Annotated in this window: 44 protein-coding genes, 1 tRNA gene and 1 pseudogene (1 of these 46 running past the window's edge); 14 read left to right on the top strand and 32 right to left on the bottom strand. The window is 64.3% G+C overall.

The annotated features are described in order from the left end of the window. The 13 genes and pseudogenes from BUE39_RS15720 to BUE39_RS15660 all read right to left on the bottom strand — a co-directional run. Window positions 1-716 (bottom strand): annotated as a pseudogene (locus BUE39_RS15720) (NADH-quinone oxidoreductase subunit F); the annotation flags it as partial. Then, window positions 713-1198: an NADH-quinone oxidoreductase subunit NuoE gene (gene nuoE / locus BUE39_RS15715; RefSeq protein ID WP_013587776.1), complete on the bottom strand. Its 486-nt coding sequence runs from the start codon at window positions 1196-1198 to the stop codon at window positions 713-715. The gene nuoE and the pseudogene BUE39_RS15720, both read right to left, overlap by 4 nt. A gap of 131 nt (window positions 1199-1329) precedes the next feature. Next, window positions 1330-2583, bottom strand: coding sequence for an NADH-quinone oxidoreductase subunit D (locus BUE39_RS15710; protein ID WP_073429577.1), 1254 nt, complete (start codon window positions 2581-2583; stop codon window positions 1330-1332). 9 nt (window positions 2584-2592) lie between these two features. Next, window positions 2593-3195 (bottom strand): NADH-quinone oxidoreductase subunit C, encoded by a 603-nt coding sequence (locus BUE39_RS15705; protein ID WP_073429576.1) that lies wholly within the window; start codon window positions 3193-3195, stop codon window positions 2593-2595. Between the two features lie 20 nt (window positions 3196-3215). Continuing rightward, window positions 3216-3695 carry a NuoB/complex I 20 kDa subunit family protein gene (locus BUE39_RS15700; RefSeq protein WP_006052903.1) on the bottom strand — a complete coding sequence of 160 codons (480 nt, stop codon included), beginning with the start codon at window positions 3693-3695 and terminating at the stop codon, window positions 3216-3218. Between the two features lie 63 nt (window positions 3696-3758). Then, window positions 3759-4118, bottom strand: a complete 360-nt coding sequence (locus tag BUE39_RS15695) for an NADH-quinone oxidoreductase subunit A (protein WP_007175615.1) — start codon at window positions 4116-4118, stop codon at window positions 3759-3761. A 161-nt stretch (window positions 4119-4279) separates the two neighbouring features. Then, window positions 4280-4364: transfer RNA gene (locus BUE39_RS15690), tRNA-Leu, on the bottom strand. A gap of 113 nt (window positions 4365-4477) precedes the next feature. Beyond that, window positions 4478-4855 carry a preprotein translocase subunit SecG gene (gene secG / locus BUE39_RS15685; RefSeq protein ID WP_073429575.1) on the bottom strand — a complete coding sequence of 126 codons (378 nt, stop codon included), beginning with the start codon at window positions 4853-4855 and terminating at the stop codon, window positions 4478-4480. 81 nt (window positions 4856-4936) lie between these two features. Further along, window positions 4937-5716: a triose-phosphate isomerase gene (tpiA, locus tag BUE39_RS15680; RefSeq protein WP_073429574.1), complete on the bottom strand. Its 780-nt coding sequence runs from the start codon at window positions 5714-5716 to the stop codon at window positions 4937-4939. A gap of 131 nt (window positions 5717-5847) precedes the next feature. Next, a complete protein-coding gene (locus BUE39_RS15675; RefSeq protein WP_073429573.1) occupies window positions 5848-6864 on the bottom strand; it encodes an NAD(P)H-quinone oxidoreductase in 1017 nt (338 codons plus the stop codon). Window positions 6865-7090: 226 nt separating this feature from the next. After that, the gene (gene pnp, locus BUE39_RS15670) at window positions 7091-9238 is read right to left on the bottom strand and encodes a polyribonucleotide nucleotidyltransferase (protein WP_176035767.1); all 2148 of its coding nucleotides are present in this window, start codon (window positions 9236-9238) and stop codon (window positions 7091-7093) included. A 335-nt stretch (window positions 9239-9573) separates the two neighbouring features. Then, a complete protein-coding gene (rpsO, locus tag BUE39_RS15665) occupies window positions 9574-9846 on the bottom strand; it encodes a 30S ribosomal protein S15 (protein ID WP_073429571.1) in 273 nt (90 codons plus the stop codon). A gap of 178 nt (window positions 9847-10024) precedes the next feature. Continuing rightward, on the bottom strand, window positions 10025-11380 hold the full coding sequence (locus BUE39_RS15660) for a branched-chain amino acid ABC transporter substrate-binding protein (RefSeq protein ID WP_235004884.1): 1356 nt from the start codon (window positions 11378-11380) through the stop codon (window positions 10025-10027). A gap of 152 nt (window positions 11381-11532) precedes the next feature. On the opposite strand from BUE39_RS15660, the gene BUE39_RS15655 reads away from it, so the two are divergent. The 3 genes from BUE39_RS15655 to BUE39_RS15645 all read left to right on the top strand — a co-directional run bounded on the left by BUE39_RS15655 (window position 11533) and on the right by BUE39_RS15645 (window position 14631). After that, the gene (locus tag BUE39_RS15655) at window positions 11533-12084 is read left to right on the top strand and encodes a hypothetical protein (protein ID WP_073429570.1); all 552 of its coding nucleotides are present in this window, start codon (window positions 11533-11535) and stop codon (window positions 12082-12084) included. Window positions 12085-12324: 240 nt separating this feature from the next. After that, window positions 12325-12960: a carbonic anhydrase gene (locus BUE39_RS15650; protein ID WP_073429569.1), complete on the top strand. Its 636-nt coding sequence runs from the start codon at window positions 12325-12327 to the stop codon at window positions 12958-12960. 87 nt (window positions 12961-13047) lie between these two features. Beyond that, on the top strand, window positions 13048-14631 hold the full coding sequence (locus BUE39_RS15645; protein WP_073429568.1) for a SulP family inorganic anion transporter: 1584 nt from the start codon (window positions 13048-13050) through the stop codon (window positions 14629-14631). Between the two features lie 107 nt (window positions 14632-14738). Here the strand turns inward: BUE39_RS15645 and BUE39_RS15640 are convergent, their stop codons facing one another. The 6 genes from BUE39_RS15640 to BUE39_RS15615 form a co-directional block, all read right to left on the bottom strand. After that, on the bottom strand, window positions 14739-16286 hold the full coding sequence (locus BUE39_RS15640; RefSeq protein ID WP_073429567.1) for a 2-isopropylmalate synthase: 1548 nt from the start codon (window positions 16284-16286) through the stop codon (window positions 14739-14741). A 414-nt stretch (window positions 16287-16700) separates the two neighbouring features. Further along, window positions 16701-17567: a CDP-diacylglycerol--serine O-phosphatidyltransferase gene (pssA, locus tag BUE39_RS15635; RefSeq protein ID WP_073429566.1), complete on the bottom strand. Its 867-nt coding sequence runs from the start codon at window positions 17565-17567 to the stop codon at window positions 16701-16703. A gap of 22 nt (window positions 17568-17589) precedes the next feature. Continuing rightward, entirely contained in the window at window positions 17590-18228 is a 639-nt protein-coding gene (locus BUE39_RS15630; protein WP_073429565.1) for a phosphatidylserine decarboxylase, read from the bottom strand. 128 nt (window positions 18229-18356) lie between these two features. Continuing rightward, window positions 18357-19373, bottom strand: a complete 1017-nt coding sequence (gene ilvC / locus BUE39_RS15625) for a ketol-acid reductoisomerase (protein ID WP_073429564.1) — start codon at window positions 19371-19373, stop codon at window positions 18357-18359. A 125-nt stretch (window positions 19374-19498) separates the two neighbouring features. Continuing rightward, window positions 19499-19990, bottom strand: a complete 492-nt coding sequence (gene ilvN / locus BUE39_RS15620) for an acetolactate synthase small subunit (protein WP_073429563.1) — start codon at window positions 19988-19990, stop codon at window positions 19499-19501. A gap of 111 nt (window positions 19991-20101) precedes the next feature. Next, window positions 20102-21865 (bottom strand): acetolactate synthase 3 catalytic subunit, encoded by a 1764-nt coding sequence (locus BUE39_RS15615; protein WP_073429562.1) that lies wholly within the window; start codon window positions 21863-21865, stop codon window positions 20102-20104. A 352-nt stretch (window positions 21866-22217) separates the two neighbouring features. Here BUE39_RS15615 and BUE39_RS15610 point away from each other — a divergent pair, with 352 nt between their 5' ends. The 11 genes from BUE39_RS15610 to BUE39_RS15560 all read left to right on the top strand — a co-directional run bounded on the left by BUE39_RS15610 (window position 22218) and on the right by BUE39_RS15560 (window position 31869). Beyond that, window positions 22218-22781 carry an RNA polymerase sigma factor gene (locus BUE39_RS15610; RefSeq protein WP_073429561.1) on the top strand — a complete coding sequence of 188 codons (564 nt, stop codon included), beginning with the start codon at window positions 22218-22220 and terminating at the stop codon, window positions 22779-22781. After that, a complete protein-coding gene (locus BUE39_RS15605) occupies window positions 22778-23194 on the top strand; it encodes a DUF3619 family protein (RefSeq protein ID WP_073429560.1) in 417 nt (138 codons plus the stop codon). Before BUE39_RS15610 ends, BUE39_RS15605 begins: the two co-directional genes overlap by 4 nt. 16 nt (window positions 23195-23210) lie before the next feature. Further along, complete coding sequence (locus BUE39_RS15600) at window positions 23211-23972, top strand: DUF3106 domain-containing protein (protein ID WP_073429559.1); 762 nt, start codon at window positions 23211-23213, stop codon at window positions 23970-23972. 13 nt (window positions 23973-23985) lie between these two features. Beyond that, complete coding sequence (locus BUE39_RS15595; protein WP_073429558.1) at window positions 23986-24507, top strand: RDD family protein; 522 nt, start codon at window positions 23986-23988, stop codon at window positions 24505-24507. Window positions 24508-24642: 135 nt separating this feature from the next. Then, window positions 24643-25584 (top strand): UDP-2,3-diacylglucosamine diphosphatase, encoded by a 942-nt coding sequence (locus BUE39_RS15590; protein WP_073429557.1) that lies wholly within the window; start codon window positions 24643-24645, stop codon window positions 25582-25584. 29 nt (window positions 25585-25613) lie between these two features. Continuing rightward, on the top strand, window positions 25614-26645 hold the full coding sequence (locus tag BUE39_RS15585; protein WP_073429556.1) for a glycosyltransferase family 4 protein: 1032 nt from the start codon (window positions 25614-25616) through the stop codon (window positions 26643-26645). 20 nt (window positions 26646-26665) lie between these two features. After that, the gene (locus BUE39_RS15580) at window positions 26666-27343 is read left to right on the top strand and encodes a diacylglycerol kinase (protein WP_073429594.1); all 678 of its coding nucleotides are present in this window, start codon (window positions 26666-26668) and stop codon (window positions 27341-27343) included. Window positions 27344-27615: 272 nt separating this feature from the next. Next, window positions 27616-28341, top strand: coding sequence for a TetR/AcrR family transcriptional regulator (locus BUE39_RS15575; RefSeq protein ID WP_073429555.1), 726 nt, complete (start codon window positions 27616-27618; stop codon window positions 28339-28341). A gap of 2 nt (window positions 28342-28343) precedes the next feature. Then, window positions 28344-28928, top strand: coding sequence for an LOG family protein (locus BUE39_RS15570; RefSeq protein WP_073429554.1), 585 nt, complete (start codon window positions 28344-28346; stop codon window positions 28926-28928). A gap of 84 nt (window positions 28929-29012) precedes the next feature. Further along, the gene (locus BUE39_RS15565; RefSeq protein WP_073429553.1) at window positions 29013-29759 is read left to right on the top strand and encodes an SDR family oxidoreductase; all 747 of its coding nucleotides are present in this window, start codon (window positions 29013-29015) and stop codon (window positions 29757-29759) included. A 262-nt stretch (window positions 29760-30021) separates the two neighbouring features. After that, complete coding sequence (locus BUE39_RS15560) at window positions 30022-31869, top strand: ArnT family glycosyltransferase (RefSeq protein WP_073429552.1); 1848 nt, start codon at window positions 30022-30024, stop codon at window positions 31867-31869. Window positions 31870-31882: 13 nt separating this feature from the next. On the opposite strand, the gene BUE39_RS15555 is transcribed toward BUE39_RS15560, so the two are convergent. From BUE39_RS15555 to BUE39_RS15495, 13 genes are all read right to left on the bottom strand, one after another. After that, window positions 31883-32506 (bottom strand): DUF924 family protein, encoded by a 624-nt coding sequence (locus BUE39_RS15555; protein ID WP_235004883.1) that lies wholly within the window; start codon window positions 32504-32506, stop codon window positions 31883-31885. A 16-nt stretch (window positions 32507-32522) separates the two neighbouring features. Further along, on the bottom strand, window positions 32523-32933 hold the full coding sequence (locus tag BUE39_RS15550) for a group II truncated hemoglobin (RefSeq protein WP_073429550.1): 411 nt from the start codon (window positions 32931-32933) through the stop codon (window positions 32523-32525). A gap of 24 nt (window positions 32934-32957) precedes the next feature. Then, window positions 32958-35447: an ABC transporter permease gene (locus tag BUE39_RS15545; RefSeq protein ID WP_090518745.1), complete on the bottom strand. Its 2490-nt coding sequence runs from the start codon at window positions 35445-35447 to the stop codon at window positions 32958-32960. Between the two features lie 107 nt (window positions 35448-35554). Further along, on the bottom strand, window positions 35555-36166 hold the full coding sequence (locus BUE39_RS15540) for a DUF4126 domain-containing protein (RefSeq protein ID WP_073429548.1): 612 nt from the start codon (window positions 36164-36166) through the stop codon (window positions 35555-35557). 289 nt (window positions 36167-36455) lie between these two features. Further along, entirely contained in the window at window positions 36456-36776 is a 321-nt protein-coding gene (gene sugE, locus BUE39_RS15535) for a quaternary ammonium compound efflux SMR transporter SugE (RefSeq protein ID WP_073429547.1), read from the bottom strand. A 117-nt stretch (window positions 36777-36893) separates the two neighbouring features. Continuing rightward, a complete protein-coding gene (gene kdpE, locus BUE39_RS15530; protein ID WP_073429546.1) occupies window positions 36894-37592 on the bottom strand; it encodes a two-component system response regulator KdpE in 699 nt (232 codons plus the stop codon). Then, entirely contained in the window at window positions 37585-40512 is a 2928-nt protein-coding gene (locus BUE39_RS15525; protein WP_073429545.1) for a DUF4118 domain-containing protein, read from the bottom strand. Before BUE39_RS15525 ends, kdpE begins: the two co-directional genes overlap by 8 nt. 184 nt (window positions 40513-40696) lie before the next feature. Continuing rightward, window positions 40697-41275, bottom strand: a complete 579-nt coding sequence (gene kdpC, locus BUE39_RS15520) for a potassium-transporting ATPase subunit KdpC (protein WP_073429544.1) — start codon at window positions 41273-41275, stop codon at window positions 40697-40699. 15 nt (window positions 41276-41290) lie between these two features. Next, window positions 41291-43387, bottom strand: coding sequence for a potassium-transporting ATPase subunit KdpB (gene kdpB, locus BUE39_RS15515; RefSeq protein ID WP_073429593.1), 2097 nt, complete (start codon window positions 43385-43387; stop codon window positions 41291-41293). A 60-nt stretch (window positions 43388-43447) separates the two neighbouring features. Then, window positions 43448-45301: a potassium-transporting ATPase subunit KdpA gene (kdpA, locus tag BUE39_RS15510; RefSeq protein WP_073429543.1), complete on the bottom strand. Its 1854-nt coding sequence runs from the start codon at window positions 45299-45301 to the stop codon at window positions 43448-43450. Then, window positions 45298-45390 (bottom strand): K(+)-transporting ATPase subunit F, encoded by a 93-nt coding sequence (gene kdpF / locus BUE39_RS15505; RefSeq protein WP_073429542.1) that lies wholly within the window; start codon window positions 45388-45390, stop codon window positions 45298-45300. The genes kdpA and kdpF overlap by 4 nt, the downstream gene beginning before the upstream one ends. Next, window positions 45387-45500: a potassium ABC transporter ATPase gene (locus tag BUE39_RS15500; protein ID WP_073429541.1), complete on the bottom strand. Its 114-nt coding sequence runs from the start codon at window positions 45498-45500 to the stop codon at window positions 45387-45389. The genes kdpF and BUE39_RS15500 overlap by 4 nt, the downstream gene beginning before the upstream one ends. 164 nt (window positions 45501-45664) lie before the next feature. After that, on the bottom strand, window positions 45665-45694 hold the 3' portion of the coding sequence (locus BUE39_RS15495) for a quinone oxidoreductase family protein (protein ID WP_073429592.1). 945 nt of this gene lie beyond the right edge of the window; only the last 30 of its 975 coding nucleotides appear in the window; the start codon falls outside the window, past its right edge; it ends in the stop codon at window positions 45665-45667.

Genomic DNA, 45694 nt, shown 5'->3' with positions numbered 1-45694 from the left:
TTGCCGATCTCGAGGTAATTCTGCGGGCCGATTGCGAGCAGGAACGGCACCGCCGCGAACGTCTCGGTGTTGTTGATCGTGGTGGGCTTGCCGTACACGCCGAAGCTCGCCGGGAACGGCGGCTTGAAACGCGGCTGGCCTTTCTTGCCTTCCAGCGATTCGAGCAGCGCGGTTTCCTCGCCGCAGATGTAGGCGCCGTAACCGTGGTGCGCATGCAGTTCGAACGAGAAGCCCGAACCCATGATGTTCTCGCCGAGGAACCCGGCGCGGCGCGCTTCTTCTAACGCTTCTTCAAAGCGTTTGTAGACTTCCCAGATTTCGCCGTGAATATAGTTATAGCCGACCGTGATGCCCATCGCGTACGCGCCGATCGCCATGCCTTCGATCAGCGAGTGCGGATTGAAACGCAGGATGTCGCGGTCCTTGAAGGTGCCCGGTTCGCCTTCGTCCGAGTTGCAGACGAGATACTTCTGGCCGGGAAACTGGCGCGGCATGAAGCTCCACTTCAAGCCGGTCGGAAAGCCCGCACCGCCACGGCCGCGCAGACCCGACGCCTTGACGTCGGCGATCACCTGCTCGGGCGGGATCTTTTCTTCCAGAATGCGGCGCAGCTGGGCGTAACCGCCGCGCGCCACATAGTCTTCGAGATGCCAGTTGTCGCCGTTCAGGCCGGCGAGAATCAGCGGTTTGATGTGACGATCGTGTAAAGACGTCATTTCGAAAGTTCCTCGAGCAGCTGGTCGATCTTCTCGCGGCTCATGAAGCTGCACATGCGATGGTTGTTCACCAGCATCACCGGCGCGTCGCCGCACGACCCCATGCACTCACCTTCTTTCAAGGTGAATTTGCCGTCTGCCGTGGTTTCGCCGAAGTCGATGCCGAGCTTCTGCTTCAGATATTCAGCGGCGCTGTCGGAGCCGCCATCCGGGCCGAGCTGGCACGGCAGGTTCGTACAGAGCGTGATCTTGTATTTGCCGACCGGCGAGGTCTCGTACATCGTGTAGAAGGTAGCGACCTCCTGCACGGCGACTGCCGGCATGCCGAGATAGTCCGCGACGAACTGCATGAGTTCGGGCGACAGCCAGCCATGCTCTTCCTGAGCAGTGGCCAACGCCGACATCACGGCGGACTGTTTCTGATCGGCGGGGTACTTCGCGATCGCACGATCGATTTCTTTCAGGCCTTCAGCTGAGATCATTTTCAGACACGACTCTTTCAATTCCTACCGAACGAAAACCTGTCGCTTACGTCATGCTGCGACAGACCCGGCGTTCCTTTGCTTGACGCGCGCTTCGCTGCAACCGGAAGACGCGCACCGATGAATACGTCCTAGCGATCCACTTCGCCGAACACGATGTCCTGCGTGCCGATGATCGTCACGGCGTCGGCGATCATGTGACCGCGCGCCATTTCATCGAGCGCGGACAGATGCGCGTAACCCGGCGCGCGGATTTTCAGGCGGTACGGCTTGTTTGCACCATCCGAGATCAGATAGATGCCGAACTCGCCTTTCGGATGCTCGACGGCGGCGTACGCTTCGCCTTCCGGTACGTGGAAGCCTTCCGTGAAGAGCTTGAAGTGGTGAATCAACTCTTCCATGTTCGACTTCATGCCGACGCGCGACGGCGGCGCAACCTTGTGATTGTCGATCATCACCGGGCCCGGATTCTTACGCAGCCACTCAATGCACTGTTTCACGATCCGCGTGGACTGGCGCATTTCTTCGACGCGAACCAGATACCGGTCATAACAATCGCCATTCACGCCGACCGGAATGTCGAAATCGAGCTTGTCATAAACTTCGTACGGCTGCTTCTTGCGCAAATCCCACTCGATGCCCGAGCCGCGCAGCATCGCGCCGGTCATGCCGAGTTGCAGCGCGCGCTCCGGGCTGACCACGCCGATACCGACGAGGCGCTGCTTCCAGATCCGGTTGTCGGTGAGCAGCGTTTCGTACTCGTCGACGCAATGCGGGAAACGCGTGAAGAAATCGTCGATAAAATCGAGCAGCGAGCCTTGGCGGTTTTCGTTCATCTTCGACAATGCTTTTGCATTGCGAATCTTCGACGCCTTGTATTGCGGCATTGCGTCAGGCAGGTCGCGATACACGCCGCCCGGACGGTAATACGCCGCGTGCATGCGCGCGCCGGACACGGCTTCGTACACGTCCATCAGGTCTTCGCGTTCGCGGAACGCATAGAGAAACACCGCCATCGCGCCGACGTCGAGCGCGTGCGCGCCGATCCACATCAGGTGGTTCAGCACGCGCGTGACCTCGTCGAACATCACGCGGATGTATTGCGCGCGCACCGGCACTTCGACGCCGAGCAGCTTTTCGATCGCCATCACGTAGCCGTGCTCGTTGACCATCATCGACACATAGTCGAGACGGTCCATGTACGGCACTGACTGGATGAACGTTTTGGTTTCGGCGAGCTTTTCGGTCGCGCGATGCAGCAGGCCGATGTGCGGATCGGCGCGCTGGATGACTTCGCCGTCGAGCTCGAGCACGAGACGCAGCACACCGTGCGCTGCCGGATGCTGCGGACCGAAGTTGAGCGTGTAATTCTTGATCTCTGCCATGGCGTTCTCTTAATGTTTCAGACCGCCATAGCGATCCTCACGGATCACGCGCGGCGTGATTTCCCGCGGCTCGATCGTCACAGGCTGATAGACGACGCGCTTCTCTTCCGGGTCGTAACGCATTTCGACGTAGCCGGAGACAGGGAAATCCTTACGGAACGGGTGACCGATGAAACCGTAATCGGTCAGGATGCGGCGCAGGTCCGGATGGCCCTCGAAGACGATGCCGTACAGGTCGAACGCTTCACGCTCGTACCAGTTGGCCGAATTCCAGATTTCGACGACCGAAGGGATGATCGGCACTTCGTCGTCCGGCGCGAACACGCGCAAACGCAGACGCCAGTTGTTCTGCACCGACAACAAATGCAGAACGGCCGCGAAACGCGGACCGTCGTAAGCGCCATCGGCGTAGGTCTGATAGTCGACGCCGCACAGATCGATCAATTGCTCGAAGCCGAGCGAGCGGTCGTCGCGCAGACGCGTTGCCACATTGAGGTAATCGCTCGCCTTTACGACGATCGTCAACTCACCGATTGCCTCGGTGGTGCTCAACAGGAGGCCGCCAAAGGCCGCCTCGAGGTTCGCTTTCAGAGTCTCGAGTTTGCTTGCCATATTGTGGGGAGGCGTTGGCCTTATTGACGGGCGATTGTATTGGTGCGGCGAATCTTGGCTTGCAACTGGATCACGCCGTACACCAGCGCTTCCGCCGTTGGCGGGCAACCCGGCACATAGACGTCGACCGGCACGATCCGGTCGCAGCCGCGCACTACCGAATACGAGTAGTGGTAATAGCCGCCACCGTTCGCGCACGAGCCCATCGAAATCACCCAGCGTGGCTCGGCCATCTGGTCATAGACCTTGCGCAGGGCCGGCGCCATCTTGTTGCACAACGTGCCCGCGACGATCATTACGTCCGACTGACGCGGACTCGGACGAAACACCACGCCGAAACGGTCCAGGTCATAACGGGCGGCGCCCGCATGCATCATTTCGACCGCGCAGCATGCGAGACCGAACGTCATTGGCCACAAGGAGCCGGTGCGCGTCCAGTTGATCAGTTTGTCTGCCGTGGTGGTGACAAACCCTTCCTTCAAGACCCCTTCGATACTCATTTGCTTTCCACTCCAGACGGGGCGGCAAGCCTTGGCCACCCACGCAAACCGGCGATTAATCCATCATTCCCAGTCGAGGCCGCCCTTCTTCCAGATATAGGCGAAGCCCAGCAGGAATTCGAGCAGGAAAATCATCATCGCCATGAAGCCCGGCCAGCCGATGTCGCGCAGGGCCACGCCCCACGGGAACAGAAACGCGGTTTCAAGATCGAAAATGATGAAGAGAATGGCGACGAGGTAATAGCGCACGTCGAACTTCATGCGCGCATCTTCGAATGCCTCGAAGCCGCACTCGTACGGTGCGTTCTTCTCGGTATCGGGCTTGTTGGGACCGAGGATCTTGCCGATACTGACCAGTGCTACGCCTAAACCGGTGCCCACAATGAGGAACAACAAGACGGGGAAATAGGCTGCGAGGTTCAAGACTATCCTCAATCGGTTGGTTCTGAATGCCGTCAGGAGCATAGCACTCCTGACGCGAAATCACTTCTCAAACGCGCACACCGTAAGCCCAATACAAGCTGCGCGCCAGAAGTGAAAATGCCAGCCGAAGCGAAGCAAGCGGCTGGCATTTAGATAACATTTGGTGCCGACGGCGAGACTCGAACTCGCACAGCTTTCGCCACTACCCCCTCAAGATAGCGTGTCTACCAATTTCACCACGTCGGCACTAACTGCAATCCGGGAAAACAACTTATAAAACCCGCGAATCGCTTCAAGACTTGAATTGTAACGTGTCTAAACAGTTTGTTCAACGCACAAAAGCACTTCGAACGAAAAAATTATTTCGGCACTTCCGTGGCCGGAGCGGACGCAGCCGAGGCCGGCAATGTAGCCGAACCAACTGCCGGAGCCGACGCGGCGGACGCCGCGATCGGCGCGGTCACAGCCGCACCCAGCACGCCTGCGGAAGGTTTCGCGCGATACGCACCGAGGTAGGTGAGCGTCAATGTGGTGACAAAAAACACCGCTGCGAGCACCGCGGTTGTACGCGATAAAAAGTTCGCCGAACCGGTCGCGCCGAACAGGCTGCCTGACGCGCCGCTACCAAAAGCAGCGCCCATATCGGCGCCTTTGCCGTGCTGCAGCAAGACGAGGCCGATGACCCCGAGTGCCGACAACAGCTGAACGACGATAATCAATGTTTTCAAATACAGCATCACACTCACCTGAGTCTTTATTTAACCGCGCCACACAAAGTATGCCGCGCGGGATGGGTCATCCTCGCCGAGGCGCCCTGCTTAATCAGCGGTGCTGGTTGCAGCCGCCGCCTTGCAGATCGCCAGGAAATCCTCGTCTTTCAACGACGCGCCGCCGATCAGGCCGCCGTCGATATCCGATTGACGGAACAATTCCTCCGCGTTCTCCGGCTTCACGCTGCCGCCGTACAACAGCGGCACGTCCGCCACCGCCGCGCCCTTGGCCGCGAGACGCGAGCGCAGGAACGCATGAACCGCTTGCGCCTGTTCCGAGGTGGCGCTCTTGCCGGTGCCGATCGCCCAGACCGGCTCGTAGGCGACGACAATACGCGACGCCTCCTGCTCCGACAGTTTCGCCAGCACTTGATCCAACTGCTCGCCGACCACCTGCTCGGTCGCACCGGCTTCGCGCTGTTCCAGCGTTTCACCGACGCAGACGATCGGCGTCAAGCCTGCTTCCAGCGCGCGCTGCGTTTTCACCGCAACGAGTTCGGCGCTTTCCTGATGATAGGCACGGCGCTCCGAGTGCCCGACGATCGCGAGCGTCGCGCCGAAATCCGTCACCATTGTCGCGGCGACTTCGCCGGTATAGGCGCCGTGCGTGAACGCGGAAACGTCCTGCACGCCCCACACGACCCGGCTGCCTTCCAGCAACGATTGAGTCTGCGAAAGATACGGACACGGCACGCAAACGCCAACACGCACGCCAGCCGTCAATTCGCCGGCGCCCTGAGCCACCGCCTGCAACAGCGTTGCGTTGTCGGCAAGGCGCCCGTGCATCTTCCAGTTACCGACTACCAGCTTGGCTCGTTGTTTCGACATCGTCTCGTCCTGGCTTGGCGGCGAACTTTGCTTGCGTCATATTGCGCTTACAGTCCGCCTTCCGGTTTCATGCGGCGTGCGCAAAACGCGCAATTTTACTGCGTGGGGTGGATCGGGTCAAACCGACCGCGTCAAGCGTCCTGACCCCACGTCAGCATGATCTTGCCGACGTGCGTGCTGCTCTCCATCAACGCATGCGCCTCGGCCGCCTGGGCCGCCGGAAACACCCGATGCACCACGGGCTTGATGCGTCCTTCCTCGAGGTGCGGCCACACGCGCTCCTTGAGTTGCGCGGCGATCCGCGCCTTGAATTCGATCGGCCGCGGACGTAGTGTCGACCCGGTCACCGTCAAACGGCGGCGCAGCACCTCGTTCAGATTCAACTCCGCCTTCGCGCCGCCCAGCAATGCGATCAGCACGATGCGCCCGCCGTCGGCCAATGCCGTCAGCTCGCGCGACACGTAACTGCCCGCCACCATGTCGAGAATCACGTCGACGCCGCGGTCGTTCGTGAGCGACTTGATGACCTCGACGAAATCCTCGATCTTGTAGTTGATCGCGCGCTCGGCGCCGAGCGCTTCACACGCGCGGCACTTCTCGTCCGAGCCGGCGGTGGCGAACACGCGAAAACCGAGCGCATGCGCGATCTGGATCGCCGTCACGCCGATGCCGCTCGAGCCGCCCTGCACCAGCAGCGTTTCGTTCGCGCCGCCCTCGCCGTTGCCGAGCTGGGCGCGATCGAAAACATTGCTCCACACGGTGAAAAACGTCTCCGGCAGCGACGCCGCCTCGACATCCGACAAGCCCGCGGGCACCGGCAGACACTGGGGCAACGGAGCCGCGGCATATTCCGCATAGCCGCCGCCCGCGAGCAACGCACACACGCGATCGCCGATTTTCAGACCGAACGGGTTGTTCTTCTCATCGATCACGCCGCCGACGATCTCGCCCGCCACCTCCAGCCCCGGCAGATCCGAGGCGCCCGGCGGCGGCGCATAACCGCCCTTGCGCTGAAACACGTCCGGCCGGTTGATGCCCGAAGCCGCCACCTTGATCAGCACCTCGCCCGCCTTGAGCTGCGGCGTCGGCCGCTCTGCCAGCTTCAGGACTTCCGGCGCACCGAATTCGGTGATTTCGATCGCTTTCATCTGCGTCAACTCCAAGATTGGATTGCGTTGCACACCCGCTGCGTGCCAACTGCCCGCGCTACCGACCAATCGTCCGACCTGCGACGAACCGACCGGAGCAAACAGAGTACCCGCTTATGCCCCTTCGCATACGCTCGCACCAGCGCGCAACGCGATCCACCCTGCACCCTGCATGAAAAACGGCCGGCGCGCATTTCGCGCCGCCGGCCGTCGTCCCGCTACCGCATTACTGCGGTGTCGGCTCGCCTTGCGGCGCACCCGATGCGGGGTCGTTCAGCAACGCCTTGGCCGACAAACGCACGCGGCCCTTTTCGTCCGTCTGGATGACCTTGACCTTCACTTGCTGGCCGTCCTTCAGGTAGTCGTTGATGTCCTTGATACGCTCGTTGGCGATCTCGGAGATGTGCAGCAGACCGTCCTTGCCCGGCAGGATGTTCACGATCGCGCCGAAATCGAGCAGCTTGAGCACAGTGCCTTCGTACACCTGGCCCACTTCGACTTCCAGCGTGATGTTCTCGATACGCTTCTTCGCTTCGGCCATGCCTTCGCTGCTCGTGCTGGCGATGGTGACGACGCCGTCGTCCGAAATGTCGATCGTCGTGCCGGTTTCCTCGGTCAGCGCGCGGATCACCGAACCACCCTTGCCGATCACGTCGCGGATTTTTTCCGGATTGATCTTGATGGTGATCATGCGCGGTGCGAACTCCGACAGTTGCGTGTTCGCGCCCGAGACAGCCGAGGTCATCTTGCCGAGAATGTGCATGCGGCCTTCCTTCGCTTGCGCGAGGGCGACCTGCATGATTTCCTTGGTGATGCCCTGGATCTTGATGTCCATCTGCAGCGCGGTGACGCCTTGCTCGGTACCCGCCACCTTGAAGTCCATGTCACCGAGATGGTCTTCGTCGCCGAGGATGTCGGTCAGCACGGCAAACTTGTTGCCTTCGAGGATCAGACCCATCGCGATGCCCGCGACGTGCGCCTTCATCGGCACGCCGGCGTCCATCAGCGCGAGGCAGCCGCCGCACACCGAAGCCATCGACGAGGAACCGTTCGATTCCGTGATTTCCGACACCACGCGAATCGAGTAGCCGAATTCGTCGGCGCTCGGCAGGCACGCGGCCAGCGCGCGCTTGGCGAGACGGCCGTGACCGATTTCGCGGCGTTTCGGCGAACCGACGCGGCCCGTTTCGCCGGTCGCGAACGGAGGCATGTTGTAGTGAAGCATGAAGCGTTCGCGGTACTCGCCTTCGAGCGCGTCGATGTTCTGCTCGTCGCCCTTCGTGCCGAGCGTCGCGACCACCAGTGCCTGCGTTTCGCCGCGCGTGAACAGGGCCGAACCGTGCGTACGCGGCAGCACGCCGGTACGGATTTCGATCGGGCGCACCGTGCGCGTGTCGCGGCCGTCGATACGCGGCTCGCCGTTCAGGATCTGCGTACGGACGATCTTCGCTTCGATGTCGAACAGCACGTTGCCGACGCTCGCCTTGTCGGCTACCACGATGCCGCTTGCCGAGGCTTCTTCTTCCAGCCGGGCCGACGTCGCCGCGTAGATTTCCTTCAGCTTGGCCGAACGGGCCTGTTTGTCGCGGATCTGATAAGCGGCGAGCAGATCGGCTTGCGCCAGTTCCGTCACGCGTGCGATCAGCGGTTCGTTCTTTGCCGCCGGTTGCCAATCCCATTCCGGCTTGCCGCCTTCACGGACCAGGTCATGAATCGCGTCGATCGCGATCTGCATTTGCTCATGGCCGAACACCACGGCGCCGAGCATCACTTCTTCGGTCAGCTGCTGCGCTTCCGACTCCACCATCAGCACCGCGCGTTCCGTACCGGCGACGATCAGGTCGAGCGCCGATTCCTTCATTTGCGGACGCGTCGGATTCAACACGTATTCGTTGTTGATGTAGGCCACGCGTGCCGCGCCGACCGGGCCGTTGAACGGCAGACCGGAGACGGCGAGCGCCGCCGACGCGCCGATCAGCGCGGGGATGTCGGCGGGAATTTCGGGGTTCAGCGACAGGACGTGGATCACGACCTGGACTTCGTTGTAGAAGCCTTCCGGGAACAGCGGACGCAGCGGGCGGTCGATCAGGCGCGAAATCAGCGTTTCGCCTTCCGACGGACGGCCTTCGCGGCGGAAGAAGCCGCCCGGGATCTTGCCGGCGGCGTAGGTCTTTTCGAGGTAGTCGACGGTCAGCGGGAAGAAGTCCTGGCCCGGCTTGGCGGTCTTGGCACCGACCACGGTGGCCAGCACGACGGTGTCCTCGACATCGACGATCACCGCACCGCTCGCCTGGCGAGCGATTTCGCCCGTCTCGAGGCGAACGTTATGTTGTCCCCACTTAAACTCTTTGACGATCTTATTGAACATAGTCATTGCTTTTCCTCATCGTTACGCCGCGCGGACCAGAAGCGGCGCGGCAACGCCAGGACCGGCGCCGCATGGGAAGAGTAGTGTTATGCCATTCCAGAGAACCACGCCCTACTTCGAGTACGCGCGCGAACCGCTGGAATGACACAAAGCTCCGCCCTGAAGCCCGGCCATGTTTCTCTTTTGCTGCTTTTTTTACTACTTTTTTCCGCTCCCCGCCGCATGAATCAACACGCTGCCGCGGAAAACGGAGGGCGCGCGTCACATGAAGCGCACCGTGCAAAAACAAAATGCCTGCATCAGTGGAACTGACACAGGCATCTTGCTGAACGACCGGCCGATTACTTACGCAGACCCAGCTTTTCGATCAGTGCGCGGTAACGATCCGCGTCCTTACCTTTCAGGTAGTCGAGCAGCTTGCGACGGCGGCTCACCATGCGCAGCAGACCGCGGCGGCTGTGGTGATCTTTCGCGTGTGCCTTGAAGTGAACGGTCAGTTCGTTGATGCGGGTCGTGAGCAGCGCGACCTGAACTTCGGGGGAGCCGGTGTCGTTAGCTGCGCGTGCGAATTGCGCGACGACTTCGGACTTCTTGCTTGTTTCAACTGCGGACATATCGATTTCCTTGAGAACTAGACAGGCGGTCACGGAAGAAAGGCCGTGCCGTGGGTTACCCGTGTGCATTGAAGCCGCTATCACAACGGGACGCGTATTGTAGCACAGCCCCATCAGGCCGCGAACCCCGCTGTGCCGGGCCGGATCATGAACTTTTCGCCGTTGCCGACGAGGGGTTTCACGGACGTTTCATCCTGCAAACGGTCGGCGGCACGGTGCGCTCGGAGGACAACGCGAGCACCGTGCGGAAGCCATAACCGGACCCTTCGTTATCGAAACGCACCCCCGGCTTGCCGGCCTTGTCCATTTCCATCACGTAAAGGGGCTGGATGAGTTGATGGTCGTCCGCGCGCATCCACGATGGATGGAAGCCGTTGTCGAACCTGATCCCTTCGAGCGCGCGAGCGACGGCCGTCGGGTCGGCACTCCCGGCGCGCTTCATGGCGGCGGCCAGGGTTTCGATCATCGACGCCATGCGCAGCACCGGGTAATCGTCCTGCGCCGCCGGGAAACGGGTTCGAAACGCGGCGTACCAGGCGTCCGAGGCCGCGCCGCCAGCGTTCGGATGCCAGTCGGCGACCGCGATCACGTGCCCGACCCCGGCGTCGCCCAGCGCGGCGGGCGCGCCGAGACTATTGCCGTAGAACGTGTAGAACTTCGTATCGAGCCCCTGCTCCCTCGCCGCCTTGACGAGCAGCGTGAGATCGTTGCCCCAATTGCCCGTGACGACCGCGTCCGCCCCGCTCGCGCGGATCTTGGCGATGTACGGCGCGAAGTCCTTCACGCGTCCGATCGGATGGAATTCGTCGCCGACCACCGCGATGTCCGGACGCTTCACCGCCAGCGTCGAACGCGCGAGGCTGCTCACGTCGTGACCGAAGCTGTAATCCTGGTTCAGCAGATAAACCTTCTTCACCGCCTTGTCGCGCTGGATCACGTCGGCCAGCGCGTCCATGCGCATGCCCGCATGCGCGTCGAAGCGAAAGTGCCAGAAACTGCAATTGGCGTTGGTCAACGCGGGGTCGTCGGCGGAATAATTGAGGAACAGTTCGCGGTTGCCCGGCTCGCGGCTGTTGTGCTTGTCGATCGCGCCGATCAGCGCGGCGGCGACAGCCGAACTGTTGCCTTGCATGACGTAGCCGATGCGGCGGTCGGCGGCCGCGCGCAGTTGCGTGAGCGCCTCTTCGGCGCTGCCCTTGCTGTCGAACACCACCAGTTCGAACGGATGCGCGCCGTCGGCGAGCGTCACGCCGCCACGCGCGTTCACCTGTTCGACGCCGTATCGCAGGTTGCGCTCCACCGCGGCGCCCGCGTTCGCGAACGGGCCGGACATGCCTTCGATCAGCGCCAACTGGATCGGCGCCCCCGTGGCCTTGCTCGCCGGGTTGCCCACCGGCTTGCCTGCCGGATTGACCGCGGTTTCGCCCGCTGCATAAGCCGCGGCAGCCACCATCATCGCCGCCAGCGTTGCTGCCGCCCGTTGCCACTTCGCCATCGTGATTGCCCCGCTCGAAAACGTCGAAGCGCGGATCATAGGGCGGGCAAGATGGAATAAGCAAGCCGGCGAATCCGTTATCGTGCCTACCCGCCGGCGGCGAATGACGTGCCGGTCTTTCGCCGCGGCGCGTGTCAAAATAATGCGTCTCGATGATAAAAACCGCCACTAACACGCCATCGGAGGAATCCATGTTCAACCGCCACCACTTCACGGCGGACTCGATCGGAGCGACGGCCGCCGCACGCGTGCGCCGCGCGGCGCTCGTCTGCCTGAGCGCGCTGGCGCTCGCGGGCTGCGCGCAGCCGTGGCAGCAATTTCAGCAAGGAGCGGACGCATCGACCATCGTCGCCCGTCTCGGTCCGCCGCGCGAGAGCTACGACTTGCCGAACGGCGGCAAACGGCTCATGTGGCCCACGCAGCCGATGGGCGAAACCACCACCGCCGCCGACATCGACGCCACGGGCAAGATCGTCAGCGTGCGCCAGGTGCTGCAGCCCAACGAGTTCTATCGCGCGGAAATCGGCAAGTGGACCAAGAGCGACGTGCTGGTGAACTTCGGCCGCCCGGTCGAAACCGCCTACTTCCCGCTCATGAAGCGCGAGGTCTGGACCTACCGCTATCTGGAAGACAATGTCTGGTACATGATGTACAGCTTTTATTTCGACGACCAGGGCATCGTGCGGCTCACGCAGAAAACGCCGGATCCGTTGCACGATCCTAATCGCCGCAATCTTTTTTGAACCTGCGTTTCAAGCCACTTTGACGCGCTGCGCATCTTTGTGCGAATGCCGCCTCCCCAGGCGGCATTTTTTTATTCGCCGCGCATCGCAACGAATTTTTTTCGCGCACAGAGGATTATTTTTTTGATAGAAAGGCTTTCGTAAGCATTGAATCGGTGGCAGTCCAGTCCCGGCATTGCCCGGGCGCAACCGCGGACTCGCCCTCGAATCGATGCGCCCCACTTACGGAGCCGCTAACCGATGAACCGTCCCAAACGCCTGCTGGTCGCCAACGTCGCATGGGCGCATGAAACCGCCGCGCGCAACCCTCAGTTTTTCCGTGATCTGGTGCAAGGCCAGAATCCGCACGTGCTGTGGATCGGCTGCTCGGACAGCCGCGTGCCCGCCGAAACCATCACCCACTGCGAACCGGGCGACCTGTTCGTCCACCGCAACATCGCCAATCTCTTCGATCCCGACGACGACAACTCCGGAAGCGTCCTCGAATACGCCGTGCGCGTCCTCAAGGTCGGCCACGTGATCGTCTGCGGACACTACGGATGCGGCGGCGTGCGCGCCTCGCTGCTGCCGCCGGAGCCGAGCCTGCCGCATGTGAACCGGCGCATCGCGCCGCTGTGCGCGCTCGCGAGGACGCATCGCGAGGAACTGGATGCGCACCCCAGCGAGCGCGAGCGTGTCGACCGCCTCGCGGAACTGAACGTGCTCGAACAGGTACGCCAGTTGCGCGCGAGCCCGATCGTGCAGCAAGCCGACCCCGCGCCGCTCGTGCACGGCTGGATCTTCGCGCTGGAGGACGGCCGCATCAAGGTGCTCACATCCGGCTACGAAGCCGACGATGCGATGACCTGCACGACAGCCGCGCATAGCGCCGCGTAATCCGCGGAGTTCACCGCCTTTTCCGCACCGGTGCCGCCCCCGATCCAAGGGGCGCGCCGGGCTCTACCCCATTACCGCACGGACACCATGAACCTTCGAGCTTTCTTCTCTACGTTTCAGCGCGACCTGCTCGCGGGCATCGTCGTATTTTTCGTGGCGCTGCCGCTGTGCCTCGGCATCGCCAATGCGTCGGGCGTCGAGCCGTTCGCCGGGCTCGTATCGGGCATCGTCGGCGGGCTGGTGGTCGCCGTACTGAGCGGCTCGCGCCTGAGCGTGAGCGGACCGGCTGCGGGCCTCGTCGTGATCGTCGTCGACGGCATCGCGCAGCTCGGCAGCTTCCCCGCTTTCCTCGCCGCGGTGCTGCTCTCCGGCATGATCCAGTTCGGCTTCGGCATGCTCAAGGCCGGCCGGTTTGCCGCGTATGTGCCGTCGCCGGTCATCAAGGGCATGCTCGCGGCGATCGGCATATTGCTGATCATCAAGCAGTTTCCGCTTGCGCTCGGCCTCTTCGGCACCTCCGCTGCTGCCGGCTCCCCAGCGGCGGCAGCGGTGGCCCCCGGCACGATGATGACGCCGTTCGGCACGATCTCGCTCGCGGCGTGCTTCATCACGTTGCTGTCGCTGGCGATTCTGGTCGGCTGGGAAACGCGTGCAATGCGCCGCTTCGCCGTGGTGCGCCTCGTGCCCGCGCCGCTCGCGGTGGTGCTGCTCGGCATCGGCGCGACCTTGCTGCTCGGCCTGCTGGCGCCGTCGCTCGCGCCGCCCGCCGAACATCGCGTCGCGCTGCCGCCGCTGGAATCGTTCGCCGCATTGCAGGTCGCGCTCGAATGGGCGGACTTCGGCCCGCATTTCGCGCAACTCGTCAATCCCGATGTTTGGCGTGTCGCCATCACGTTGGCGATCGTCGCGAGTCTCGAAACCCTGTTGAGCCTCGAAGCCGTCGAACAGATCGATCCCGAGCGACAGCCGGCCGCGCCGGATCGCGAACTGAAGGCGCAAGGCGTGGGCAATCTGATCGCCGGCGCAATCGGCGGCTTGCCGATCACCGCGGTGATCGTGCGCAGTTCGGCCAACGTGTATGCGGGTGCGCAAAGCCGGCTTTCGGCGATCATCCACGGCGTGTTGCTGCTCGTCAGCGTGTTTGCGCTCACCAGCGTCATCAACCTGATTCCGCTGGCCTGCCTCGCGGCGATCCTGATCTTCACGGGACTGAAGCTCGCCAAGCCGTCGCTGTTCGTCGCCATCGCGAAGCAAGGCTTTGCGCCGTTCGTGCCGTTCATCGTGACGCTGGCCGGCGTGCTCATGACCGATCTGCTGATCGGTATCGTGCTCGGCGTGCTGTGCAGCGTGCTGCTCGCGCTGTACGCGAACCTGCGCAGCCCGATCGTGCTCGCGCAGCACGGCGATCACTATTTGCTGACCTTCCGCAAGGACGTGTCGTTTCTCGCCAAGGTGCCGCTCAAGCACTATCTGCAGCAGATTCCCGATGGCGCGACCCTGATCGTCGACGCGACGCGCGCTGACTTCGTCGATCACGATGTGCGCGAGTTGCTCGACACGTTCGCTGAAGAAGCGCCGCCGCGCGGAATCGCCGTGGAAGTGCGGCATCAGGTGCGGACGCAGGCACGCGCGGCGCGCGGGTGGTCGATGCGGCGAGCAGCGACGGAGTAACGCGCGCGACGTCCGCCTTCAAGTGAAAAAGCCCCGCGCCTGTTTGACGGCGCGGGGCTTTGACTAATACGGATCGGAAACCACGCGATCCACACGCGGCCCTCAGATCACTCCGAGCGTTGCGGATTCAGTTTATCCACGTTCGAATACAGTTTGTTGAGTGCCGAGATATACGCCTTCGCGGAAGCCGCGACGATATCCGGATCCGTACCCACGCCGTTGACGATGCGTCCGCTCTTCGACAGGCGCACGGTCACTTCGCCTTGCGCCTGCGTGCCGGTGGTGATCGCGTTCACCGAGTACAGCAGCAACTCGGAACCGCTGCCCACTTCCGTTTCGATCGCATTGAGCGTGGCGTCCACCGGACCGTTGCCGCGCGCCTCGCCGGTGACTTCCTTGCCTTCCACCGAAAAGACGATCTTCGCGTGCGGCTGCTCACCAGTTTCCGAATGCTGCGACAGCGACAGGAACTTGTAGTGCTCCTTTTCCTGTGCTTCGGCGGACTCTTCGGTCACGATCGCGATGATGTCCTCGTCGAAGATTTCCGACTTGCGGTCGGCCAGTTCCTTGAAACGCGCGAACGCCGTGTTCAATTCGCCTTCGCTGTCGAGCGCGATGCCCAGTTCCTGCAAGCGCTGCTTGAACGCATTGCGGCCCGACAGCTTGCCGAGCACGATCTTGTTCGCGCTCCAGCCCACGTCTTCGGCACGCATGATTTCGTACGTGTCGCGCGCCTTCAGCACGCCGTCCTGATGGATGCCCGAAGCATGCGCGAACGCATTCGCTCCGACCACGGCCTTGTTCGGCTGCACGACGAAACCCGTGATCTGCGACACCAGCTTCGAGGCCGGCACGATCTGCGTCGTATCGAGACCGAGTTCGAGGCCGAAATAATCCTTGCGCGTTTTCACCGCCATCACGATTTCCTCGAGCGACGTGTTGCCCGCGCGCTCGCCGAGACCGTTGATCGTGCATTCCACCTGACGCGCGCCGCCGATCTTCACGCCGGCCAGCGAGTTCGCCACCGCCATGCCGAGGTCGTTATGGCAATGCACCGAGAACACAGCCTTATGCGAGTTCGGAATGCGTTCGCGCAGCGTCTTGACGAGCTGGCCGTACAGTTCCGGCACGCCATAGCCGACCGTATCCGCGATGTTGATGGTGGTTGCGCCTTCGGCGATCACCGCTTCTAGCACCCGGCACAGGAAGTCCATGTCGGAGCGGCTGCCGTCTTCCGGCGAGAACTCGACGTCGTCCGTGAACTTGCGGCCGAAACGCACCGCCAGCTTCGCCTGTTCGAACACCTGGTCCGGCGTCATGCGCAGCTTCTTTTCCATGTGCAGCGGCGACGTTGCGATGAACGTGTGGATGCGGAAACGATCGGCGGGCTTGAGCGCGTCGGCGGCGCGCTGAATGTCCTTGTCGTTCGCCCGTGCGAGCGAACAGATCGTGCTGTCCTTGATGAGGCCGGCGATCGTGTGGATCGAATCGAAGTCGCCGTTCGAACTGGCCGCGAAGCCCGCTTCGATCACGTCCACTTTCATCCGTTCCAGTTGCTTCGCGATCCGGATTTTTTCTTCCTTCGTCATCGACGCGCCGGGCGATTGTTCGCCGTCGCGCAAGGTCGTGTCGAATATGATCAGTTTGTCGGACATCTCTGGGCTCCTCGGGAGTCGTTCAATTGTGGGAATGGAAGAGTGGAATCTGGCGTTTGCGCCACCGCTGGCGACGCTTGTATCGCGGACGAGGCGGACGGAAGGCGAAAAACGATCAGCGTGAAAAACGCGCCGGCTTTAGCGCGCCTCGCCGGGGGTCGCCGCCGTTCAGTGCGGTTGGCATTGCAGGACTCGCGTTTCGATCGAGCGGGGAGCGTGAACGCATCATCCAACGACTATAGCGGCATTCCAACCACCGTGCAATTGGCGTCATACCCGCGTCCAGACGGCGCTGGAGGCGGACTCGGAGGCAGGCTCGAACCAACGAAAACGGCGGCTCGAAGGCCGCCGTTGTTTCATCTGCCGATCAGCTTGCCGACACGCGCAAGACCGCGCGCGCCGACCTGACCTCACCTAATCCCCCGTTACCGAGCGGGCGGGATTCCCTCTGCCGCGCAGCGCCTGATAGCCCCAAAACACATAGCCCGACAGACCGTACAGCACGAACAGGCCGAACAGCATCAGCGGCGGGTCGGACGACACCAGCACGAACGCGACCACCACCAGCAGGATCACGCCGAACGGCACGCGATGCCGCACGTCGAGCGCCTTGCCGCTGTAGAACGGCGCGTTCGACACCATCGTCACGCCGGCATAAATGGTGAGCACGAACGCCACCCACGGCAGCCACACGAGCTTGAGCGGCACGCGGTTATCGGTGGCGAGCCACACGAAACCGGCGATCAGCGCGGCGGCCGCCGGGCTCGGCATGCCCTGGAAGAAACGCTTGTCGACCACGCCGATGTTCGTGTTGAAGCGCGCGAGACGCAGCGCCGCGCCCGCGCAATAAACGAACGCCGCGAGCCAGCCCCAGCGGCCCAGATCCTTCAGCACCCACTCGTACATCACGAGCGCGGGCGCGACACCGAACGACACCATGTCCGACAGGCTGTCGAACTGCTCGCCAAAGGCGCTTTGCGTATGCGTCATGCGGGCAACGCGCCCGTCCATGCCGTCGAGCACCATCGCCACGAAGATCGCGATGGCCGCGACTTCGAAGCGCACGTTCATTGCCTGCACCACGGCAAAGAAACCGCAGAAAAGCGCCGCCGTGGTAAACGCGTTCGGCAGCAGATAAATGCCGCGCTTTCTCAGGAACTGCTGACGCTGCGCGCGCCGGCTTTCGACCACCGGCGACTCCGCCACGATCGGCTTGTTGCGGCGAAACGGGCGCGGCAGCGGTCCACTGCTGCGCGGGCGACGCGGTTTGAATGCGGCCATTCGGAAACCTCCTGGGTGCCGCTTAGAGTTCAGCGAGAATCGTGGACGACGCCGAAACCTTCTCGCCGATCGACACTCGCGGGCGGCTGCCGACCGGCAGATACACGTCGACACGCGAGCCGAAACGGATGAACCCGTACCGTTGACCACGCGTGAGCGGCTCACCCGCCCGTACGTAGCAAAGAATGCGCCGCGCGATCAACCCGGCGATCTGCACCGATGTAACCGTCTGGCCGCCGGCCATTTCGATCACCACCGCGTTGCGCTCGTTTTCGACCGACGCCTTATCTACCGCGGCATTCAGATACGCGCCGGGGAAATATTCGACCTTGGAGATCGCGCCGTCCACCGGCGAGCGTTGCGAGTGAACGTTGAAAACGTTCATGAACACGCTGATCTTCAGCGCTTCGCGGTTCGCATAGGGATCGTGCGCGGTTTCCACCGCGACGATGCGGCCGTCCGCCGGGCACAGCACGGCATTCGCCTGGGTGGGGATCGGACGCGCCGGATCGCGGAAGAACTGCACGACGAAGATCAGAATCAGCCAGAAGAGCCACGCAATGCCGAACCCCGCGAACGCGTGAACCAGTAAGGCGACAACGGCCGCGATGGCGATGAACGGCCAGCCTTCTCGCGCGATGATCGGATGAGGGTAATTCATGGATGGCTTCTGTGTTTTTGTAAAACCGTAGGATAGCAAAAGCCGTCCAGGGTTCAGCACCCTTGGACGGCTTTTTGATGTGTCCGGCTTGCGGCGCTGCGCCGCAACGGACAAAAGCGACAACCGGCTTAGTTCTTCGACTGATCGACCAGCTTGTTCTTCGCGATCCACGGCATCATCGCGCGCAGCTTCGAACCGACCTGCTCGATCTGATGCTCGGCCGTCAGACGGCGGCGCGATTGCAGCGTCGGCGCGCCGGCCTTGTTTTCGAGGATGAAGCTCTTGGCATATTCGCCGGTCTGGATGTCGGTCAGCACGGCCTTCATCGCCTTCTTCGTTTCAGCCGTCACGATACGCGGACCCGTCACGTATTCGCCATATTCGGCGTTGTTCGAGATCGAGTAGTTCATGTTGGCGATGCCGCCTTCGTAGATCAGGTCGACGATCAGCTTCAGTTCGTGCAGGCACTCGAAGTACGCCATTTCCGGCGCATAGCCCGCTTCAACCAGCGTTTCGAAGCCGGCCTTGATCAGGTCGACCGTACCGCCGCACAGCACGGCTTGCTCGCCGAACAGATCGGTTTCCGTTTCTTCGCGGAAATTCGTTTCGATGATGCCGGCACGGCCGCCGCCGTTCGCCGCTGCGTACGACAATGCGATGTCACGTGCCGCGCCCGACTTGTCTTGCGCAACCGCGATCAGGTGGGGCACGCCGCCGCCTTGCGAGTAGGTGCCGCGAACCGTGTGGCCCGGCGCCTTCGGCGCGATCATGATCACGTCGAGGTCGGCACGCGGAATCACTTGACCGTAGTGCACGTTGAAGCCGTGCGCGAAAGCCAGCGCAGCGCCCTGCTTGATGTTGGCGTGCACTTCCTTCGCATAGACTTCGGCGATCTGCTCGTCCGGCAGCAGCATCATGACGACGTCCGCGCCCTTGACGGCTTCCGCCACTTCCTTCACTTGCAGGCCGGCGTTCTCCGCCTTGCTCCACGATGCGCCGCCCTTGCGCAGACCGACCGTCACCTTGACGCCGCTTTCGCTCAGGTTCAGCGCGTGCGCATGGCCTTGCGAGCCATAGCCGATGATGGTGACTTGCTTGCCCTTGATGAGGGAGAGGTCGGCGTCCTTGTCGTAGAAAACTTTCATGTCGGTTCCTTGGCTAGATTCGATGATTCAGTGAAATTCAAATACCGCGAATGTTGTGTTGCTTTGGCCGGGTTCATGCAGGCACGGCCCGGCCTGTGGATCGAGACGGTATGAACGCTCGCGCGTCATACCTTCAGAATGCGCTCGCCGCGGCCAATGCCCGAACTGCCCGTGCGGACCGTTTCGAGAATCGCCGTGGAGTCGAGCCCTTCGATGAAGGCATCGAGCTTGTCGCTCGCGCCCGTCAGTTCGATCGTGTAGGTCTTTTCGGTGACGTCGATAATGCGGCCGCGGAAAATATCCGACATCCGCTTCATCTCCTCACGCTCCTTGCCGACCGCCCTCACCTTGATCAACATCAGCTCGCGCTCGATGTGGGCGCCCTCGGTAAGGTCGACCACTTTCACCACCTCGATCAGGCGGTTCAGATGCTTCGTGATCTGTTCGATCACGTCGTCCGAGCCAATGGAGACGATGGTCATGCGCGACAGCGAATGGTCTTCAGTCGGAGCCACCGTCAAGGTTTCAATGTTGTAGCCGCGTGCCGAGAAGAGACCGACCACGCGTGACAACGCGCCCGGTTCGTTTTCCAGCAGGACGGAAATGATGTGTCTCATGTTTCGCTTCTTCCAGATGTTTTGTCGATGTATGCGAGCCGTTCGCGCCGCTTCGTCCGCGTTTGCCTTTCGTGAAGGCGGGCATGACGAAGCCGGCGTCGGAAACGCTCGTTATAGATCTTCCGAACCCATGAGCATCTCGGTGATGCCCTTGCCGGCCTGAACCATCGGCCAGACGTTTTCGGTCGGATCGGTCTGGAAGTCGAGAAACACCGTGCGATCTTTCAGGCGCAGCGCTTCCTTCAGCGCCGGTTCCACGTCCGCCGTGCGTTCGATACGCATGCCGACGTGGCCGTAAGCCTCGGCGAGCTTGACGAAATCCGGCAGCGCATCCATGTACGAATGCGAGTAGCGCTTGCTGTATTCGATCTGCTGCCACTGGCGCACCATGCCCAGATAGCGGTTGTTCAGCGAAATGATCTTCACAGGCGTCTCGTACTGCTTGCAGGTCGAGAGCTCCTGAATGCACATCTGGATCGAGCCTTCGCCCGTGATGCAGAGCACGTCGTCGTCCGGGTGCGCCATCTTCACGCCCATCGCCGCCGGCAGGCCGAAGCCCATCGTGCCGAGACCACCGGAATTGATCCAGCGGCGCGGCTTGTTGAAGCGATAGAACTGCGCGGCCCACATCTGGTGCTGGCCGACGTCGGAACACACGAAGGCATTGCCGTCGGTCAGCTCCCAAGCCTTTTCCACCACGTACTGCGGCTTGATGATGTCGCTCTTGCGGTCGAACTTCAGGCAGTCTTTTGCGCGCCAGGCTTCGATGTCCTTCCACCAGTCGGCGAGCGCCGCGGTGTCGGGGCCGTGCTCGGCCGTTTGCAACTGCTCGATCAGCTCCTTCAGCACTTCCTTCACGTCGCCGACGATCGGAATGTCGACCTTGACGCGCTTGGAGATGGAGGAAGGATCGATGTCGATATGGATGATCTTGCGCGGACGCGAAGCGAAGTGCGCCGGGTCGCCGATCACGCGGTCGTCGAAGCGCGCGCCGATCGCGATCAGCACGTCGCAGTGCTGCATCGCCATGTTGGCTTCGTAGGTGCCGTGCATGCCGAGCATGCCGAGGAACTTCTTGTCGCTCGCGCGGTAGCCGCCCAAGCCCATCAGCGTGTTCGTGACGGGGTAGCCGAGCAGATCGGCGAACTGGTTCAGCTCACGCGACGCGTCCGCGAGGATGATGCCGCCGCCGGTGTAGATGTACGGGCGCTTCGCCGACAGCAGCAAGGCGACCGCCTTGCGGATCTGGCCGGAATGGCCCTTCGTGACCGGGTTGTAGGAACGCAGCGACACGCTCTTGAGCGGCTCGTATTGGCAAGGCGTTTTCGACACGTCTTTCGGAATGTCGATCAGCACCGGGCCGGGCCGGCCGGTACGGGCAATGAAGAAAGCTTTCTTGACGGTGGCCGCGAGATCGCGCACGTCCTTCACGAGGAAGTTGTGCTTCACGCAGGGACGCGTGATGCCGACCGTATCGCACTCCTGGAACGCGTCCTGGCCGATCGCCCCAGTCGGCACCTGGCCGCTGATCACGACCATCGGGATCGAATCCATGTAGGCGGTGGCGATGCCGGTCACCGCATTGGTGACGCCGGGGCCGGAGGTCACGAGGCACACACCGACCTTGCCGGTGGAACGCGCATAAGCGTCGGCGGCGTGAACCGCGGCCTGCTCGTGACGCACGAGAACGTGCTGGAACTTGTCCTGCTTGTAGAGCTCGTCGTAAATGTAGAGTACCGAGCCGCCGGGATAGCCCCAGATGAATTCGACGTCTTCGTCGGCCAGTGCCTTCATGAGCACGGTGGCGCCGATAGAGCCGGCTTCGGGATGGGGGGTCGTATCCGACGTGGAGAATTCCGCGCTGGGCATATTCATTTATTCACCTTTCGAATTTTCGGCAAAAAATTGATCGGGTGCTCTCTGCCGGGCTTGTGGCTCGGGTTCAAGCGGCGCGTCCAGTTGACAGGTGAGCTTCTTGGGCCACACCTCAATTGAGACAAGTCACTTATGTTGCGAACCAGCGAAGATATCTGCTGACGCCCGCGCGGTCAAGCAAATATTGCCGCAGCGTCCTGTCCCCAGTCCCGATATTGACCGGCGCGCTGTTATAGAGATGCAAGGTCGATCACGTTTCGCCCCGGCCGGCGCAAAAATTTGTTAGCATCCGCGAGTTTTACGACATTTTTCGACCGATTACGCGCACGCTCGCTGCGCCGACCCCCAACGGATGGCATCAGACAAGGAACTCGCCGATTTTCTGGCGGGCGTCGAAAGGCGCGCATTCAAGCAGACGGTCTACGCCGTGCGGGACGACGACGCCTCGCTCGATATCGTGCAAGACGCGATGATCAAGCTCGCCGAAAAATACGGCGACCGCCCGGCCGCCGAATTGCCGCTTCTGTTTCAGCGTATTCTGCAGAATGCGATGCACGACTATTTCCGTCGTGCCAAAGTGCGCAATACTTGGGTTAGTCTGTTTTCCTCGCTCGGCAACGCCGACGACGACGAATTCGACCCGCTCGAAACCTTCGAGGCCCAGCAAGGTTCGGCGGGCGCCGAGAGCAACGAACAGAAACTCGAACGCGAACAGGTCTTGCAGTCGATCGACGACGAGATCCAAAAGTTACCGGCACGTCAACGGGAGGCGTTTCTCATGCGTTATTGGGAAGATATGGATGTCGCCGAGACTGCCGCCGCGATGGGCTGCTCCGAAGGCAGTGTGAAAACGCACTGCTCGCGGGCCACCCACACGCTGGCGCAAGCGCTCAAGGCCAAAGGAATCACGCTATGAGCTCCCTCGAAACCAAAGAACTCGAGTTCGCCCGCCAGGTGCGCCGCGCGCTCGACGAAAACGCCGCCCGCATTCCGTCCGCCACCGTCGATCGACTCGCCGCGGCGCGCCATGCCGCGCTCGCCCGCAAGAAGCCCGAAACCGTGAGCGCGCCGGTGCTCGTGCCCGCCTTCGCCGGCGCGGGCATGCCGCAGCTCGACACCCCGCAGCGCCGCCGTTCGCCGCTGCGCCGCTTCGCGCTCGCGTGGCCGCTCGCCGCGCTGGTGGCGAGCCTCATCGGCATCGCCTACTGGGAAGACCAGCAGCGCACCGCCGAACTCGCCGATATCGATGCCGCCATGCTTAGCGACGACCTGCCGCTCAATGCCTATCTCGACCACGGCTTCAACGCGTACCTTTCACGCGCCCACTGAGCGGGAGATTTTTCGGGTGAGTTACAAGCGCGGCCTGGCCGTTGTTTTCGGATGCGCGATCGCGGCCCTGGTGTCGTTTGCCGCGACGTATCCGCGCTTTTACCCGGCCCCGTCGACCGCCAGCGCGCCTGCCGCCGCCGGCGGCAACGCCACCGCCAAGACCCGCGCGCCCACGCTCGCCGTCGAATTGCCCAGCCTGCCGGGCAGCAATAGCCCGATGGCGTGGACGCGCCTCAGTTCCGCCGAACATATCGCACTGGCGCCGTTCGAGTCCCAATGGGATTCCTTCAGCGACGAACGCAAGCGCAAATGGCTCAAGATCGCGTCGCGTTACCCAAAAATGTCGCCGGAAGCGCAAAAACGCCTGCATGAGCGCATGGCCGAATGGGTCCGCATGACGCCCGATCAGCGGCGCGTCGCTCGCGAGAATTACCAGGTGTCGAAGGAATTGCCGCGCGAAGCTCGTCAGAACGCGTGGAAGACCTATCAGGAACTGTCCGAGGACCAGAAGGCCCGCCTCGCCGCCAGCGAGCGCAGGCGCCGGCCCAGCGTGGTCAGCGCGCCGCCTTCGGGCAAGAGCGAGATCAAGGGGCTCGACCGGCTCGTGATCGCCCGCGAGCATGGCGCGAGCGGCGCGGCGGCAGCGAGCGCCGCGGCCGCCGCGTCGTTGCCGAGTCCGACCCTCACGCCGGCGATTCCGGCCGCGGGCAGTTTCGTGCCCGCCACGCCGCTGCCGGTTTCGCCGGCCGAAGCGCCGTCGATCTTCAACGGCTCCTGAGCCGCGCCCGACCGTGTCGCAGCCGCTCGCGAGTTCGTCCTTGCCCGCCGGGTCGTCCGGCACCGTTCCCACCGTTCGCCGGCGCCTCGCGGCGCTCCTCTACGAAGCAATGCTCCTGTTCGGCGTGGTGTTCATCGCCGGCTATCTGTTCAGCACGCTGACGCAGCAGCGCAACGGCTTGGCCCACCACAATCTTCTCGCGGCATGGATCGGGCTCGTGGTCGGGCTGTACTTCGTCTGGTTCTGGACCCACAGCGGTCAGACGCTGCCGATGAAAACCTGGCGCCTGCGCGTCGTCGCCGCTAACGGCGCACCGCTTTCCACCGCACGCGCGATCGTCCGCTACCTGCTGGCGTGGCTGTGGTTCCTGCCGCCGCTCGCGCTGCATCCGCTGCTCGGGCTCCGCGTGCCGCAAACGCTGGCGGTCGCCGCGGTGTGGTTCGTCCTGTGGGCCGCCACCGGCCGCTTCGGCGCGCAGCGTCAATTCCTGCACGATCGCCTCGCCGGCACGCGTGTGGTCAGCGTCGCGCGCTGAGCACGCGCCTCGCCTCGCTCCACCATTCACACCACCTCCCCGCTCTCAGCGCGGTAATAAGAACTTCTCGTGACTGTCACGGCAGGGTCACGCGCAACTGGCGCAATACGGGCACCGCAACTCGACGCGTGAGCCATGGACCCCAAAACGTCCGCGACGTCCCTGTTCCGCCAGACCGGCCCGAGCGTCGACCCCGTCGCGTTCCGCCCGGAACCCAATGTCGGTCACGGCTTGCCGCTGCCCGTGGCGTCGCTGCCGCACGACGCGCATGCCGGCCATCACGATGAAGAGCACGCCGAGCCGCATCGTTACCGCACCATCTGGCTCTCCGACATCCACCTCGGCTCGAGCGGCTGCCAGGCGCCCTATCTGCTCGACTTTCTGCGCCATAACGAGTCGGAGTATCTGTACCTCGTCGGCGACATCATCGACGGCTGGCAGTTGAAGAAAGGCTGGTACTGGCCGCAGGCGCACAACGACGTCGTGCAGAAGGTGCTGCGCAAGGCGCGCAAGGGCACCCAGGTCATCTACGTGCCCGGCAACCACGACGAAGCCGCGCGCCAGTTCTGCGACCTCGCGTTCGGCGACATCCACGTGCGCGGCGAGGCGTTTCACACCACGCTCGCCGGCAAGCGCCTGTGGATCGTGCACGGCGATCTGTTCGACGGCGTGATCCAGCACGCCAAGTGGCTCGCGTATCTCGGCGACACGCTCTACACGATGATCCTGATCCTGAACCGCTGGTTCAACCGGATCCGCAGCCGGCTCGGTTTTCCGTACTGGTCGCTGTCGCAGTACCTGAAGCATCAGGTGAAGAACGCGGTGAATTTCATCTCGTCGTTCGAGCGGGTCATGACCGACGAAGCACGCCGCCGCGGCTGCGACGGCGTGGTCTGCGGACACATTCACAAGGCCGAGATACGCGACATCGACGGCGTGCTGTATTGCAACGACGGCGACTGGGTCGAAAGTCTGTCGGCGCTCGTCGAGACGTATGAAGGCGAACTCAAGGTGATCTACTGGACCGTGATGCGCGCGCCGGAAGTGCGCGCGCAAAAGGCCCAGGCGACCGCGTAGTCCCTCTTAACTTCCAAGGGCGCAAACCGATGAAGATCATGATCGTCACCGACGCATGGGAACCGCAGGTCAATGGCGTCGTGCGCACGCTGAAGAACACCACGCGCGAACTCAGCGCGCTCGGGCACCGCGTCGATCTGCTCACGCCGCTCGAATTCCGGACGATTCCGTGCCCGACCTATCCTGAGATTCGCCTCTCGCTGCTGCCGCGCCGCAAGATTCGCCAGCGTATCGACGAATTCGCGCCCGACGCGCTGCACATCGCCACCGAAGGTCCGCTCGGCATGGCCGCACGCGCGTATGCGATCCAGCACAAGCTGCCGTTCACGACCGCCTATCACACGCGCTTTCCCGAGTACGTGCAGGCGCGCTTCGGCATTCCGCTCGCCGCGACCTACAAGTTCCTGCACTGGTTTCACAAGCCCTCGCTCGCCGTGATGGCGCCCACGCCCGTCGTGAAGCAGGACCTCGAGAAATTCGGCTTCACGAATGTCGTGCTGTGGACGCGCGGCGTCGATCTCGACATCTTTCACCCGATGGACTCGAAGGTGCTCAACACCGCTCGGCCGATCTTTCTGTATGTGGGACGCGTGGCGGTCGAGAAAAACGTCGAGGCGTTTCTGAAGCTCGATCTGCCCGGCTCGAAGTGGGTCGCCGGCGAAGGCCCCGCGCTCGCCGAACTGAAGTCGCGCTATCCGCAAGCGAATTATCTGGGCGTGCTCACGCAAGCCGAACTGGCCAAGGTGTACGCGGCCGCCGACGTGTTCGTGTTCCCGAGCCGCACCGACACCTTCGGGCTCGTGCTGCTCGAAGCGCTTGCGTGCGGCACGCCGGTCGCGGCCTATCCGGTGACCGGTCCGATCGACGTGCTCGGCGACGGCGGCGCGGGCGCGATGCATCAAGACCTGCGCGAAGCCTGCCTCGAAGCGTTGAGGATCGACCGCAACCATGCGCGCGGGTGGGCCGAGCGCTTCTCGTGGGCGGCGGCGTCCGAGCAATTCGCGGCGCATCTCAAACCGCTGCCGCACGCGTCGTATCGCGAGGAAAGCGCCGCCGCGTGACGCGGCGCGCCGAACCGCTCATGCGAGAAAGAAACGCTACCGTGACGCACGCGACGAACGGCGCGGCGCGCACCCCGCGCACCTCGCGCACTACCCGCTCCCTTCGCGCCACCGAGGCCGACGCCGCCAGCGTCGAACCGTTCGACGACGTGCGCGAGCCCGAGATGCCGCATCATGCGGGCGATGCGAACCATGCGCATGGCATGAACGGGATGAACTCGTCGAATGACAACCACGGCGACCCTCGCCACGAACCCCTCAGCCCCGACGATCCGCTCGCGCCGCTACCCTTCAACCCGTACAAGGGCAATCGTGGACTCACCCGCGCCTGGCATGCGATGAAAAACTCGCTGGCGGGATTCCGCGTCGCCATCCGCGAGGAAAGCGCGTTTCGCCAGGAACTCACGCTTGCCGCGATCCTGATTCCATGCGGCGTGCTGGTTCCGGTGGAGCCGGTGGCGCGCGTCCTGCTGCTCGGCTCGGTGCTGCTGGTGCTGATCGTCGAGTTGCTGAATTCGAGCGTCGAGGCGGCCATCGACCGCATCTCGCTGGAGCGCCACGAACTGTCGCGGCGCGCGAAGGATCTCGGCAGCGCCGCGGTGATGGTCGCGCTCGGCATGTGTCTGATGACCTGGCTGCTGATCGTCGGGCCGCTCGTCGTCGCGTGGGTCAAGGCGTGGCTGGCGGCATCGCCATGAAAACCGCGGCATCCCTCGTGAAAGCACGCTGAAAACGCCCGAGGGAATGAAAACCCTGAGTGTCCGTTCGAGATAAGAACGGTCGGTTTATAATCGTCCGACAGTCCCACAAGAAAACGCTGGGCCGCTCCCTGGTTTTCTTGTCCCTTCGGGGAACCTGCCGCGCAGCGGCAAGTTTCGGGGCGCTCAACGATACCAACCGCGTCCGGGTGGATCACGCAGCGGCGACATGCCGCCGCGCGCCTAGCCCGGCGTTACCAGGGCCGGACGATATGGAAGCCAAACCTCCCCGCCGCACCCGCGAACGGATTCTCGAACTGTCGTTGAAGCTGTTCAACGAAATCGGCGAACCGAACGTCACGACAACGACGATCGCCGAGGAAATGGAGATCAGCCCAGGCAACCTGTACTACCACTTCCGCAACAAAGACGACATCATCAACAGCATCTTCAGCCAGTTCGAGCAGGAGATCGAAAAGCGTCTGCGCTTTCCCGAAGACCATCGCGCGACCATCGACGAGATGTGGTCGTACTTGCAGTACATGGTCGATTTCACGTGGCGCTACCGCTTTTTGTATCGCGATCTGAACGACCTGCTGGCGCGCAACCGCACGCTCGAAACGCACTTCAAGCAGATCATCAGTCACAAGGTGCGCTTTGCGAGCCAGTTCTGCGAGCAGCTCGTGGCCGACGGCGAAATGGTCGCCACGCCGCAAGAGCTGCACGTCATCGCCACGAACATCGGCGTGATCGCCACGTACTGGCTGTCGTACCAGTTCGTGATGAACCCGCGCAAATACAACGAGCAGGAAACGATTCGCGCGGAACTGCATCAGGTGAGCGTGCAGATCGTGTCGCTGATGGCGCCTTACCTGCGTGGCCGCTCGCGGCAGATTTTCGACGACCTCGTGTCGGGCAAGCTGCCCAAGCGCGAGTTTTACGACTACCTGCCGCCCAAGGAAGGCGCCGCGCCCCGCAACGAACCGAAGGACGTTTAAGCATGAAGTCGGTGTGTGTGTATTGCGGCTCCGCCAATGGAGCCAAACCGTTGTATGCCCAAGCCGCGCGCGCATTCGGCCGCGCGCTGGTGCAAGCCGATCTGGCGCTGGTCTACGGCGGCGGCAAGGTCGGCCTGATGGGCGTGATCGCCGACACGGTGATGGCCGAAGGCGGCCGCGCGATCGGCGTGATTCCCGAACTGCTGGTCAACAAGGAAGTCGGCCATGACGGCCTGACCGAACTGCATGTCGTGCCGGACATGCATCAGCGCAAGAAGATGATGGCCGACCTGTCCGATGCGTTCGTCGCGATGCCGGGCGGCGCGGGCACGCTCGAAGAACTGTTCGAGGTCTACACGTGGGCGCAGCTCGGCTATCACCAGAAGCCGGTCGCGCTGCTGAATATCGACGGCTTCTACGATCCGTTGATCAATCTGCTCCAGCACACGGTCGACGAAGGCTTCATGCGGCAGACCTACTTCGACATCCTGCAAATGGATGCCGATCCCGCCGCGCTGATCGGCAAGCTGCAACGCTATCAGCCGCCCGCCAGCGACAAATGGGCGATCAACCGCGACGCGGTTTGAGGCGCGCGCGCCACGCTCGTCGAGCGCGGGCGCACGGAATCTTCACCGCGCTTTCCGCGCGGACCCGAGAACGATGAGGTTGCAATGACGAAAGCCGTCCTGATCACTGGTGGCAGCCGCGGCATTGGCCGCGCGAGCGCGCGCTTGCTGGGTGCGCGCGGCTGGTCCGTTGGCGTGAACTACGCGCAAAATCTCGCGGCCGCGCGGGAAACCGTCGCCGAAGTCGAACGCGCCGGCGGCCGCGCGTTGGCGATCGCCGGCGACGTCGCCAACGAAGCCGACGTGATCGCGATGTTCGACGCGCTCCAGCAGAAGTTCGGCCGGCTCGACGCGCTCGTCAACAACGCGGGCATCGTCGCGCCTTCGATGCCGCTCGCGGACATGGACCTCGCGCGCCTGAAGCGCATGTTCGACGTCAACGTGCTCGGCGCCTATCTTTGCGCGCGCGAAGCCGCGCGGCGCATGTCGACGAATCGCGGCGGCGCGGGCGGCGTGATCGTCAATGTGTCGTCGGCGGCGTCGCGTTTGGGCTCGCCGAACGAATACGTCGATTACGCCGGTTCAAAAGGCGCCGTCGACACGATGACGATCGGCCTCGCCAAGGAACTCGGCCCGCAAGGCGTGCGCGTGAACGCGGTGCGCCCAGGCCTGATCGACACCGAGATTCACGCGAGCGGCGGCAAGCCCGAGCGCGCCGCGCAGCTCGGCGCCACGACACCCTTGGGTCGCCCCGGCACGGCTGATGAAGTGGCCGAGACCATCGTCTGGTTGCTGAGCGACGCCGCCTCCTACGTAACCGGCGCGTTGCTCGACGTCTCCGGCGGACGCTGAGCGCGGCACGCCTTTTTTCCTCGCGCGGCACGCGATCGCACGCGGCCGCCTTTCTCTCCACGCGCCCCTTTCCCTTGATCCGACAGGGAAGCGGCACGATGCGTTCACTTCGCCCAATCCCTCGGTCTTGCTGTAATCGGTCGTAAGGATCGGAGACTACAATCGCAGCGAATCTCCGCGAATCGCCTGCAACCGCACGCGACGCGGAGCGAGAACATAAGTACGCGGCCCATGCCGTCGCGTGCGGCGACCAGAGACTTCCATGCGAGAAAACCCGTCCGCGCCGGCGAACGCCGTCACGCCCGCCGATCCGGCACATCCAGCCGACCGCTCCACCCGTGGCATCAGGCGCATGCGCGCGCTCGCCGCCGTCCGTCCGCTGATGTGGCTCGCCGCCCTCGCGATCCTGGGTACATGGCTTTTGCCGGGCACCTTGGGGCACGAGCCGTGGAAGCAGGACGAGACCTACACATTCGGCATCGTCCAGCACATGCTCGAGACCGGCGATCTGGTCGTGCCGACCAACGCCGGTCAACCCTTCGTCGAAAAGCCGCCGATCTACGATTGGGTCGCCGCCGGGCTCGCGTGGATGTTTGGCCGCTACCTGCCCTTGCACGATGCGGCGCGCCTCGCGAGCGCGCTGTTCGCCGGACTGACCGTCTACTACACGGCGCGCGTCGCCCGCCGCGCGGTGGCGGCTTCGAGTTGGCTCGACGTGCGCGTGATCGGCACGCTCGCGCTGTTCGCGGGCACGCTCGTCGTCGTCAAGCACGTGCACGACATGATGACCGACGTCGCGTTGATGGCCGGCGCCGCGCTCGGTTTTTGCGGACTATTCGAACTGGTGCTCGTCTATTTGCGCGACGATGCGCGTGCGCCGCCGCTCGACCTAGGCCGCCGGCGCCACGCGATACTCAGCGGCGCCGCGATGTTCGGCGCGGGTGTAGGCGTCTCTTTTCTGGCCAAAGGTCTGTTCGTGCCGCTCGTGTTCGGGGCGACCATCCTCGCGGTACTGGCCTTGTATCCGGGCTGCCGCACGCGCGGCTTCGCAGGGGCGCTCGGACTCGCCGCGCTAGTGTGCGCGCCGTTCGCGCTGATCTGGCCGATCTGCTTCTACCTGCGCTCCGACACGCTCTTCAAGCTCTGGCTGTGGGACAACAACATCGGCCGCTTCTTCGGCTTTTCGGTCGCCGAACTCGGCTCCGAAAACGAAAGCCGTCTGTTCGTGCTGCGCACCGTGCTGAGCGTCGGCTTTCCCGTGGTGCCGCTTGCGCTCGCCGCGCTTGCGGGCGGCGCGTGGCGGCGCTGGCGCGATCCGCGCGTGGCGCTGCCGGTGATCTTCGCGGGCACCGGCTTTGCGGTGCTGCAAAGCTCGGCGACGGTTCGCGAACTGTACATTCTGCCGTTCATCGCGCCGCTCGCGCTGCTGGCGATGCAGGGCGTCGAACGGCTTCCGCGCCGTCTGCATGCAAGCTGGGATATGGCGAGCCGCGTACTGTTCGGCAGCACGGCCGCGCTGGCTTGGATCATCTGGTCGATCATGAGCAACCCGGCGAGCACGCATGCGTCGCTACATCTGCTTGGCCGCTGGTTGCCGCTCGATTGGGTGCTGCCGGCCAAAGCGGGGTTGATCGCGGCCGCGTTGCTGATGACGTTCGGCTGGCTGTGGCTGCTGCCGGTTTTCAAATACACCGGCAAATGGCGCGGCGTGCTGAGTTGGTGCGCGGGCGCGATGCTCGCGTGGGGGCTGGTGAGCACGCTGCTGCTGCCGTGGCTGGACTACGCGAAGAGCTATCGCTCGGTGTTCGAAAGCCTCGGCGCGAAGATCAAGGTCGAATGGAACAATGGCGACTGCATGGCCAGCACGGGGCTGGGCGAATCAGAGGCGCCGATGCTGTACTACTACACCGGCATCGAGCATCAACCGACCGCGAACGCCGCAACCACCGAGTGCACATGGCTGATCGACCAGAGCCGCCGTGACCGCACGCGCGCGCCGGCGGGCGAGTGGCGACTGTTCTGGTCGGGCGCGCGTCCGGGCGACACGGATGAATCATTGCGGGTGTTCGTGCGGGCGCCGGCCGGCGCCGCAAACGCGCGCAGCGAATAAAGCGTCGCGGCGTCTAGAACGACGAGCCGGGTTCGCGCAGAAAGGCGTTTTCTTCATCCGTCGAAGCACGCCCCAGCAATGCGTTGCGATGCGGAAAGCGCCCGAACCGCTTGATGACCTTCGCGTGCCGCACCGCGAACGAGTAGTAGGACGCGCCGCCGGGCTCGGCTTCCAGCGCCTTGAACAGACGCAGCGATTCCTGCTGGCTGGCGAGTGTTTCGTCGTGTTCGAACGGCAAATAGGCGAACGCCCGATGATGCGCGGTGGGCAATAACCGATCGGCTCCGCTTGCGACCATCTGCTGCGCCGTGTGCAAGGCCTTTTGATCGGCGGCGAATGCGCGCGGCGTGTTGCGATGACAATTGCGCGAGAACTGATCGAGCACGACGATGAGCGCCAACGCACCGAGCGGCGTTTCCTTCCAGTGGTCGAGCGAACCTTCGCGCGCCGCGTCGATGAGCGTGCCGAAGCGTTCCAGCAGCATCGCGTCGAAGGCCTTGTCGCGTGAGAACCAGAGCTTGCGCGCCACCCCGAAATCCGGCGCATCCGGCGTACCGAACCAGCAATCGAGCACGGCGCGCGCCTCGGGAGCCAGCGCGGCGTAGTCCGCCGAAGCCGTGTAAGGCGGCTGGTTCAAATCCAACTCCAACCGGTTAGCCATTGCGATTGCGCATCCAGTCGGCGGTCTCGAAGAACGACGCAAGCAGACGCTCCCGCAGCGGCTCGGCGAGCCCGACGTCTTCCATCGCCCAGGCCATGCACCGCAACCATTGATCGCGCTCGCTCGAAGCAATCGCGAACGGCAAGTGCCGCGCGCGCAAACGCGGATGACCGAAGCGGCTGATGTAATGATCAGGCCCGCCCATCCAGCCGCACAAAAACCAGAACAGCTTGTCGCGCGAGCCGTCGAGCGACTCGGGATGCAAGGCCCGAATCCCGGCGAACTCCGCTTCGAGATCCATCAAGTCGTAAAACCGGTCGACCAGTTCGCGCACGCGCGCTTCGCCGCCGACCAACTCGAAGGCCGTCGGCTGCGCCGCGGACACTTCATCCAGATCGCTCATACCTGCTCACATCAAAAAGAAAAATCACGCGTCCCGCAGCGATTGCAACGCGGGCCGCGCCAGCACATGCCGCAAGCTCAGCCAGCCGCCGAGACCCGCGCACGCGACGCCGGCCACGATGCCCGCCGGCAGCAGCCACGGATTGAAGCTCAGATAAAACTCGAACACGCGGGTCGCCAACACCCAGCCGATCGCCTGTGCGCCGAGCGCCGCCATCAACCCGGCAAGCGTCCCCACCGCGACGAATTCCGCGACCTGCACCGCGCGCACCTGGCGATGCGACGCCCCCAGCGCGCGCAGCAGCGCGGATTCTCGCATGCGCTCATCGCGCGTGCCGGCGAGCGCGGCGTAGAGCACCAGCACGCCCGCCGCGAGCGTGAACGCGAACAGGAACTGCACCGCGCCGATCACCTGCTGCAACACGCGCTGCACCTGCGCGAGAATCGGCGCGGTGTCGATCGCCGTGAGGTTCGGATAGGCGGCGATCAGGCCGTCGATGGTCGACTGTTTGTCACGCGGCAGATGGAAGCTCGTAATGAACGTCGCGGGGAAATCCTGCAAGGCGACGGGCGGCATCAATACGAAGAAGTTGACCTTGAACGAACCCCAGTCGAGCTTGCGCACGCTCGTCACCGGCGCGTCGATCTGCAAGCCCGTCACGTCGAAGCGCAGCACGTCGCCGGGCTTCACGTCGATCACCTTCGCGAGCCCCTGCTCGATCGAGATCTGTGGGGTTGTGCTGTCGCCATACCACGTGCCCGCCGCGAGCCGGTTGTCGTCGGGCAATTCGGTCGTGTACGACAGATTGAACTCGCGATCGACCAGGCGCCTCGCGTCCTCGGTCTTGAACGAATCGGGATTCACCGGCTTGCCGTTGATCGCGATCAGCCGCCCGCGCACCATCGGCGAGAGCACCGTGCCGGGCAGGCCATGCGTGTCCAGGTATTGCGTGACGGCTTCGCGCTGATCGGGCTGGATGTCGATGATGAATTCGTTCGGCGCATCGGGCGGCGTCGATTTGCGCCAGCCGGCCACCAGATCGTCGCGCGTCATCGCAATCAGCAACAGGCACATCAGGCCGATGCCGAGCGCCGTGATCTGCAGCGCGCTCGCGCCGCTGCGCCGCTCCAGCGACGCCAGCGCATAGCGCCAGCCGATCCCCGCATTCACGCGCTCGCTGCGCACGATACGCGCGGCGCCCCACAGCGCGACTCGCGCGATGCACGCGAACACCAGCAGACCGCCCGCGAAGCCGCCCGCGACGATCCCGCCGAGCTTCAACTCGCCCGCCGCGACGATCAGCAACGCGGCGAACAGCACGATGCCGAGCGCGTAGGCGGCCCATGCGGTGCGGCCCGCCTCGCCCCATTCGCGGCGCAACACGCGCACCGGCGGCACGCGCGTGAGCGGCAACAGCGGCGGCAGCGCGAAGCCGAGCAGCAGCACGAGGCCAGTGGCGATGCCTTGCAGCGCGGGCCACGCAGTCGGATAAGGCAAGGCGACGTCGATCAGACTGCCGAGCCATGTCAGCAACGCGAGATGCCCGAGGTAGCCGAGCGCCACGCCGAGCGCGCCGCCGATCAGGCCGATGCCGACGAATTCGAGCGTGAAGAGCGCGCGCAGCGTGGCCTGGCTCGCGCCGAGGCAGCGCATCGCCGCGCAGCCGTCCAGATGCCGGCGCATGTACCGATGCGCGGCCATCGCGATCGCCACCGCCGCGAGCAACGCGGTGAGCAGCGACACGAGCGTGAGGAAGTGGCCCGCGCGGTCGAGCGTCTGACGCACTTGCGGCTGGCCGTCCTGCAACGATTCCAGCGCGACGCCGCGCATCTTGCCGCCGTCCACGCGGCCATGCGCGAACTGCGCGAAACGCGCGACCGCATCGTCCGCGCCCGCCACCAGCAGTCTGTGCGTCACGCGGCTGCCGAAGGCGATGAGTCCCGTCGATTGAAGTTCGTCGGCGCGCAGCATCAAGCGCGGCGAGAAGTTGACGAACGAAAAGCCGCGGTCGAGTTCGCGGGTGATCAGCGCGCCGATCGTGAAGCCGCGCTTGCCGACCTTCACCGTGTCGCCGACCCGCAGCTTGAGCGCATCGAGCAGCGCCTGATCGACCCACACGGTGCCCGGCGGCGGAATCGATTGCGCCGGATGGTCAGCCGCACCCGGCGCCGAGGCGATCCGCAATGCGCCGCGCAGCGGATAACCGGGCGACACCGCCTTGACGGCGGCGAGCCGCGAGGCCGGCTGCGCGCCGGTCGAATTGATCATGCTGGGAAAGATCGCCGTGGTGGCGGTGTTCAGGCCGAGCGCCCTGGCTTTTTCGGCGAATTGCGGATCGACCGGATGATCGGCGCGCACGATGAAATCGGCGGCGATCATGCGCCGCGCGTCGCGCTCGAGTCCCTGATGCAGACGGTCAGCCAGAAAGCCGACACTCGACAACGCCGCGACGGCCAGCACCAGCGCCAGCAGCAGCATCGTCAGTTCGCCCGCGCGCCAGTCGCGCGCCGTCATGCGGATGGCCTGGCGCAACAGATGCATGCCGCCGAAGCGGCGCGCCGTGTCCGCGGTCCCCGTCGCTGCAGACGCGGCGCGCGCCGCCGCGGTCCTTACCGTATCGCTCAATCGTGCCTGCTCCTCGCCAAACGCGACACCATATGCGTCGCCATGCCGCGAAAACCGCCCTGCACGCCGCGCCAAAGGCGCGGCAACGCCCAGCCGGCCAGGATGATGAAGCCCACCATCAACACCAGAAACACGAGCGGCACGAACAGCGCGAGCAGCATGCCGCCGAACACGAGCCCGTCTTCAGCGGTGGAGGTCACGATATTCGACACCGGTTCCGGCGACAGATTGATCAGCGCGCGCGTGCCCGCTTTCGCCAGATGCGCGCTGCCGGCCAGCGTGCCGCCGGCGAGCGCGGCGACCGTCAGCAGCGCAGGATCGGCATGACCGAGCGCGCCGGCCGCCAGCATGGCGCCGGCCGGAATGCGGATAAACGTATGGATCGCGTCCCACAACGAATCGAACGCGGGAATCTTGTCGGCGAGAAATTCGGTGAGCGTCAGCACGCCGGCCACGCCGATCACCCACGGCGAGGACAGCGCGGACAGCGTATCGGGTAGATGGATGAGGCCGAGGCGGGCGAACACGCCGGCCAGCAGGACCGTCAGATAGAGGCGCAGGCCGCTGCCCCACGAGAGGCCCGCCGCAAGCGAAAGTGATTCAAGCATGGCCGCCTCCGGGCGCGCTGTGCGTGCCGGGCGCTTCGGCGAGCATGGCGGAACGAGCCGCCGCGCCGAAGTCGTCAGACCCGCGCCAAGCCGGCCGCGCCCCGTAGGCCGCGGGCAACATTCAGTTTGGATTCAGTCTCATTATAGCCACGTTAATTCGCAGAACGCAGAGCGGCGAACAAATGGCGCAATCCGGCGGGACACAGGCGGCGCGGGCACGGGTGCGCCGCACGAATCGGGGAATGAAGCGGGCAACGAAGCGAGGCGGCCAATGAGCGGGCAATGAGGCTCAATGCCCTGACGACAGCTTCAACCCGATCAGTCCGACCACGATCAGCGCCGCGCTGGCCACGCGCGCGACGCTCAACGCCTCGCCCATCATCACGATGCCGAAGATGAATGCGCCGACCGCGCCGATGCCCGTCCAGACGGCGTAGGCCGTGCCGAGCGGCAACTGGCGCATTGCCAGGGCGAGCAGCACGAAGCTGCCGAGCGCGGTCACGATCGTGAACACGGACGGCCAGAGCCGGGTGAAACCTTCGGAACTCTTGAGGCCGGCCGCCCAGGCGACTTCAAGCAAACCGGCGATCAACAGAAGAATCCAGGACATGAGACAGCTCGTTGGTCAGATGGGGCCGTCCCCGTTTGTGAATGTGCGTAAGGTCGTCCTTACGGTCCGTAATTCTAGCAAACGGGGCGCGATGCCGTCGCGACCCGCGTCCGTCGGTCAGACCGTGCCGACCAGCCGGTAGCCAACCCCCGTTTCCGTGACGATATGCTCCGGCTGCGCCGGGTCGCGCTCCAGCTTGCCGCGCAGATGCGCCATGTAGATGCGCAAATAGTGATGGCTCTCCACATGCGACGGCCCCCACACGTCGCGCAGCAGTTGCCGGTGCGTGAGCACGCGGCCGGCGTGGCGCACCAGCGTCGCGAGCAGGCGGTATTCGATCGGCGTGAGATGAACGGCGACGCCGTCGCGGCTCACTTGCCGCAAGGCCAGATCGACGGTGACCGCGCCGAAGCGCACCAGCGGCGACTCGTTCGCGCCGCCGTGATTGCGCCGCCGCATCTGCGCCCGAATCCGCGCCAGCAATTCGGACACGCCGAACGGCTTGGTGAGGTAGTCGTCCGCGCCGGCGTCGAGCGCGGCGACTTTTTCGCTCTCCTGGGTGCGCGCCGACAGCACGATCACCGGCAGTTCGCTCCAGCCGCGCAGTTCGCGGATCACGTCGAGGCCGTCCGTGTCGGGCAGGCCGAGATCGACGATCACCAGATCGGGCTTGCGCGTCGCGGCCTCCACGAGACCCTGCTTGCCGGTTTCGGCGTCGTGCACGACGATGCCCTCGCCTTCCAGCGCGCTGCGCACGAAACGGCGAATCTGCTTTTCGTCTTCGATCAGGACGACGGTGATGCCGGGGTCACTCATGGGTAGGCTTGGGATGCGGGTGAAGTGTCGGGTCGTCGTGGCCAAGCGGATCCGCGAGAGGACCGGCGAAGCGATCGGCTCTTTCGTCATTCAGCGGATCGGCGCCCTCATCGTCCAGCACGTCCAGCACGTCGGGCGCGTCGGGCGGCGTTTCCACCGGCAGCGTGAACCAGAAGCGCGCGCCTTCCACGCGCCCCTCCGCCGACATCCGGTTGAGCGCGCCGATTGTACCGCCGTGCGCTTCGACGATCGCGCGGCAGATCGCGAGGCCGAGGCCGATGCCCGGCTTGGCCGACTCCTTCTCGCCGCGCGTAAACTTCTCGAACACGCGCGCTTCCATGCCGGCGGGCAGGCCCGGTCCGTTATCGTCGACGGTGACGCGCACGAACGATTGGCCGTCCGCGTCGAGACGCTGCGCGCCGATCGTCAACGGCGTGTGCGGCGGGGTGTATTTCGCCGCGTTCTCGAACAGGTTCGAGAACAGCCGCTCCATCAGCACGGCGTCGAGATGCAGCAGCGGCAAGTCCGCGGCCAGTTTGACCTGCACGGGATGCTCGGCCAGCACGCGTTTGCACGCCCGCAGCGCGGCGCCCACGGTTTCCTCGAGCAGCGTCCACTGCTGATTCAATTGCAGGCTGCCGGCCTGCAAGCGGGCCATGTCGAGCAGATTCGTGACGATGCCGGTCATGCGCAGCGCTTCCTCGTGGATCGCTTCGACGAGATCGTCGTCGGGCCGGGCGTCGGCCCTGGTGTCGGCGCCGGTGTCGGCGTGGGCGTCAGCACGCGTATCGCGCGACTGAGCGAGCATCGACGAGAACCCGACGATGGTCGTCAACGGCGTGCGCAGATCGTGCGAGATCGCCGACAGCAGCGAATTGCGCAAGCGCTCCGATTCCATGTTGACGAGCGCGTCGCGCGCGATATCCACGTAATGCACGCGTTCCAGCGCCAGCGCGATCTGCGCGGCGAACGCGTCGAGCATGCGCTGCTGCTCGGGCACGTTCAGCTCGCGCTCGTCGCGCAACGCGACCGCGAGCACGCCGCGCGTGCGCATCGGCGCCTTCAGCGGCAGGTACAGCGCGGCGGCGGCCGGCAGCGTGTCGGTGCCATGCCCGGCCGGCTTCTGCTGATCGTAGACCCATTGGCCGACGTCGCTATCGAGCATCTCGCCGTCGAGCAGCATCGCCGCGTCGGGGTCCTCGATCTTCTGCTTCACTTTATCGGCGCTGTCCGGCAACAGCATCGCGACGCGCGCGCCGAACACCTCGCTCACATGCCGGCTGCCGATCTCGACGATCTGCTCGGTGGTGAGCGCCGCGGCCAGTTCGCGCGCCATCGCGTACATCGCGCCGGTGCGCTGCTCGCGGCGGCGCGCGACGCTCGCCTCGCGGCGCAGGCTCGACGTGAGATGGCTGATGACGAGCGAGGTGAGCAGCATGCCGAAGAACGTCAGCAGATACTGCGTATCGGAAACCGACAGCGACATGCGCGGCGGCACGAAGAAGAAATCGAACGCGGCCACGCTCATGAACGACTGCATCACGCCCGGCCCGCGTCCGAGCTTCACCGCCGTGAAGATCACGCCGAGCAGGTACAGCATGACGAGGTTCGTCAGATCGATATGGCCGCTCAACTGGCTCGACAGGAGCGTGATGGCCGCGCAGATCGCCAGCGCGAAACCATAGGCGCGCGGCGGCGAGCGGCGTTCGCGCGCCGCGCTCAACGCATCGCGCCACGCGTTCGCGGTGGTGGTGAGCAGGCGGCTCTGCTCGCCGCCGTCGCGTTCGGACGACGCGCGGATCAGCGTGAGATCGAGTTCGCCCGCGTGCTCGGCGATGCGCTCGCCGAACGGCCGGCGCAATCGGCGCAGCCAGCCCGCGCGGACCGACGCGCCCGCCACCAGCTTCGACACGTTGCGAGCCTGCGCATAGCCGATCAGCGCGGTGGCCGCGTCGGCGGCCGCGAGCGTCGCGGTTTCGGCGCCGAGTTCGGCCGCGAGCTTGAGCGCGTTGAGCGTGCGTTCGCGGCGCGCGTCGGGCAGGCGCTGCAGCGCGGGCGTTTCCACATAGACCGCGATCCAGTCGGCCTTGAGACTGGCGGCGAGGCGCGCCGCCGCCCGCACCAGCATCGGCGCTTCGGGGCCCGGCCCGACGCAAACCAGCAAGCGCTCGCGCGCCTGCCAGATGCGCTCGATCGACCGGTCGGCGCGATATTCCCGCATCTGCGCGTCCACGCGATCCGCGGTGCGGCGCAGCGCCAGCTCGCGCAGCGCGATCAGATTGCCCTTGCGAAAGAAGTTGCGCACCGCGCGCTCGGCCTGCTGCGGCAAATACACCTTGCCGTCGCGCATGCGGTCGAGCAGTTCCTCGGCGGGCAAGTCGACCAGCGTGACTTCGTCGGCGCGATCGAACACGCGGTCGGGCACCGTCTCCCAGACACGGATGCCGGTGATCTGGCCGATCACGTCGTTCAGGCTTTCGAGGTGCTGCACGTTGACCGTCGTGTAGACGTCGATGCCCGCATCGAGCAGTTCGTACACGTCCTGCCAACGCTTCAGATGCCGCGCGCCCCGCACGTTCGAATGCGCGAGTTCGTCGACGAGTATCAGTTGCGGCTTGCGCGCAAGCGCGGCGTCGAGATCGAACTCGCCGAGCGTGCGGCCGCGATAGTCGATCTGCGCGAGCGGCAGCACGTCGAGCCCCGCGAGCAGCGCGGCGGTTTCGCCACGGCCATGCGTTTCGGCGATGCCCACCACCACGTCCGCGCCTTCATCGTGACGGCGGCGCGCGGCCTGCAACATCGCATAGGTCTTGCCGACGCCCGCCGACGCGCCGAAAAAAATCTTCAGCTTGCCGCGCTGACGTTTTTCTTCGTCGCGTTGCAGCTTGTCGAGCAGTTCGTCAGGATCGGGGCGGTTCATGCTCAATGGTTTTCATAGTTGGGCGAGCGGCGGTGTGTGCATGGTGGCACGGCGGCGAGCCGGCCGCAAATGGCGATACACGGCGATACACGGCGACACCCGGCGGCATGACAACGTCGCGATGCGGGCGATGCAAAAAACAAAGGCGGGCGCGTGAGCCGCCGCCTTCGGGCATCGCTTGCGTTCAACCGCGCTTCATCTCGTCCAACGCCAGGTTCAGTTGCAGCACGTTCACGCGCGGCTCGCCAAAAATGCCGAACTGACGACCGCTCGTATAACGATCCACTAGCGCCTGCACGTCGTTCGCCGCGAGCTTGCGCGCCTTCGCCACGCGCTCGATCTGGTAAGCCGCCGCAGCCGGGCTGATCTCGGGATCGAGACCGCTGCCCGAGGACGTCACCAGATCGACCGGCACCGGCCTGGACAGATCGGTGCCGGCGGCCTGCAACGCGTCGATGCGGCCTTTCACTTCATCGATCAGCGCCGGGTTGGTCGGCCCGAGGTTGGAGCCGCCCGAGCCTTGCGCGTTGTAAGGCATCGGGCTGGTGGCCGAGAGCCGGCCCCAGAAGTATTGCGGCGCGTCGAACTGCTGGCCGATCAGCTTCGAGCCGACCACCTTGCCGTCCTGTTCGAGCAGGCTGCCGTTGGCCTGCGCGTGGAAGAACGTCTGACCGACGGCGGTGATCAACGCGGGATAAGCGAGTCCGGTGAGCGCGGCGAGCACCGCGAAGATCACGATCAGCGGACGGAACAGATTTTTCATGATTGGCAATTCCTCTTAAACCCAGCCGAACGCGGCCAGCACCATATCGATCAGCTTGATGCCGATGAACGGCACGATGATCCCGCCCAGACCGTAAATCAGCAGATTGCGGCGCAGCAGGATCGCCGCGCCGAGCGCGCGGTAACGCACGCCCTTGAGCGCCAGCGGAATCAGCAGCACGATGATCAGCGCGTTGAAAATCACCGCCGACATGATCGCCGAGGCGGGCGTCGCCAGATGCATCACGTTCAGCGCGTTGAGCGCCGGATAGGTCGTGGCGAACGCGGCCGGAATGATGGCGAAGTACTTGGCGATGTCGTTGGCGATCGAGAACGTGGTGAGCGAGCCGCGCGTCATCAGCATCTGCTTGCCGATCTCGACGATCTCGATCAGCTTGGTCGGATTCGAATCGAGGTCGACCATGTTGCCGGCTTCCTTCGCAGCCTGCGTGCCGGTGTTCATCGCCACCGCGACGTCGGCTTGCGCGAGCGCCGGAGCGTCGTTGGTGCCGTCGCCGGTCATCGCCACGAGGCGCCCTTCGGCCTGGTGCCCGCGGATCGTCGCGAGCTTCGCTTCCGGCGTGGCTTCGGCCAGGAAATCGTCGACGCCCGCTTCGGCGGCGATCGCCGCCGCGGTCAGGCGGTTGTCGCCCGTCACCATGATGGTCTTGATGCCCATCTTGCGCAGTTCGGCGAAGCGCTCCTTGATGCCGCCCTTCACCACGTCCTTCAGTTCGATCACGCCGAGCACGCGCGCGCCCTGCTCGCCTTTCTCGGCGACCACGAGCGGCGTGCTGCCGCGGCGCGCGACGTCGGCCACCGCGTTGCCGACTTCGTTCGGGAAACGGCCGCCGTTCGCCTCGACGTAGAGCTTCACGGCATCGGCCGCGCCCTTGCGGATTTCGCGGTCAACGAGATCGACGCCGCTCATCCGCGTTTGCGCGGTGAACGCGAGAAACACCGCGTGCAGCGAAGCCATGTCGCGTTGGCGGATGTTGAAACGCTGCTTCGCCAACACGACGATGCTGCGGCCCTCCGGCGTTTCATCCGCGAGCGACGAAAGCTGCGCGGCGTCCGCGAGCGCTTCCTCGGTGAAACCGGGCGCGGGCACGAACTGCGAGGCCTGGCGATTGCCGAGCGTGATCGTGCCGGTCTTGTCGAGCAGCAGCACGTCGACGTCGCCGGCCGCTTCCACCGCGCGGCCCGAGGTGGCGATCACGTTCGCCTGCATCATCCGGCTCATGCCGGCCACGCCGATCGCCGACAACAGTCCGCCGATGGTGGTCGGAATCAGACACACGAGCAGCGCGACGAGCGCCGTGATCGTCACCACGTGACCCGAGGAGTTGCCCAGATGCGCAGCCTCGACGGAGAACATCGAGAACGGCAGCAGCGTGGCGGTGGCGAGCAGCATCACGATCGTCAGCGCGACCAGCAGGATGGTCAGCGCGATTTCGTTCGGCGTCTTCTGACGCTTCGCGCCCTCGACCATCGCGATCATGCGGTCGAGGAACGCCTCGCCCGGATTCGCGGTGACGCGCACCACGATCCAGTCCGACAGCACCCGCGTGCCGCCCGTCACCGACGAAAAATCGCCGCCCGACTCGCGGATCACCGGCGCGGATTCGCCCGTGATCGCCGATTCGTCCACCGACGCGACGCCGTCCACCACTTCGCCGTCGGCCGGAATCACGTCGCCGGTCTCGACCAGCACGACGTCGCCCTTGCGCAGATCGGAGGCGGTCACGATGCGGATCGGCGACTTGGGATGCGGCTCGTTGAGCTTCTTCGCCATCACGTCTTTCTTCGCGCTGCGCAGCGACGCGGCCTGGGCCTTCGAACGGCCTTCGGCGAGCGCCTCCGCGAAGTTGGCGAACAGCACCGTGAACCACAGCCACAACGTGACCGCGAGAATGAAGCCCGCGGGCGCCTCGGCCTGGCCGCCGAGCGCGGCGAGCCACAGAATGGTCGTCAGAATGCTGCCGACGTACACGCAGAACATCACCGGATTGCGGAACTGCGTGCGCGGCGTGAGCTTCCTGAAGGAGTCCACGATCGCCGGGCGCAACAGCGCCGGGTCGAACATGGACCGCGTTGAGTTATGTTCAGTCATTGAATCCTCGAATTTCCCGTTGGCGCGTCGCTTTTCGATCACTTGTCGTCATCACCGGGCTCAATGCGCGCCCATCATCATCAGATGTTCGACGCCAGGTCCGAGCGCGAGCGCGGGCACATAGGTCAGCGCGCCGACCAGCAGCACCGTGCCGAGCAACAGCACGACGAAGAGCGGACCATGCGTGGGCAAGGTGCCGCCCGTCACGCCGATGCGCTTCTTCGCGGCGAGCGAGCCGGCGATCGCCAGCACCGGCACGATCGTGCCGAAGCGGCCGAACCACATCGCGATGGCGGTGAGCCAGTTGTAGAACGGCGTGCCCACGGTGAGGCCCGCGAACGCGCTGCCGTTGTTGTTGGCGGCCGAGCTGAACGCGTAGAGGATCTCGGAGAAACCATGCGCGCCGGGGTTCAGAATGCCCGCCTTGCCCGCGTCGCTCAGCACCGCGATCGAGGTGCCGACGAGCACCAGCAGCGGCGTGAGCAGCACGACGATCGACACCATCTTCATCTCGTAGGCCTCGATCTTCTTGCCGACGTATTCGGGCGTGCGGCCGATCATCAGGCCCGCCACGAACACCGCCAGCAGCGCGAACACGAGCATCCCGTACATGCCGGAACCCACGCCGCCGAAGATCACTTCGCCGAGTTGCATCAGCAGCATCGGATAGAGGCCGCCGATCGGCGTCAGCGAGTCGTGTGTATTGGCGACCGCGCCGCACGAAGCCGCGGTCGTCGCCACCGTGAAGATGCCCGATTGCGCGATGCCGAAACGCGTTTCCTTGCCTTCGGCGTTACCGCCCGACTGCAACGCGCTCGCCGACTGATCGACGTGCAACGCGGCGAGCGCCGGATTGCCGCTCTGCTCCGCGCCGATCTCGCCGAACACGCAGACGCCGAAACCGATCGCCATCGCCGCGAGCACGGCCACACCCTGTCTGCGGTCGCCGATCATGCGGCCGAACAGCAGCGCCAGGCCGGCGGGGATGATCAGGATCGAGAAGATCTGCAGGAAGTTCGAGAACGGCGTGGGGTTTTCGAACGGATGCGCGGAGTTGCCGTTGAAGAAGCCGCCGCCGTTGGTGCCGATCATCTTGATCGCTTCCTGCGAGGCGACCGGACCCATCGCGATGGTCTGCGTCTTGACCGGCGTATCGACGGTGAGCGGGTTGCCCTTCGCGTCCTTCATCGGGTTGCCCTGGGCGTCGAGGCGGGGCGCGGCGTAGCTCGTGGTTTGCAGCGTCGGCACGTCCTCGTAGGCCTTGAAGTTCTGGATCACGCCCTGGCTCATCAGCAGCGTCGCGAGGATCAGCGACATCGGCAGCAACACGTAAAGCGTCACGCGTGTCAGGTCGACCCAGAAGTTGCCGATGGTTTGCGCGCTGTGACGCGCGAAGCCGCGAATCAGCGCGATCACCACCACGATGCCGGTGGCCGCGGAGAAAAAGTTCTGCACGGTCAGGCCGAGCATCTGCGTCAGATAGCCGACGGTTTGTTCCGGCGTGTAGTCCTGCCAGTTCGTGTTGGTGACGAAGCTGATCGCGGTGTTGAACGCGCCGTCGACCGTCATCGGGCCGAACTGCTGCGGGTTGCCCGGCAGCCAGGCTGGCACGCGCAGCAGCGCGTACAGGAACGCGACGCCGAGCACGTTGAACGCGATCGTGGCGATCGCGTAGTGCTTCCAGCTCATTTCCGTCGACGGATCGACGCCCGCGAGGCGATACAGCAGGCGCTCGATCGGCGCGCCGATGCGAAGCACACGCGAGATGCCGTTGGGCTTGCCGTTGGAATTGCCGTCCGGGTTCGCGTTCGGGTTTGCGTTCATCACGGCGCTCAGATAGCGCGACATCGGCACCGCGGCCGCCAGCAGCACGACGATGAAAAACCCGGCCTGCAGGACATTGTTCGAGTTCATTCAATGTCCTCCGCGCGCAGAAGCGCATAGACCAGGTAAATAAACAGCAGCGCGGTGGCCGCGCCCGACAACCAGAGCATCCAGTTCATGACCGCGCTCCCTGTCCACGACGGAACTGCATCAACTTCTCGCAGCCCGCGATCAATGCAAAGGTCAGCGCGGCGAACAGCGCCAGGCCCCCGACATACAGCACATCCATTTTTGTTCCCCATTCACGGACTTCGGATGGACGCAACGTTATGCCGAAGCGCGTAAAGGGCCGGTCAAAGATGGCGTGGCGCGTATAAAAATCGCGTAAACGGAAAAGGCCGTTCCATCGTGGATGGAACGGCCTTTCAAACGCTGGACTTGGTTTCGCGCGTGTTACGGCAGCAGAATAGTCGAACCCGTGGT

Source organism: Paraburkholderia terricola (assembly GCF_900142195.1).
GTDB classification, from domain to species: Bacteria; Pseudomonadota; Gammaproteobacteria; order Burkholderiales; family Burkholderiaceae; genus Paraburkholderia; species Paraburkholderia terricola.
Note: the sequence above shows the minus strand (reverse complement) of the source record. Positions and strands in the feature narration are given on the sequence as shown.

What these genes read in the sequence shown, in the direction of transcription:
- BUE39_RS15540 (WP_073429548.1), bottom strand. Translation starts at nt 36,166, where the DNA reads ATGCTTGAATCACTTTCGCTTGCGGCGGGCCTCTCGTGGGGCAGCGGC.
- BUE39_RS15700 (WP_006052903.1), bottom strand. Translation starts at nt 3,695, where the DNA reads ATGAGTATCGAAGGGGTCTTGAAGGAAGGGTTTGTCACCACCACGGCA.
- BUE39_RS15650 (WP_073429569.1), top strand. Translation starts at nt 12,325, where the DNA reads ATGAACCGTCCCAAACGCCTGCTGGTCGCCAACGTCGCATGGGCGCAT.
- sugE (WP_073429547.1), bottom strand. Translation starts at nt 36,776, where the DNA reads ATGTCCTGGATTCTTCTGTTGATCGCCGGTTTGCTTGAAGTCGCCTGG.
- kdpE (WP_073429546.1), bottom strand. Translation starts at nt 37,592, where the DNA reads ATGAGTGACCCCGGCATCACCGTCGTCCTGATCGAAGACGAAAAGCAG.
- BUE39_RS15500 (WP_073429541.1), bottom strand. Translation starts at nt 45,500, where the DNA reads ATGGATGTGCTGTATGTCGGGGGCCTGGCGCTGTTCGCCGCGCTGACC.
- BUE39_RS15675 (WP_073429573.1), bottom strand. Translation starts at nt 6,864, where the DNA reads ATGAAAGCGATCGAAATCACCGAATTCGGTGCGCCGGAAGTCCTGAAG.
- BUE39_RS15660 (WP_235004884.1), bottom strand. Translation starts at nt 11,380, where the DNA reads ATGATCCGCGCTTCGACGTTTTCGAGCGGGGCAATCACGATGGCGAAG.
- pnp (WP_176035767.1), bottom strand. Translation starts at nt 9,238, where the DNA reads ATGACTATGTTCAATAAGATCGTCAAAGAGTTTAAGTGGGGACAACAT.
- BUE39_RS15525 (WP_073429545.1), bottom strand. Translation starts at nt 40,512, where the DNA reads ATGAACCGCCCCGATCCTGACGAACTGCTCGACAAGCTGCAACGCGAC.
- ilvC (WP_073429564.1), bottom strand. Translation starts at nt 19,373, where the DNA reads ATGAAAGTTTTCTACGACAAGGACGCCGACCTCTCCCTCATCAAGGGC.
- kdpB (WP_073429593.1), bottom strand. Translation starts at nt 43,387, where the DNA reads ATGACTGAACATAACTCAACGCGGTCCATGTTCGACCCGGCGCTGTTG.
- BUE39_RS15585 (WP_073429556.1), top strand. Translation starts at nt 25,614, where the DNA reads ATGAAGATCATGATCGTCACCGACGCATGGGAACCGCAGGTCAATGGC.
- nuoE (WP_013587776.1), bottom strand. Translation starts at nt 1,198, where the DNA reads ATGATCTCAGCTGAAGGCCTGAAAGAAATCGATCGTGCGATCGCGAAG.
- BUE39_RS15655 (WP_073429570.1), top strand. Translation starts at nt 11,533, where the DNA reads ATGTTCAACCGCCACCACTTCACGGCGGACTCGATCGGAGCGACGGCC.
- BUE39_RS15565 (WP_073429553.1), top strand. Translation starts at nt 29,013, where the DNA reads ATGACGAAAGCCGTCCTGATCACTGGTGGCAGCCGCGGCATTGGCCGC.
- kdpF (WP_073429542.1), bottom strand. Translation starts at nt 45,390, where the DNA reads ATGAACTGGATGCTCTGGTTGTCGGGCGCGGCCACCGCGCTGCTGTTT.
- BUE39_RS15615 (WP_073429562.1), bottom strand. Translation starts at nt 21,865, where the DNA reads ATGAATATGCCCAGCGCGGAATTCTCCACGTCGGATACGACCCCCCAT.
- BUE39_RS15590 (WP_073429557.1), top strand. Translation starts at nt 24,643, where the DNA reads ATGGACCCCAAAACGTCCGCGACGTCCCTGTTCCGCCAGACCGGCCCG.
- BUE39_RS15645 (WP_073429568.1), top strand. Translation starts at nt 13,048, where the DNA reads ATGAACCTTCGAGCTTTCTTCTCTACGTTTCAGCGCGACCTGCTCGCG.
- BUE39_RS15640 (WP_073429567.1), bottom strand. Translation starts at nt 16,286, where the DNA reads ATGTCCGACAAACTGATCATATTCGACACGACCTTGCGCGACGGCGAA.
- BUE39_RS15570 (WP_073429554.1), top strand. Translation starts at nt 28,344, where the DNA reads ATGAAGTCGGTGTGTGTGTATTGCGGCTCCGCCAATGGAGCCAAACCG.
- BUE39_RS15575 (WP_073429555.1), top strand. Translation starts at nt 27,616, where the DNA reads ATGGAAGCCAAACCTCCCCGCCGCACCCGCGAACGGATTCTCGAACTG.
- BUE39_RS15610 (WP_073429561.1), top strand. Translation starts at nt 22,218, where the DNA reads ATGGCATCAGACAAGGAACTCGCCGATTTTCTGGCGGGCGTCGAAAGG.
- BUE39_RS15545 (WP_090518745.1), bottom strand. Translation starts at nt 35,447, where the DNA reads ATGACGGCGCGCGACTGGCGCGCGGGCGAACTGACGATGCTGCTGCTG.
- BUE39_RS15710 (WP_073429577.1), bottom strand. Translation starts at nt 2,583, where the DNA reads ATGGCAGAGATCAAGAATTACACGCTCAACTTCGGTCCGCAGCATCCG.
- BUE39_RS15705 (WP_073429576.1), bottom strand. Translation starts at nt 3,195, where the DNA reads ATGGCAAGCAAACTCGAGACTCTGAAAGCGAACCTCGAGGCGGCCTTT.
- tpiA (WP_073429574.1), bottom strand. Translation starts at nt 5,716, where the DNA reads ATGTCGAAACAACGAGCCAAGCTGGTAGTCGGTAACTGGAAGATGCAC.
- ilvN (WP_073429563.1), bottom strand. Translation starts at nt 19,990, where the DNA reads ATGAGACACATCATTTCCGTCCTGCTGGAAAACGAACCGGGCGCGTTG.
- pssA (WP_073429566.1), bottom strand. Translation starts at nt 17,567, where the DNA reads ATGGCCGCATTCAAACCGCGTCGCCCGCGCAGCAGTGGACCGCTGCCG.
- kdpA (WP_073429543.1), bottom strand. Translation starts at nt 45,301, where the DNA reads ATGAACTCGAACAATGTCCTGCAGGCCGGGTTTTTCATCGTCGTGCTG.
- BUE39_RS15605 (WP_073429560.1), top strand. Translation starts at nt 22,778, where the DNA reads ATGAGCTCCCTCGAAACCAAAGAACTCGAGTTCGCCCGCCAGGTGCGC.
- secG (WP_073429575.1), bottom strand. Translation starts at nt 4,855, where the DNA reads ATGCTGTATTTGAAAACATTGATTATCGTCGTTCAGCTGTTGTCGGCA.
- BUE39_RS15550 (WP_073429550.1), bottom strand. Translation starts at nt 32,933, where the DNA reads ATGAGCGATCTGGATGAAGTGTCCGCGGCGCAGCCGACGGCCTTCGAG.
- kdpC (WP_073429544.1), bottom strand. Translation starts at nt 41,275, where the DNA reads ATGAAAAATCTGTTCCGTCCGCTGATCGTGATCTTCGCGGTGCTCGCC.
- BUE39_RS15580 (WP_073429594.1), top strand. Translation starts at nt 26,666, where the DNA reads ATGCGAGAAAGAAACGCTACCGTGACGCACGCGACGAACGGCGCGGCG.
- rpsO (WP_073429571.1), bottom strand. Translation starts at nt 9,846, where the DNA reads ATGTCCGCAGTTGAAACAAGCAAGAAGTCCGAAGTCGTCGCGCAATTC.
- BUE39_RS15630 (WP_073429565.1), bottom strand. Translation starts at nt 18,228, where the DNA reads ATGAATTACCCTCATCCGATCATCGCGCGAGAAGGCTGGCCGTTCATC.
- BUE39_RS15560 (WP_073429552.1), top strand. Translation starts at nt 30,022, where the DNA reads ATGCGAGAAAACCCGTCCGCGCCGGCGAACGCCGTCACGCCCGCCGAT.